Source organism: Flavobacterium micromati (genome assembly GCF_900129585.1).
Lineage (GTDB): Bacteria > Bacteroidota > Bacteroidia > Flavobacteriales > Flavobacteriaceae > Flavobacterium > Flavobacterium micromati.
Genome location: NZ_FQWF01000005.1, coordinates 173,014 through 230,684 on the forward strand (window position 1 = coordinate 173,014; position 57,671 = coordinate 230,684).

57 protein-coding genes, 1 tRNA gene and 1 pseudogene (1 of these 59 running past the window's edge) are annotated in these 57,671 nt (G+C 32.2%); 27 read left to right on the forward strand and 32 right to left on the reverse strand.

The window, feature by feature from the left end:
* On the forward strand, positions 1 to 153 hold the 3' portion of the coding sequence (locus tag BUB42_RS07020; protein WP_073018588.1) for a hypothetical protein. The gene continues 1,392 nt to the left of window position 1, outside the view; only the last 153 of its 1,545 coding nucleotides appear in the window; its start codon lies off the left edge, out of view; it ends in the stop codon at positions 151 to 153.
* Between the two features lie 34 nt (positions 154 to 187).
* On the opposite strand, the gene BUB42_RS07025 is transcribed toward BUB42_RS07020, so the two are convergent.
* Entirely contained in the window at positions 188 to 412 is a 225-nt protein-coding gene (locus BUB42_RS07025; protein ID WP_073018590.1) for a hypothetical protein, read from the reverse strand.
* 275 nt (positions 413 to 687) lie between these two features.
* Positions 688 to 858, reverse strand: a pseudogene (locus BUB42_RS16910) (transketolase C-terminal domain-containing protein); the annotation flags it as partial.
* A gap of 95 nt (positions 859 to 953) precedes the next feature.
* On the opposite strand from BUB42_RS16910, the gene BUB42_RS07035 reads away from it, so the two are divergent.
* Positions 954 to 1,259, forward strand: coding sequence for a DUF4160 domain-containing protein (locus tag BUB42_RS07035; protein WP_073018592.1), 306 nt, complete (start codon positions 954 to 956; stop codon positions 1,257 to 1,259).
* A complete protein-coding gene (locus BUB42_RS07040; protein ID WP_073018594.1) occupies positions 1,256 to 1,540 on the forward strand; it encodes a DUF2442 domain-containing protein in 285 nt (94 codons plus the stop codon). The genes BUB42_RS07035 and BUB42_RS07040 overlap by 4 nt, the downstream gene beginning before the upstream one ends.
* 109 nt (positions 1,541 to 1,649) lie before the next feature.
* Here BUB42_RS07040 and BUB42_RS07045 read toward each other — a convergent pair whose 3' ends face one another.
* The gene (locus BUB42_RS07045; protein ID WP_073018596.1) at positions 1,650 to 3,626 is read right to left on the reverse strand and encodes an alpha-ketoacid dehydrogenase subunit alpha/beta; all 1,977 of its coding nucleotides are present in this window, start codon (positions 3,624 to 3,626) and stop codon (positions 1,650 to 1,652) included.
* 171 nt (positions 3,627 to 3,797) lie between these two features.
* On the opposite strand from BUB42_RS07045, the gene BUB42_RS07050 reads away from it, so the two are divergent.
* The 9 genes from BUB42_RS07050 to BUB42_RS07090 all read left to right on the forward strand — a co-directional run bounded on the left by BUB42_RS07050 (position 3,798) and on the right by BUB42_RS07090 (position 14,124).
* Positions 3,798 to 4,748, forward strand: a complete 951-nt coding sequence (locus tag BUB42_RS07050) for an isopenicillin N synthase family dioxygenase (protein ID WP_073018598.1) — start codon at positions 3,798 to 3,800, stop codon at positions 4,746 to 4,748.
* Between the two features lie 153 nt (positions 4,749 to 4,901).
* Complete coding sequence (locus BUB42_RS07055) at positions 4,902 to 5,231, forward strand: translation initiation factor (protein WP_073018791.1); 330 nt, start codon at positions 4,902 to 4,904, stop codon at positions 5,229 to 5,231.
* Between the two features lie 126 nt (positions 5,232 to 5,357).
* Positions 5,358 to 6,227 (forward strand): nucleoside phosphorylase, encoded by an 870-nt coding sequence (locus BUB42_RS07060; RefSeq protein ID WP_073018600.1) that lies wholly within the window; start codon positions 5,358 to 5,360, stop codon positions 6,225 to 6,227.
* Positions 6,228 to 6,322: 95 nt separating this feature from the next.
* The gene (locus tag BUB42_RS07065; protein WP_073018601.1) at positions 6,323 to 7,447 is read left to right on the forward strand and encodes an SDR family oxidoreductase; all 1,125 of its coding nucleotides are present in this window, start codon (positions 6,323 to 6,325) and stop codon (positions 7,445 to 7,447) included.
* A gap of 36 nt (positions 7,448 to 7,483) precedes the next feature.
* Positions 7,484 to 8,011, forward strand: coding sequence for a GNAT family N-acetyltransferase (locus tag BUB42_RS07070; RefSeq protein WP_073018603.1), 528 nt, complete (start codon positions 7,484 to 7,486; stop codon positions 8,009 to 8,011).
* Complete coding sequence (locus BUB42_RS07075) at positions 8,011 to 8,862, forward strand: substrate-binding domain-containing protein (protein ID WP_073018614.1); 852 nt, start codon at positions 8,011 to 8,013, stop codon at positions 8,860 to 8,862. Before BUB42_RS07070 ends, BUB42_RS07075 begins: the two co-directional genes overlap by 1 nt.
* 22 nt (positions 8,863 to 8,884) lie before the next feature.
* Complete coding sequence (locus tag BUB42_RS07080) at positions 8,885 to 9,817, forward strand: transglutaminase-like domain-containing protein (RefSeq protein ID WP_073018616.1); 933 nt, start codon at positions 8,885 to 8,887, stop codon at positions 9,815 to 9,817.
* A gap of 274 nt (positions 9,818 to 10,091) precedes the next feature.
* Complete coding sequence (locus BUB42_RS07085; protein ID WP_073018618.1) at positions 10,092 to 12,350, forward strand: acyl-CoA dehydrogenase family protein; 2,259 nt, start codon at positions 10,092 to 10,094, stop codon at positions 12,348 to 12,350.
* A gap of 364 nt (positions 12,351 to 12,714) precedes the next feature.
* A complete protein-coding gene (locus BUB42_RS07090; RefSeq protein WP_073018620.1) occupies positions 12,715 to 14,124 on the forward strand; it encodes a glycosyltransferase family 2 protein in 1,410 nt (469 codons plus the stop codon).
* A gap of 237 nt (positions 14,125 to 14,361) precedes the next feature.
* On the opposite strand, the gene BUB42_RS07095 is transcribed toward BUB42_RS07090, so the two are convergent.
* Positions 14,362 to 14,436, reverse strand: a tRNA-Val gene (locus BUB42_RS07095).
* 213 nt (positions 14,437 to 14,649) lie between these two features.
* Here BUB42_RS07095 and BUB42_RS07100 point away from each other — a divergent pair.
* Positions 14,650 to 16,434, forward strand: coding sequence for an ABC transporter ATP-binding protein (locus BUB42_RS07100; protein ID WP_073018622.1), 1,785 nt, complete (start codon positions 14,650 to 14,652; stop codon positions 16,432 to 16,434).
* 228 nt (positions 16,435 to 16,662) lie between these two features.
* Here the strand turns inward: BUB42_RS07100 and BUB42_RS07105 are convergent, their stop codons facing one another.
* From BUB42_RS07105 to BUB42_RS07175, 15 genes are all read right to left on the reverse strand, one after another.
* Positions 16,663 to 17,115: an OsmC family protein gene (locus tag BUB42_RS07105; RefSeq protein ID WP_073018623.1), complete on the reverse strand. Its 453-nt coding sequence runs from the start codon at positions 17,113 to 17,115 to the stop codon at positions 16,663 to 16,665.
* A 20-nt stretch (positions 17,116 to 17,135) separates the two neighbouring features.
* Entirely contained in the window at positions 17,136 to 18,092 is a 957-nt protein-coding gene (locus tag BUB42_RS07110; protein ID WP_073018625.1) for a PSP1 domain-containing protein, read from the reverse strand.
* Positions 18,093 to 18,164: 72 nt separating this feature from the next.
* Positions 18,165 to 18,500 (reverse strand): hypothetical protein, encoded by a 336-nt coding sequence (locus BUB42_RS07115; protein WP_073018627.1) that lies wholly within the window; start codon positions 18,498 to 18,500, stop codon positions 18,165 to 18,167.
* A gap of 288 nt (positions 18,501 to 18,788) precedes the next feature.
* Positions 18,789 to 19,199, reverse strand: coding sequence for a BrxA/BrxB family bacilliredoxin (locus tag BUB42_RS07120; protein ID WP_073018629.1), 411 nt, complete (start codon positions 19,197 to 19,199; stop codon positions 18,789 to 18,791).
* A gap of 190 nt (positions 19,200 to 19,389) precedes the next feature.
* Positions 19,390 to 20,487 (reverse strand): Mrp/NBP35 family ATP-binding protein, encoded by a 1,098-nt coding sequence (locus BUB42_RS07125; RefSeq protein ID WP_073018631.1) that lies wholly within the window; start codon positions 20,485 to 20,487, stop codon positions 19,390 to 19,392.
* A gap of 33 nt (positions 20,488 to 20,520) precedes the next feature.
* The gene (locus BUB42_RS07130; protein WP_073018633.1) at positions 20,521 to 21,453 is read right to left on the reverse strand and encodes a WD40 repeat domain-containing protein; all 933 of its coding nucleotides are present in this window, start codon (positions 21,451 to 21,453) and stop codon (positions 20,521 to 20,523) included.
* Positions 21,454 to 21,512: 59 nt separating this feature from the next.
* Complete coding sequence (locus BUB42_RS07135; protein WP_073018634.1) at positions 21,513 to 21,698, reverse strand: hypothetical protein; 186 nt, start codon at positions 21,696 to 21,698, stop codon at positions 21,513 to 21,515.
* Positions 21,699 to 21,818: 120 nt separating this feature from the next.
* Positions 21,819 to 22,382, reverse strand: a complete 564-nt coding sequence (locus tag BUB42_RS07140; protein WP_073018793.1) for a DUF2480 family protein — start codon at positions 22,380 to 22,382, stop codon at positions 21,819 to 21,821.
* 105 nt (positions 22,383 to 22,487) lie between these two features.
* Positions 22,488 to 23,792, reverse strand: a complete 1,305-nt coding sequence (gene sufD / locus BUB42_RS07145) for a Fe-S cluster assembly protein SufD (RefSeq protein WP_073018636.1) — start codon at positions 23,790 to 23,792, stop codon at positions 22,488 to 22,490.
* 11 nt (positions 23,793 to 23,803) lie between these two features.
* Complete coding sequence (gene sufC / locus BUB42_RS07150; RefSeq protein ID WP_073018638.1) at positions 23,804 to 24,562, reverse strand: Fe-S cluster assembly ATPase SufC; 759 nt, start codon at positions 24,560 to 24,562, stop codon at positions 23,804 to 23,806.
* Between the two features lie 56 nt (positions 24,563 to 24,618).
* Positions 24,619 to 26,067, reverse strand: a complete 1,449-nt coding sequence (gene sufB, locus BUB42_RS07155) for a Fe-S cluster assembly protein SufB (protein ID WP_073018640.1) — start codon at positions 26,065 to 26,067, stop codon at positions 24,619 to 24,621.
* A 65-nt stretch (positions 26,068 to 26,132) separates the two neighbouring features.
* On the reverse strand, positions 26,133 to 26,486 hold the full coding sequence (locus tag BUB42_RS07160) for a 4Fe-4S binding protein (RefSeq protein WP_073018642.1): 354 nt from the start codon (positions 26,484 to 26,486) through the stop codon (positions 26,133 to 26,135).
* Between the two features lie 60 nt (positions 26,487 to 26,546).
* Entirely contained in the window at positions 26,547 to 26,873 is a 327-nt protein-coding gene (locus BUB42_RS07165) for a HesB/IscA family protein (RefSeq protein ID WP_073018644.1), read from the reverse strand.
* A gap of 18 nt (positions 26,874 to 26,891) precedes the next feature.
* Entirely contained in the window at positions 26,892 to 27,374 is a 483-nt protein-coding gene (locus BUB42_RS07170) for an RrF2 family transcriptional regulator (protein ID WP_073018645.1), read from the reverse strand.
* 728 nt (positions 27,375 to 28,102) lie between these two features.
* Entirely contained in the window at positions 28,103 to 29,272 is a 1,170-nt protein-coding gene (locus BUB42_RS07175; protein ID WP_073018647.1) for a proline dehydrogenase family protein, read from the reverse strand.
* 92 nt (positions 29,273 to 29,364) lie between these two features.
* On the opposite strand from BUB42_RS07175, the gene aroB reads away from it, so the two are divergent.
* The 6 genes from aroB to BUB42_RS07205 all read left to right on the forward strand — a co-directional run bounded on the left by aroB (position 29,365) and on the right by BUB42_RS07205 (position 36,296).
* A complete protein-coding gene (aroB, locus tag BUB42_RS07180) occupies positions 29,365 to 30,435 on the forward strand; it encodes a 3-dehydroquinate synthase (RefSeq protein ID WP_073018795.1) in 1,071 nt (356 codons plus the stop codon).
* A gap of 285 nt (positions 30,436 to 30,720) precedes the next feature.
* Entirely contained in the window at positions 30,721 to 32,121 is a 1,401-nt protein-coding gene (locus BUB42_RS07185) for a type III PLP-dependent enzyme domain-containing protein (protein ID WP_073018649.1), read from the forward strand.
* A 98-nt stretch (positions 32,122 to 32,219) separates the two neighbouring features.
* Positions 32,220 to 33,191, forward strand: coding sequence for a deoxyhypusine synthase family protein (locus BUB42_RS07190; protein ID WP_073018651.1), 972 nt, complete (start codon positions 32,220 to 32,222; stop codon positions 33,189 to 33,191).
* Between the two features lie 8 nt (positions 33,192 to 33,199).
* Positions 33,200 to 33,610, forward strand: a complete 411-nt coding sequence (locus BUB42_RS07195) for a DNA primase (RefSeq protein WP_073018653.1) — start codon at positions 33,200 to 33,202, stop codon at positions 33,608 to 33,610.
* A gap of 88 nt (positions 33,611 to 33,698) precedes the next feature.
* Positions 33,699 to 35,810: a DNA helicase RecQ gene (gene recQ / locus BUB42_RS07200; RefSeq protein WP_073018655.1), complete on the forward strand. Its 2,112-nt coding sequence runs from the start codon at positions 33,699 to 33,701 to the stop codon at positions 35,808 to 35,810.
* Between the two features lie 9 nt (positions 35,811 to 35,819).
* A complete protein-coding gene (locus BUB42_RS07205) occupies positions 35,820 to 36,296 on the forward strand; it encodes a DNA-deoxyinosine glycosylase (RefSeq protein ID WP_073018656.1) in 477 nt (158 codons plus the stop codon).
* A gap of 1 nt (position 36,297) precedes the next feature.
* Here BUB42_RS07205 and BUB42_RS07210 read toward each other — a convergent pair whose 3' ends face one another.
* From BUB42_RS07210 to BUB42_RS07225, 4 genes are all read right to left on the reverse strand, one after another.
* Entirely contained in the window at positions 36,298 to 36,813 is a 516-nt protein-coding gene (locus tag BUB42_RS07210; RefSeq protein ID WP_073018658.1) for a DinB family protein, read from the reverse strand.
* Positions 36,814 to 36,823: 10 nt separating this feature from the next.
* Positions 36,824 to 39,409 (reverse strand): phosphoenolpyruvate carboxylase, encoded by a 2,586-nt coding sequence (locus tag BUB42_RS07215; RefSeq protein ID WP_073018660.1) that lies wholly within the window; start codon positions 39,407 to 39,409, stop codon positions 36,824 to 36,826.
* A 99-nt stretch (positions 39,410 to 39,508) separates the two neighbouring features.
* On the reverse strand, positions 39,509 to 39,988 hold the full coding sequence (locus tag BUB42_RS07220) for an Lrp/AsnC family transcriptional regulator (protein WP_035672404.1): 480 nt from the start codon (positions 39,986 to 39,988) through the stop codon (positions 39,509 to 39,511).
* A 77-nt stretch (positions 39,989 to 40,065) separates the two neighbouring features.
* A complete protein-coding gene (locus BUB42_RS07225; RefSeq protein ID WP_073018662.1) occupies positions 40,066 to 41,220 on the reverse strand; it encodes a M14 family metallopeptidase in 1,155 nt (384 codons plus the stop codon).
* Positions 41,221 to 41,531: 311 nt separating this feature from the next.
* On the opposite strand from BUB42_RS07225, the gene BUB42_RS07230 reads away from it, so the two are divergent.
* Entirely contained in the window at positions 41,532 to 42,005 is a 474-nt protein-coding gene (locus BUB42_RS07230; protein ID WP_073018664.1) for a helix-turn-helix domain-containing protein, read from the forward strand.
* Positions 42,006 to 42,159: 154 nt separating this feature from the next.
* Here BUB42_RS07230 and BUB42_RS07235 read toward each other — a convergent pair whose 3' ends face one another.
* On the reverse strand, positions 42,160 to 42,714 hold the full coding sequence (locus BUB42_RS07235; protein ID WP_073018666.1) for a 1-acyl-sn-glycerol-3-phosphate acyltransferase: 555 nt from the start codon (positions 42,712 to 42,714) through the stop codon (positions 42,160 to 42,162).
* Between the two features lie 61 nt (positions 42,715 to 42,775).
* On the opposite strand from BUB42_RS07235, the gene BUB42_RS07240 reads away from it, so the two are divergent.
* Both BUB42_RS07240 and BUB42_RS07245 read left to right on the forward strand, forming a co-directional pair.
* A complete protein-coding gene (locus BUB42_RS07240; protein WP_073018668.1) occupies positions 42,776 to 43,447 on the forward strand; it encodes a spermidine synthase in 672 nt (223 codons plus the stop codon).
* Positions 43,448 to 43,529: 82 nt separating this feature from the next.
* Positions 43,530 to 44,240, forward strand: a complete 711-nt coding sequence (locus tag BUB42_RS07245; RefSeq protein ID WP_073018670.1) for a potassium channel family protein — start codon at positions 43,530 to 43,532, stop codon at positions 44,238 to 44,240.
* Position 44,241: 1 nt separating this feature from the next.
* Here BUB42_RS07245 and kdsB read toward each other — a convergent pair whose 3' ends face one another.
* The 4 genes from kdsB to BUB42_RS07265 all read right to left on the reverse strand — a co-directional run bounded on the left by kdsB (position 44,242) and on the right by BUB42_RS07265 (position 47,686).
* Positions 44,242 to 44,967, reverse strand: a complete 726-nt coding sequence (gene kdsB, locus BUB42_RS07250; protein WP_073018797.1) for a 3-deoxy-manno-octulosonate cytidylyltransferase — start codon at positions 44,965 to 44,967, stop codon at positions 44,242 to 44,244.
* A gap of 166 nt (positions 44,968 to 45,133) precedes the next feature.
* Entirely contained in the window at positions 45,134 to 45,298 is a 165-nt protein-coding gene (locus BUB42_RS16555; RefSeq protein ID WP_211517677.1) for a restriction endonuclease, read from the reverse strand.
* Positions 45,299 to 45,451: 153 nt separating this feature from the next.
* Positions 45,452 to 46,120 carry a TlpA family protein disulfide reductase gene (locus BUB42_RS07260; RefSeq protein ID WP_073018672.1) on the reverse strand — a complete coding sequence of 223 codons (669 nt, stop codon included), beginning with the start codon at positions 46,118 to 46,120 and terminating at the stop codon, positions 45,452 to 45,454.
* A gap of 147 nt (positions 46,121 to 46,267) precedes the next feature.
* Positions 46,268 to 47,686 carry an ATP-dependent DNA helicase gene (locus tag BUB42_RS07265; RefSeq protein ID WP_073018674.1) on the reverse strand — a complete coding sequence of 473 codons (1,419 nt, stop codon included), beginning with the start codon at positions 47,684 to 47,686 and terminating at the stop codon, positions 46,268 to 46,270.
* Between the two features lie 176 nt (positions 47,687 to 47,862).
* Between BUB42_RS07265 and BUB42_RS07270 the strand changes: the two genes are divergently transcribed.
* From BUB42_RS07270 to BUB42_RS07280, 3 genes are all read left to right on the forward strand, one after another.
* Positions 47,863 to 48,684: a DUF3822 family protein gene (locus tag BUB42_RS07270; RefSeq protein ID WP_073018676.1), complete on the forward strand. Its 822-nt coding sequence runs from the start codon at positions 47,863 to 47,865 to the stop codon at positions 48,682 to 48,684.
* Positions 48,681 to 49,268, forward strand: a complete 588-nt coding sequence (locus BUB42_RS07275; protein WP_073018678.1) for an RsmD family RNA methyltransferase — start codon at positions 48,681 to 48,683, stop codon at positions 49,266 to 49,268. Before BUB42_RS07270 ends, BUB42_RS07275 begins: the two co-directional genes overlap by 4 nt.
* Positions 49,269 to 49,653: 385 nt before the next feature.
* A complete protein-coding gene (locus BUB42_RS07280) occupies positions 49,654 to 50,391 on the forward strand; it encodes a DUF4339 domain-containing protein (RefSeq protein ID WP_073018680.1) in 738 nt (245 codons plus the stop codon).
* A gap of 57 nt (positions 50,392 to 50,448) precedes the next feature.
* Here BUB42_RS07280 and BUB42_RS07285 read toward each other — a convergent pair whose 3' ends face one another.
* On the reverse strand, positions 50,449 to 51,303 hold the full coding sequence (locus tag BUB42_RS07285) for a DMT family transporter (RefSeq protein WP_073018798.1): 855 nt from the start codon (positions 51,301 to 51,303) through the stop codon (positions 50,449 to 50,451).
* A 128-nt stretch (positions 51,304 to 51,431) separates the two neighbouring features.
* Between BUB42_RS07285 and BUB42_RS07290 the strand changes: the two genes are divergently transcribed.
* Positions 51,432 to 52,427, forward strand: a complete 996-nt coding sequence (locus BUB42_RS07290; RefSeq protein WP_073018681.1) for a metal-dependent hydrolase — start codon at positions 51,432 to 51,434, stop codon at positions 52,425 to 52,427.
* An 8-nt stretch (positions 52,428 to 52,435) separates the two neighbouring features.
* Here BUB42_RS07290 and BUB42_RS07295 read toward each other — a convergent pair whose 3' ends face one another.
* From BUB42_RS07295 to BUB42_RS07305, 3 genes are all read right to left on the reverse strand, one after another.
* Positions 52,436 to 53,029 (reverse strand): 2OG-Fe(II) oxygenase, encoded by a 594-nt coding sequence (locus BUB42_RS07295; protein WP_073018683.1) that lies wholly within the window; start codon positions 53,027 to 53,029, stop codon positions 52,436 to 52,438.
* Between the two features lie 410 nt (positions 53,030 to 53,439).
* Positions 53,440 to 54,894, reverse strand: a complete 1,455-nt coding sequence (locus BUB42_RS07300) for a sigma 54-interacting transcriptional regulator (protein WP_170857198.1) — start codon at positions 54,892 to 54,894, stop codon at positions 53,440 to 53,442.
* 125 nt (positions 54,895 to 55,019) lie between these two features.
* A complete protein-coding gene (locus BUB42_RS07305) occupies positions 55,020 to 56,138 on the reverse strand; it encodes a vWA domain-containing protein (RefSeq protein WP_073018687.1) in 1,119 nt (372 codons plus the stop codon).
* Positions 56,139 to 56,528: 390 nt separating this feature from the next.
* On the opposite strand from BUB42_RS07305, the gene BUB42_RS07310 reads away from it, so the two are divergent.
* Positions 56,529 to 57,104 (forward strand): hypothetical protein, encoded by a 576-nt coding sequence (locus tag BUB42_RS07310; RefSeq protein WP_073018689.1) that lies wholly within the window; start codon positions 56,529 to 56,531, stop codon positions 57,102 to 57,104.
* The last annotated feature ends 567 nt before the right edge of the window (positions 57,105 to 57,671 follow it).

Genomic DNA, 57,671 nt, shown 5'->3' on the forward strand with positions numbered 1-57,671 from the left:
AAAATGCGGGAGCGATTTATCGAATTAGAAAAAAATACTTATGAGAAAAGAGCCTTTCTTTATCTTGATATAATTTCTTGGCTGGAAAGCAAAATTAAAAACCAAAAAATCAGTGATATTATAAAGGAGAAAGCAAAATTAAGTAATAGATAATATGATTGACTTTTAATAAATTTAAATCTTGAATTTACTGAATTTCTTTTCGACCTCTAGTAATATCATCAAATGCTGCGCACTTTACATATTCTTGTTCGTCATCTATAAACATTGGTAAATAAACAAATTCAACTTCTGACAAATCTTCTTTTAGATAAAAAGCCATATCGTCCAGTTTAAAAAACCATTCTTTATCGAATTGAACTTTATTAATTGATGCTTCTTTTATCAATAATTTTTCTTTTAACGGCGTCATAAATAATGGTATATTTTATTAGTGCAAAATTAAAATTTCAAAATGTTGTTTCCAAATTTAACCTCAAATTTCTGTGTGAAAAATTTACTATCTTTATGTTTCACTAAAAATTAAAGATTATGAATGGATTTTTTAAAACAATACTAGCAGGTTATGGTGCTAAGAAGTTAGGCGGCGGCTGCTTTGGAACAATCATAATATTTATTATTATCTATTGGATCTTGGGTTATTTTTAGAATTTAATTGCCAAAATATTCTCATAATAATTTCTTTAATCAATATGCCAAAAGCTCTTTAAGATCTTTCTCAAATCTGCCTTTCGGCAAATACTGATCTTCTAACGCTTTTGTAAATGGAATGGGACTCTCTAAACTCGCAACACGCTTGACAGGTGCATCTAAATATTTGAAACAATTTTCCATTATCAATGCTGAAATATTAGCTGAAAAGGTAAATAAGATTAAAGCGAAATATTGGTATAAAAATTTACTTTCGTTATGAAAAGCAATTAAATTTTGTAAATTTGAATTAAATTGTATTTATGCCAAAATTATATGAATATTTAGGAATTCTCTTTTATTTTTATTCGAATGAGCATGAGCCAATACATATTCATGCAAAAAAAGCAGAATTTGAAAGCAAAGCAGAATTTTATATCGTCAACGGAATTATTTCAGAAATTAAAATTATTAGCGTAAAAGGAAAAAAACCACTTTTTGGCACTGAACTTAAAAACTTTCAGGCTTTCTTAGAACATTACGCTACTGAAATTGTAATTAAATGGATTGATTATTTTGTATACCACAAAGAAATCACCTTCGAAAAAATTACAAAAAAAATAAAATGATAATAGCAATTAATTATAGCGATGAAAGTGAAAGAGCGACAATCAATGTTATTGAAGCGATTTATATTAAGAGCTACATAATAAAGGTAATTTTTGACGATGAATCAGAAAGAATAATCAATTTTGAGCATTTTTTAAAAAAATCACAACATCCGTCCATTTCAAAATATTTAAACTTACATAATTTTAAAAACTTTAATATTGTCGATGGAAACTTAAACTGGAACGATTATGATATGATTTTCCCTGTTTGGGATTTGTATTTAGGAGACATCACTTAAATAATCAGTCCAAAATAAAGGTGAAAAAAAATTAATATCGAAAACTGAAATAATTAATTCTTTCTCTTTTTAGAAGTTTTTATTTAATTTACCAAAACAGTTTCTTAGATCAATATTGAAGTATATCAAATAATTCGTTTTCAAATCTGCCTTTCGGCAAATACTGATCTTCTAATGCTTTTGTAAATGGAATGGGACTGTCTAAACTCGCAACACGCTTGACAGGAGCATCCAAATATTTAAAACAATTTTCCATTATCAATGCTGAAATATCACTAGCTAATCCACCAAACATACTATCTTCCTGATAAATAATTGCTCGTCCCGTTTTTCTTACCGATGCGTAAATAGCTTCAGTGTCTAGCGGTTGTAAGGTTCTTAAATCAATTAAATCTGCTGAAATTTCAGGGTTTTTTTCTAAAGTTTCCCAAGCCCAATGCACTGCTGCACCAAAAGCAATAATCGTTACGGATGTTCCTACTTTTAATAAAGCCGCTTTTCCTAATGGAAGCGTGTAGTAATCCTTTGGCACCTCTTGGTAAACGCTTCTATATAATTGTTTGTGTTCAAAAAATAGCACCGGATTTGGATCATTTATCGATGTATTCAGTAGCCCTTTGGCATCATAAGGAAATGCTGGATAAACTACTTTTAAACCTGGTGTTTTTGTAAACCAAGCTTCATTAGTTTGTGAATGAAAAGGTCCCGCTTGTGTACCACCGCCACAAGGCATTCGAACTACAACATCTGCTTTTTCTAACCAGCGGTAATGTGATTTGGCCAACAAATTCACAATCGGATTAAATCCAGTCGAAACAAAATCAGCAAATTGCATTTCTACAATTGCTTTGTATCCGTTAATGGACAATCCCATTGCTGCCGAAACAACTGCACTCTCACAAATAGGAGTATTGATAACTCGTTCTTTTCCAAATTGCGCCATAAAACCATCTGTAATTTTAAACGCGCCACCATAATCAGCAATGTCTTGCCCCATGATTACTAAGTTTGGATGCCGTACCATTGATTCACGCAAGCTATTAGAAATAGCATCAATAAATCTTATTTTTTCATTTTCGGATGATGGGCTAATCTCTTCATATTGATAGCGTTTATACACATCATTTAATTCTTCGCTAAAAGTCGCCTCTATTTCTGGCTCTGCATTGGCAAAAGCCAAAGCTTCGTCAATTTCTTTTTTTATTTCAGTTTTTAAAGTCGAATCAAACTCTTCAGTCAGAATTCCATTCTTGCTCAAAAATTTTCTATACGTATTTACTGGATCTTTTATAGCCCACATATCCATAAGTTCTTGCGGAACATATTTAGTACCACTCGCCTCTTCATGGCCACGCATTCTAAAGGTTTTGAATTCTAATAAGACAGGACGCGGTTTTTCAATCATCGATACTTTCAATTCTGATAGAAGATTGAAAACGTCAAGAATATTATTTCCATCAACAATATGGCTTTCAATACCGTATCCTATTCCTTTATCAGCAAGGTTTTCACAGCGATATTGTTCATTAGTAGGAGTTGATAATCCATAACCATTATTTTCTACTACAAACATCACAGGGAGTTCCCAAACTGCTGCAATATTCAAAGCTTCATGAAAATCTCCTTCGCTAGTTGCTCCTTCGCCAGTAAAAACTGCGGTAATTTTGCCGTTTTTCTTCAATTTGTTTGCAAGCGCAATTCCGTCTGCTACTCCTAATTGAGGACCTAAATGCGAAATCATTCCAATAATTTTGTAGTGTTGCGTTCCAAAGTGGAAACTGCGATCACGACCTTTTGTAAATCCGTTCGCTTTTCCTTGCCATTGTGAAAAAAGACGGTATAATGGAATATCTCTACCAGTAAATACTCCTAAGTTTCTGTGCATTGGCAAAATGTACTCTTCTTTATCTAAAACGGCGGTAACTCCCACAGAAATTGCTTCTTGCCCAATTCCAGAAAACCATTTGGATACTTTGCCTTGACGAATTAAAATCAACATTTTCTCTTCTATGAGTCTTGGTTTAAGTAACTTTTTATATAAATCTAATAATTGAATATCAGTAAGATTTTTTCTATCGAAGATCATGTTTTTGCTTTTATAATAGATTTCAAAGATAAAAAAATATAACAGTTTGGTCTTGTTTTGTTATAAATTTTTAAGTTGTTTTTAAGTTTTAAAATTTAGATATAAAATTATTCTTTACATTTGTAATTGCAAGATTTTTGACCTTGCATTTTAAAAAAAATATGTAACAGTATGCAAAACATTCCTAGTGTTGACTTGCGTGATTTCCTGTCGGATGATCCGACACGTAAACAAAAATTTGTAAATGAAATCGGAAGTGCTTTTGAAGACATTGGCTTTGTAGCACTTAAAGGGCATTTTTTAGACGACCAATTAGTCGATGAATTGTATGGCGAAATTCGAAATTTCTTCACTTTACCATTAGAAACAAAACGCAGTTATGAAATCCCGGGAATTGGAGGACAAAGAGGCTATGTTTCTTTTGGAACAGAACATGCCAAAGGTCGGAAAGAAGGAGATTTAAAAGAATTTTGGCACTTTGGACAATACGTTTCTGAAGGTTCAAAATATGCCGATGAATATCCTGAAAATGTTGAAGTGGCAGAATTTCCTCGTTTTAATTTGGTTGGAAAAGAAGCATACCAAATGCTTGAAAAAACCGGAGTTTACGTTTTGAGAGCTTTGGCTATTCACTTAGGTCTCGATGAGTTTTATTTTGACAATTATGCCAAAGATGGAAATTCAATTTTAAGACCTATTCATTATCCTCCTATCACGTCAGAGCCCGAAAATGCCATTCGTGCCGCAGCACATGGTGATATTAACCTGATCACTTTATTGATGGGAGCACAAGGAAAAGGATTGCAAGTGCAAACACATGAGGGAGAATGGATTGATGCCATAGCTGAACCTGATGAATTAGTAATTAATGTGGGCGATATGTTATCTCGTCACACTAATAACAAATTGAAATCAACTATTCATCAAGTGGTAAACCCACCAAGAGAATTATGGGGAACTTCGCGCTATTCAATTCCGTTTTTTATGCATCCAGTAAGCGATATGCCATTAAACTGTTTAGAAAACTGTATTGACGCCGAAAACCCAAAGAAATTCGAGGACATTACTGCTGGAGCCTATTTATATGAACGTTTAGTTGATTTAGGATTAATTAAAAAATAAAAGCCTAAGTCCGCTGCAGCGGGAATTAAAACCAATTATTAAAAATTCCAAATTCCAAAAAAATGAGATTGTGTTTTAAATCACAAATTATTGGAATTTGGAATTTATTTTTTGGGATTTGATATTTATTCTTTGGAATTTAAATTAAAAATTATGGACTTACAAGACCAATTAAAAAATCTTTTTCCTGATCACGAGCCACTTCCTGAAGATCCAATTCAAAAGGAGGAACATCAATTATATGTTCAAAAAGAACCTATGATTTGTAAGTTTGAAAAGCGAAAAGGCAAAGCAACAACCATAATAGAAGGTTATGAAGGTATGGATGAAGATTTTAAAATTCTAGCCAAAGAAATTAAAACAAAATTAAGCGTTGGCGGAACTTTCAAAGACGACTCAATCATTATTCAAGGCGATTACCGCGATAAGATTATGGAAATTTTAAAGGGTAAAGGTTTTAAAGTGAAACGTGTTGGAGGATAGCCCCCTAACCCCCGAAGGGGGAATTAGAAATAAATAATTTTAAATCTTTTTTTTAAAATAAAATTAAATAGAACCATGTAAGTTCAGCAACATGCTTTACTATGTATAGGTTAAAACAATTATTACATGATACAATCATCAGAATTAATATTAAATCCAGACGGTAGTGTTTACCATTTGAATTTAAAACCAGAAAATATTGCGCATGATATAATTTTTGTAGGAGATCAAAATCGTGTTGAAAAAATCACTCAGTTTTTTGACAGTATTGAATTTTCTACTCAAAAAAGAGAATTTAAAACGCAAACAGGAATTTTTAAAGGCAAGCGAATTACAGTAATGTCTACCGGAATTGGACCGGATAATATTGATATTGTAATCAATGAGTTAGATGCATTGGTCAACATCGATTTAGAAACTAAAACACCTAAAGAAAAATTAACCTCGCTTAACATCATCAGGATTGGTACTTCAGGCTCGTTGCAAGCTGATATTCCTGTTGATAGTTTTGTAATGTCAAAATTTGGTTTGGGATTAGACAATATGCTGCGCTCTTATTTGATTGATGAAGTTTCAAATCCTGAAATGGAAGATGCTTTTGTAAAACATACCAATTGGGATGTGAGAAAAGGAAAACCTTACGTTATTGCTTGTTCTGCAAAATTAGAAAAAATGATCGAAAGTGATAAAATGCATAAAGGAATCACGGCCACCGCTGGTGGTTTTTACGGTCCACAAGGAAGGGTTTTGCGACTGAACATTCAAGATGAAGCTTTAAATTCTAAAATGGATAATTTTAGTTTTGGTGACAACCAAATCACAAATTTAGAGATGGAAACTGCGGCAATATATGGACTCTCGGCGCTTTTAGGACATAACGCACTTTCTTTGAACGCTATAATTGCTAATCGCGCTTCGGGAACTTTTAGCGAAGATCCGTACAAAGCAGTTGATGAATTGATTGCCTATACATTAGAAAAAATTGCTTTAGGATAAGAAAATTTAGTTTTCAAAATCTTACTCATTTGTGGTTTTAAAAAAGTTTTTATTATTTTTTTAAAACTACATTTGCTTTTTAGAATAAAACGATAATGAAAATAATACTTACAGGTGCAACAGGATTACTAGGATCTCAAATAATGTATGAAATATTAGAGTTTTTTATCAATAAAAAAATTGATGGCAAACTAATTATTTTTGCAAGAAATAAAGGTAAAAATTCAGCTTCCGATCGTATAAACGAACTTTTATCTAGTAGTTATACGCCAAAAAATATTCGAGATAAGGGAATAAAAAAACTGCATGAATATTTAGAAATTATTGATACTGATTTGGCATTAGTTCAGGAAACTGTTTTAAATGAAATTACAGATGCATATTTCATTCATTCTGCTGGATTTGTAAATTTATCGACTGATGAAGAACATCGAGAAAAGATTTTTGACGAAAACACTAAAATTACAAAAGCCCTTTTTGGTATATTTCATCCTTTCATAAAAAAATTCATTTATATAGGAACTGCCTTTTCTTCTGGAAATCGCAAAGGCATGATAGATAATGATTTTCATAATTTAGGATTTAAACCAGATCATCGAAACGCGTATGAAAATGCTAAATTTCACTCGGAAAATTTTATTGCAGAAGAATGTAAAAAAATCGGTTTGCCATTTCAAATTCTGCGTCCTAGTGTTATTGGAGGCAAGATGTTAAGTAAAGAGAATCCCTATTTTATTTCGAAATACATGGTATTTTATCTTTTGGCAAAATTCTTTTACGTTCTTTCTCAACGAAAAGGGAATCAAGAAAATATCCGTTTTATGATTAATGACGACACCGTACTGAATATTATTCCTGTTGATTATGTGGCTAAAGTAATTGTAAACTCCTTGGATAGAGACGATATTGAGCAACTCAATATTGTTCATGATAAAAGTTTCAATATGACGCACGGATTGCAAATAATTATGAAGGAAGTGGGATATTCTAATTATACGTTAGTCCCAAATTCAGAAGATTTTAAGTATGCGAATTCGATAGAAAAAATGTATTACGAAAGTATTGGCAAACATTTAAATCCTTACTTTACGACAACTGCCAATGAATACGACACTACTGTATTGAAATCAATTCTCGAAATACCAAAACTGGATCAAGACGCCTTAACAAATATGATTCGTTACGCAAAATTGAATAATTTTAAAGATATAAATGTATAATTAAAAAATAATTACAAATATCAGTAATTTAAAAATATGAATCTTATTCTAGAAACCGAACGATTGATTTTACGAGAAATGAAATTATCAGATGCGGATGCATTATTTGAAATGGACAGAAACCCCAATGTACATCAATATCTTTGGAATAAACCCATAACTGATACTAGTGAAGTTAATGCTTATATTGATAACGTTAGAAAGCAATATCTAGATAATAGAATTGGACGATTTGTGGTTGTTTTAAAAGAAACCAATGAACTAATTGGTTGGGCTGGATTAAAATATATTACCGAAATGGTCAATAATAAAATTAATTTTTATGATATTGGCTATCGATTGAATGAAAAATTCTGGGGAAAAGGATACGCAAGCGAAGCTAGTTTCGCATGGATTGAATACGGATTTTCCAAAATGAATATCAAAGTAATTGAAGCTGTTGCTCATAAAGATAACGTAGCATCAAACATCATCCTACAAAAAATTGGACTAAAAATGACGGATCAATTTATGGAAGACGACATTCCTTGGAATTGGTATGAACTAAATAATCCCAATACATAATGAAAACAATAAAAATTGCTGGAGTTCCAGAACATTTTAATTTACCTTGGCATTTAGCAATTAAAAATGGTGATTTCGAAAAAGAAAATATCGATTTGCAATGGACTGATGTTCCCGAAGGTACAGGTAAAATGTGCCAAATGCTTCGAAATGGTGAAACGGATATTGCTGTTATATTAACTGAGGGAATTGTAAAAGATATTACAGCTGGAAATCCCAGTAAAATTGTTCAAGTTTATGTTGAAAGTCCATTAATTTGGGGGATTCATGTCGCAGCTAGTTCCAGTTTTGAAACAATTGACGACTTAGAAAACAAAAAAATCGCTATTTCTCGTTTGGGTTCTGGATCACAGTTGATGGCGTATGTAAATGCAAATAAGCAAGGTTGGAAAACTGATAATCTGCATTTTGAGATTGTAAATACAATCGACGGTGCTGTGCAAGCTTTAACAAATGGAACTGCCGATTATTTTATGTGGGAGCATTTTATGACTAAACCATTAGTAGATCAAGGAATTTTTAGAAGAGTAGCTGACTGCCCTACTCCATGGCCTTGTTTTGTAATTGCCGTTTCTGATGAAATATTAGAAAAGCAACCTACAATAATTGCAACAATTTTAAAAATCATAAATAAAACAACGCAAGATTTCAAAAGCATTCCAAGTGTAGAGGAAACCTTAGCTTCAAAGTATTCACAGAAAACGGAAGATATTAGAGAGTGGCTTACTTTAACCCAATGGTCGCAAAATTCTTTATCGGAAGAAATGTTAAACAAAGTTCAAAACCAACTTTTTGAACTCAAAATCATAGATAAAAAAGGTACTTTTGAAGATATTGTAAAAGTAGTGTAGAGTGCCTCTTTTATTTTAACTTATGATAGAAATAAAAAAATTTAATTTTCAAGATGTCAAACAAAAGTTTCAGGTCAAAAAACCATGGGATGATGTGATAATTCTTATCTTAAATATTTTAATTGCATTACCGCTTTTTATCATCTTACATCAAAATTTAATCAATCCTAACTGGTTTTTAAACATTGATAGAGTTGTTCTTTTCGTAGCAATGGTTATTGTAATTCAGATAATTTTACGTTTGTTAAGAACCATTATTATTGTTTGTATTCTTTTATATTTAATTCTTTTGATCTATGGTTCAACTATTGGAAACTACGGATTTAACAGCGTTTATGAAGATTATAATTCAATGATGTACTCAATGTCTTACAATCCCTATCCGCAAGATATAATAATTGCAAAACTGCTTCCTTTCCCAAATAAATCGAAAATTATTAATGCAATTGAATATCAAAATCCTAAAATTAGAAATTTTGCTATCAAAGCAACCAGCGAGCATTTTAAAGAGATAAAAGGATATTCTGAATACCGAACCATAATTCAATGTTTTGCCGTATTCAAAGAAATTAATAGTAGATGGAACTATGTAAGCGATCCAAAAGCTGGTGATTACATTGCTACAGCAACGGAATCCTTGCTTTATTTTTCAGGTGATTGTGATGACCATTCTATACTCATGGCTGCGAGTGTGCGATCTATAGGAGGAACTCCAAGATTGATTCACACTAAAGGGCATATTTATCCAGAAATACTTATTGGATCACAAACTGATCTTGAAGCAATAAATTTTTTAATAAAAAATGAATTATTTCCAATTGAAAGTAGTGGTAAAAAACTTTATTATCATGTTGATGAAAGAGGACAAATTTGGATGAATTTAGATTATACCGCTAAATATCCCGGTGGGCCTTTTATGTCTGAGGAAATATTAGGTGCTTTAACTCTAGATTAAAAATAATATAATTTAAGCATCACTTGCTATTACATTTACAAGTTCAAATATTTTTGAAAAAATTATTTTGACTGTTTTTAGCTAAAAACGTATTTGAAATTTGCGCTATTCTTTACATTTAACTTAGATGCGTAATCCGCAATCATCTTTTGCAGCAGTTTTAGTTTAAAAATAAAGAGCTACTATTTTCATCAATATTTCCTTTCTCTATAGTTTTACCAGTCAACTTTGACTAAATTGAAAAAATAAAACTGACTGTACAATAAAATATATTATGGAAAATTCAAAATTAAAAGTATTTATACCATTCTTTAATCTTATTTGGTCCGATGACCTCTTAACTCAAAAAGAACATCTGATAATAAAAGATTTTATACAAGTACAAAACTGGCTAACAATAAACGAAAAGGAATTTCTTGCTTCTCAAATAGCTATCTCTAATCCACCTTCTCGAATTGTATTAACAACTTGGAAATCAGAAATTGATAAGGCTATAGCGCAAAATCCGCGTGTGCAATCGATCTTTGATATAGTGCTCGAACTATCTAACAACGATATTCTAATAAAAGGGCTTGCAACTGATTTTATCCAATTAGAAAATGATTTGGGAATTCTTGGTGAAGAAGTAGTCTCAAATTTTAAAAAAAATGCGACGACTTTTACTTCTACTCACCATTCGGCACCGACGTTTGAAATTGCAAAACTTACACAAATACTAGATGGAAAGCAATCAGCCATTATTCAAAAAGTAAAAGCAATTATAAGCAGACCTGAATTTGCTTACGAAACCTCCACTGATACCGCTATTTACCGTGAAAAAGTGTATGAATGGTGTAAAATTTTAGCAGACGAGAATTTGGGGAACATGGCCTATCCTAAAAAATATGGTGGCGGAGAAAACATAGCTGATTACTTTGCAATAATGGAAACGCTGAGTTATCATGATTTAAGTCTGGTGATTAAATTTGGTGTGCAATTTGGACTTTGGGGAATGAGCATTCATTCGCTTGGAACAGAAAAACACTATCAAAAATATTTAAAAGATATTGGCACACTAAAACTACCTGGTTGTTTTGCAATGTCAGAAACCAATCATGGTTCGAATGTAAAAGGTCTAGAAACTACCGCAACATATAACCACAAGGATAAAACATTCCTTATTCATACCCCACATGAAAAAGCCCAAAAAGAATATATAGGGAATGCGGCGGTTCATGGGCAAATGGCAACTGTTTTTGCAAAATTGATTATTGATGAAGTTGACTATGGTGTAAATGCTTTTGTTGTTCCTTTACGTGACGAAAACAATGTAATTTTGAAAGGAATTACAATCAAGGATTGTGGATTAAAAATGGGACTCAATGGCGTTGATAATGGAATAATTCGTTTTGACAATGTTATCATTCCAAAAGATAATATGTTAGATCGTTTTGCTTCTATAAATGACCAAGGAAAATTTGAAAGTCCTATTCCCAGTGACAACCGCAGATTTTTTACAATGTTAGGCACTTTAGTTGGAGGAAGAATTGGAATTCCAAGATCAGCTTTGGCTGCAGCCAAATCAGGACTAACAATAGCAATTAAATATAGCGACAAACGCAAGCAATTTGGTCCCGAAGGTGGTGAAGAAGTTTCGATATTAAATTATCGCATGCACCAACGAAGACTTTTTCCGCTGCTTGCAAAAACGTATGCGATACATTTTGCTTTGCAGTATGTAACTACTCGTTTTATAGAAAGAACTGAACTCGAAATGCCAGAAATTGAGGCACTAGCGGCTGGTATGAAAGCGTATGCGACTTGGAATACCACAGCGACTTTACAAGAGTGTCGCGAGGCTTGCGGCGGCAAAGGATATTTGTCTGAAAATAGAATTGGTGCTTTAAAAAACGATACAGAAATCTACACTACTTTTGAGGGTGACAATACCGTATTGATGCAATTAGTGGCTAAAAATAGACTAGCAGAATTCCGTAAAACGTATGGTAAAATGGACGCAATGGGAATTATAAGTTATGTATATGAAAACACCAAAACAGTAATCGCTGAGAAAAATCCAATTGTAACAAGAAAGACTGATGAAGCACATTTACTAGATTCTGCTTTTCATTTGAGTGCTTTTGAATATCGAGAGAAAACAATATTAGCCTCAGCAGCAAAGCGATTAAAAAAATTAATTATCGGTGGTTTAGAACCTTATGATGCCTTTAATGTGGTGCAGCACCAAATGATCGATGTTGCGCAAGCGTACTTAGATCGTATCGTTTTAGAACAATTTGTAAAAGCGTTAGAAAGTTTCGAAGATCCACAAAGTAAGGTTATAGTAGCTAAATTGAGCCAACTCTATGCACTTTCACAAATAGAAAAAAATAAAGGATGGTACCTTGAAGATGGATATTTAGAACCTGTTAAAACAAAAGCAATTCGGAAAATGGTAAACCAATTGTGCTGGGAACTTAGACCAGAAGCAGTTTCACTAGTAAATGCCTTTGCCATTCCAGATAGTTGTCTTGCTGCACCAATAGTAATGTAAATGACGTTGATTATAGAATTAAAAATTTGATTTCAACTACTATTTTAAAAACGCCTCAAAAATTTGAGGCGTTTTTGCATATAAAAGCAACTTTAAGATTTTAAAAGCACTTAACACACGGCACAAAAAATTAAATATTGAAAAACTTTTTCTATTTTAAAATTGATAATAAAAGATGATGTATTAGTTATAAAACCATTTGCCAAAATGCCAATAAAATTGGGTAAGTGAGATCGTATTGGGTAATTATTACTCAATCTTAAAAATCTCTGTACTTGCTAACTCCATGGTTCACAGCGTCTATTACTTTTGGAACAACAATTGGATAAGTGTTTTTAAATATTTCCAAACTTTTGTATTTAATATGAAAACACAAACTCTAATACCCACAAACATTTTATTCAATAGTCAAGAACAAAATGACACACTTATTTCTAAAGATTCTCGAAGTAAACTGAAAAACCGAATCGTTTTAACAGCAACAATGCTATTACTGCTATTAGGTGCTTCAACAGTGTACTTTTTTCAACCTGATTTTTCCGCATTTAATGAAAGTAGGATGAATTCGCCTGTTGGATTTACTTTTCTAGCAATCACAATAGTTTTATTATTATTTAAAATTTCGTTTTTATTGTATAATATTTATTTATACTTCCAATACAAAGTTATCGAATCTGTAACGGATGATTTATTGCCAACTTGTACTGTGATTGTACCTGCATACAATGAAGGAAATTTAGTTTTTCAAACGTTAATGAGCATCGCCAATAGCGATTTTCCAAAACATAAATTACAAATTTTAGCAATTGACGATGGTAGTAAAGATGATACTTGGTCTTGGATGAAAAAAGCGAAAGAACAATTAGGAGATCAAATAGTAGTTCTTCAACAACCAGAAAATAAAGGCAAAAGACATGCATTGTATCGTGGATTTAATTTGGGAACAGGTGAAATATTTGTGACCATTGATAGCGATTCAATTATTAAATCCAATACATTGCGAAATTTAGTTAGTCCTTTTGTAACAGACCAAAAGTGTGGAGCTGTAGCTGGAAATGTTCGTGTTTTAAATAACAAAAATGCGATCTTACCAAAAATGCTTAACGTAAGTTTTGTTATGAGTTTTGAATTCGTAAGATCAGTTGAAAGTCAATTGGGTAGTGTCTTATGTACTCCTGGAGCCTTAGCCGCGTATAGAAGCTCAGCTGTTTTTAAATGTCTTCCAGAGTGGATTAATCAAACTTTTATGGGTGCCGCCTCTGATATTGGCGAAGACCGAGCAATGACCAACATGATTTTAAAACAAGGAAAAAAAGTACTTTTTCAACGAAATGCAATTGTGCTTACTGATGTACCAGAAAAGTATCAAGGATTGTACAAAATGTTTATTCGTTGGGGACGAAGCAATGTTCGTGAAAATCTAGCTATGGCAAAATATGTTTTTACAAATTTCAAAAAAGAGTCTAAAGTAGGAACAAGATTATTGTTTGCAAACCAATTCTTAACATTGGCTATGACTTACCCATTTCTATTATTCATGTTGTATTTTATTGTGGTACATCCCCTATTATTTTTAAGCAGTACGCTTTTAGGAATATTGATAATTTCAAGTTTTCCAGTACTTTTCTATGCTAAAAGATATAGTGCGTCAGAATCATTGTGGGCTTACGCTTATAGCATTCTATTCACATTTGGATTATTTTGGATTTCACCGTACGCAATTGCAACGGCTGGTAAGAGTGGATGGTTGACACGTGAATTACCGCAAAAGTAAATAGCATCATTATTACCAAGATCAAAGATTATATGTTTTCAAAAATAAAGAGTATCTGTCGAGTCTGATCAATATACAAATTCTCTTTACCAATCTTTTATAAAACGAACCGTCTCATCATTTTTTGAGATGGTTTTTTTGTACTTAATTTTTTAAGTAAAAAATACTTTTATAGCTCCTATCGAAAAATTTCCAATTTTAGCAAAAAAAAACTCCTCAATTTCTTGAGAAGTTTTGTGGGCGATGAGGGGTTCGAACCCCCGACCCCCTCGGTGTAAACGAGGTGCTCTGAACCAGCTGAGCTAATCGCCCTAAAGTGCTTTAGCAATTTTCGTTACCGTTATTTCTGGTGCAAATATACAGTTACAAATGGTATTCGCAAGCACTTTTTAGAAATAAATTATAAAAAATAGGCATTAATTTTCTTTTCCACTCTTTTACAGCATTTTAAATAAGGGACTAATCGATATGATTTTTTTGTATTGACTTGCTATAGTCTTACCTTTGCCGCATAAATAATAAATGATGGCAAGATTCAAAGAAAATGATTTACCCAAATCAAAAATTACAGCTACTTCTCTCAATAAAGCACTAATTATTTTTAAGTATGCAGGCAATCATAAATGGAAATTTTATGTTGGTTTAGTTTTTCTACTCTTTACCGGTGCGACTGCCCTAGCCTTTCCTAAATTGATGGGAATGCTTATAGATTGTGTAAAAAATAGAGATATGTCTCAGGCTAATTATATTGCGCTTGGTTTAGTTGTCATATTATTTATGCAATCCATCTTTTCTTTTTTCAGACTCTATTTATTTGTAAATTTTACCGAGCATACGTTAGCAAACCTGAGATTGGCTTTATACAGTAATTTGGTAAAACTTCCGATGTCTTTCTTTTCGCAAAAACGAGTTGGAGAATTAAATAGCCGCATTAGTTCTGATATAACTCAAATTCAAGATACATTGACCTCGACAATTGCTGAGTTTTTAAGGCAATTTATTTTAATTATTGGAGGCGTTTTTTTATTGGCAAATGAAAGTATCAAATTAACACTCTTGATGTTATCTGTTGTGCCACTAGTTGCCGTTGCAGCAGTAATTTTCGGTAGGTTTATTAGAAAATATTCCAAAAGTGTTCAAGATAAAGTTGCTGAAAGCCAAGTTATTGTTGAAGAAACAATGCAAGGAATCTCCATTGTTAAGGCTTTCGCCAATGAATGGTATGAAATTGCACGTTACAATGGTAAAATTAAAGAAGTCGTTGCCATTGCTATAAAAGGAGGAAAATATAGAGGGTATTTTGCGTCCTTTATTATATTCTGTCTCTTTGGTGCCATTGTCGCTGTTGTGTGGTTTGGCGTTCGTTTAAGTATTAGTGGCGAAATGAGCGTTGGACAATTGATTTCATTTGTACTGTACTCTACTTTTGTTGGGGCCTCGTTTGGCGGAATTGCTGAGCTTTATGCCCAAATCCAAAAGGCAATTGGAGCCACAGAGCGTGTATTTGAATTACTAGATGAATCGCCAGAAAAAATTAATTCAGTTCAAAATGCAGCGACTCAAAAAATAAAAGGGGATGTAACTTTCAAGAATGTAAAATTTAGTTACCCATCCCGTAAAGAGATCAAAGTTTTAAAAGACGTTAATTTCACAGCTAAATTTGGTCAAAAGATCGCTATTGTTGGACCAAGTGGGACAGGAAAATCAACAATTGCTTCATTACTATTGCGTTTTTATAATGTTGATAGCGGAGAAATATTAGTTGATGGAAAAAACATTTACGATTTTGATTTGGAACAACTTCGCGGAAACATGAGTATCGTTCCTCAAGATGTAATTTTGTTTGGTGGAACGATTAAAGAGAATATTGCGTACGGAAAACCGGATGCATCAGATGAGGAAATTCTTTTAGCAGCAAAACAAGCTAATGCTTTTACTTTCATCGAAAGTTTTCCTGAAAAATTTGAAACGCTCGTGGGCGAAAGAGGAATTAAATTATCTGGTGGACAAAGGCAACGTATTGCAATTGCAAGGGCATTACTCAAGAATCCAAGTATTTTAATTTTAGATGAAGCAACTTCTTCTCTAGATAGTGAAAGTGAAAAATTAGTTCAAGAAGCGTTAGAAATTTTGATGCAAGGAAGAACAAGTATTATTATAGCGCACAGACTCTCAACTATACGAAGTGCTGATCAAATTTTAGTTTTGGATAATGGAAAAATTACAGAGCAAGGAACACATCAGGAATTAATTGCTTTAGAAAATGGAATCTATAAAAATTTAAGCAATTTGCAGTTTAGTAATTCTTAATTCTTTACCCCGCTCACTCTCTCTAACATAGATATAATTTTATCTTTTTTATTTGAGTTTACATTTTGTGATTTCCAAATTTCGATTTGGAAATCACTAATAATTAGGAATAAGCTCCCTCAAATTTTATGATGGAAAACAGATAGTGAAACTATACAATAAAAAACATCTTTGTTAAAATTTGACTGGCAGATGAGTTGCAAAGTCCTATTGACAATTTATACTTTATTAAAATACCGGCTCAATAATTATTTCCGTTAAAACCGAGTTTGCAATAAAACATTCCATGTGCGCACGATGGTGTATTTCATTTATTGTAGTTTCATCCGGAATGTTATCTCCTGTAAAAGTTATTTTTGGCCTAAGATAAAGTTTTGTTATAGCCATTCTTGATAATTCATTTTTTTCCAAAATAGCTACAGCATTATCTTCATAAAATAATATGGTGTATTTTTTCATTGATGCAAGTGCAAGAAAAGTAAGCATGTGGCAGCTTGCTAATGAGGCAGCAAAAGCTTCTTCGGGGTTTACAAATTCTTTTTTGCCAAGATATTCTGGTGCAGCAGAGGCTGTAAGAACATTACCGCCTCCAAATTTCCAGCTGTGAGTTCGATCATAATTTTTATACGAGAAATCAGCTGAATCATTTTTCCAACTTATAGCAACTTTATGTTCTGACATGGTTGTTTAATTTTAACTTATTATAACGGTTTGCGTTTCTTATTTTTAAGATTGTTTTTTTTAAGCTCACTTTCTTTATTATCAAAACGAGTTATACTATCCTGACCTACAACATTTACATAAGACAAAGGCTTAGGAACTGCAGATTTTTTGCGCGTGTGCGATTCATCGCTGCAAGCATCTGATTTAAGTTGTTGGTTATCTTCACTTTCATCAATGATATAGCATTCAAATTTATCTCCTTGTCGCTTATATAAAGAATTTTTTTTGTGAAGAGATACCCAAGGAGAATCGGTTTTAAAATTAGTTGACCAAGTTTGGCAACACATATAGCTTCCACAAGGACCAATATCGCCAATACGATTTGCTTCCTCTCGTGACCCAATTTGTCGCATCTCAATGCGTATGTGAAATGCTTCCGAAAGATGTTTTATTAACTCGCGAAAATCCACACGTCCTTCGGCGGTGTAATAAAATGTAGCTTTAGATTTATCGCCCTGATAATCTACATCGGTCAGTTTCATAGATATTCCGAGCTCTCTAGCTATAGAACGTGCTTTTAACATCGTTGGTAATTCACTCTCTTTGGCAACCTTCCATTTATTTGCATCGTAGGGTGTGGCTTTCCGATGGATTTTTTTAAAGATATCTTCCTTATGCACCTTTTTCTTCCTAAGCTGTAAATGCACTAGTTCACCTGTTAAGGAAACTTGTCCAATATCATATCCACCTATATTACCCTCGACAACAACTAATTCTCCGTTTTTTAAATCTATATTTTGATCATTCAAATAGAATTCCTTACGGGATCCTTTGAATTTAATCTCTATAATATTGTAAACTTTATCATCACCTGGTATAATAATATTAGATAGCCAGTTGAATACATCTGATTGGCTTCGACCATAGGTATAATTTGAGTCGGTACTTGTAGTTTTACTTGGTACAAAAGAACCTTCTGTTGAATAATTTTCCATATTAACCTATATTAATTCTCTTTCGAGGGTGTGTAAAAATTTGAAATGTCTGTTTTATATAAAACATGCAAATCATAAAAATCCATCTTCATCAATTCCTAACAGCGCATTACAAGCTTCTTGTAATTCTAATTGCGTTTTTTTATTGTCCGTTTTTTTGGCAATCTCAATTCCTTTTCTATAAATTTCTATCGCTTTCTCCACTTCATCTAGCGACTCATATAATTTTCCTAATTGATAATAACTCGCTAAATAATTTATATCATCGTTAATCAATTTTAAAAAGCAATCTCGCGCCAAGTCATTTTCTTTAACCAAAACATATTCCAATGCTAAAGCATATTTTAGAAAAGAGTCGTTGCTATCCTCCTCTAAAAATTCTTGTAATTGTGCAATCCTACTATTCATTTCTTTATTTTTTTGGTGGACGTATAATAGCGTTTAAAAGTCTATTTTAAAATAATTTGATGCCAAATTTATGAATATAATCAACTTGTTTCTAACACTAAAAACGAGCATTAAAATCATAAACATTGAAACAAACCAAGTTAATACATCTGTTCATTTTATAAATGATTAGTCAGCTATAACTTTATTTTTGTCTATTGTAAGCATTAATAAACGGTTTTACATTCAAAATCAGGAAGCAATTTGTCTATAATCATCGCTTTATATTAGTAGCTGATTTTTTGTTGATTAACAGAACGCCTCATAAGCGGCCTTTAGGTTTTCGGCAATCAAATCTTTGGATCTTCCTTCAATATGATGACGTTCTACAAAATGAACTAATTCTCCGTCTTTGAACAAGCCTACACAAGGCGATGAAGGAGGATAAGGAAAAAAATGTTTGCGTGCTTGTGCAGTGGCTTCGGTATCAAAACCTGCAAATACAGTTGTAATTCGGTCAGGGCGTTTATTCGCGTCCAATGAAAGTTTTACTCCAGGTCGAGCGGCACCAGCAGCGCATCCGCAAACTGAATTGACAACTACCAAGACTGTGCCTTTTGAGTTAATGGCAGCATCTACTTGTTCAGCGTTACGAAGATCTTCAAAACCAACATTGGTAAGTTCTTCCTTCATTGGCATTACTAATTGTTCTGGATACATAGTGTTTTATTTTTATTTTAAAATGAAATTGAAGATTTTGTGGAGACCTTCTTTAACTCTGTGAAATTTTAATTTATAATCGTAATTATAGAACATTCACTAGACTCTAGATTAAAAACGGAATTAAAGTTATGTTTTGTAAGTCCTTTAATTAGAATATTGATTGATAAAAATCGTCATTTAATTGTTTTTACCATTTAATTTCCGCCACTTTAACCAGTGGAACTTTTGCATTTTGTATCGATACTTGCTGCGCTACCTTACGTGCCATTTCCATGTAAGCAATCGCTTGCGGTGTGTTTTCCTGAAGTACAGCTGGCCGACCTAAATCCCCCGATTCACAAATACTTTGCACCAATGGTATTTCGCCCAATAACGGAACTTCTAATTCTTCCGCAAGTTTTTTTGCGCCGTCTTTACCAAAAATATAATAGCGTTTTTCAGGCTCGTCGGGCGGACTGAAATAAGCCATATTTTCTACAATACCTAAAACGGGAACATTTATTGAAGGTAATTGAAACATGCCAACTCCTTTTTTGGCATCAGCCAAAGCCACAAATTGAGGTGTACTTACAATCACCACTCCGTTCAAAGGAACGGCACCAACCAATGATAAATGAATGTCGCCGGTTCCGGGAGGTAAATCAATAATCATATAATCCAATTCTCCCCAATCTGCTTCCTGAAACATTTGGACAACCGCTTTTGATGCCATTGGTCCACGCCAAACTAGGGCTTGGGAAGTATCTACAAAAAATCCAATTGACAATAATTTGACACCAAAACTTTCTATTGGAATCATTTTATTTACGCCGTTAATTTCCTTACTTATTGGCTTTGCATCCATGACATCAAACATAATGGTTTGCGAAGGACCATAAATATCGGCATCTACCAAACCAACTGATGCGCCTAGTTTCACCAAAGCCAAAGCTAGGTTAGAAGCAACTGTTGATTTCCCTACACCACCTTTACCAGATGCAACTCCAATAATATTTTTGACTTTTGGCAATAAAGGACCATTGCCGTTACTGGAGGTAACATCGGATGTCATTTTGACATTTACAGTCGCTTCTTCATCTATAAAATGCAAAATAGAATTTACACAAGCTTTATGAATCAGTTCTTTCATTGGGCAGGCCGGAGTGGTCAATACGACAGTAAAACTTACATTTTTACCCTCTACTTCTAAATCCTTTATCATCCCCAGAGTTACCAAATCTTTTTTTAAATCAGGGTCTTCTACATTTTTTAAAGCTTCTAAAACTTGTTCTTTTGTAATATCCATTTTTTGCCTCCTTCTATTTTTTTAACTTTTCTTTTAAACACTAGTTACTTCTCTTACCATAACCATTTTATCATCCCCTACAGAAACCAAATAATTATTATAGGTAGTCCAAATTAATTTGTTTACCGAATGGGTATGAGCATCAAAATTTTCTTTTGTGATGCGTTGTAGCAATTGAAACGTTTTTGAATCCCAAATTTTGATGGTTTTATCACGGCTGGCAGTGGCAAATAAGGTAGCGTCTGGACTAAATACAATGTCGTAAATTGCCCAATTGTGTGCCGCAATTGACTGTACTAATTCATAATTTTCTACTTGCCAAATGTTTAAATGAGCATCTCTTCCTCCTGCCAAAAGGAATTTGCCATCTGGGCTATATCGCACGACATTTGATGCAAGTTTGTGCGCAATAAAATCTTTTTTATATTCCAGGGTATGCAGATCAAATACAAGAATATAGCAATCACCCAAGGCAACCGCTATTTCGGAAGTGATATAATTAAAATCAATGCTGCGTACTTTCTCGTGTGATAATTTTTTCATTTTTATTAACGACAAAGTATCGAGTGAGCAAACGGCAAAATTACCATCGCCACCAGCAGTATAAAAACAATTGGTTTCTAATGAATATTTTATATCGAAAACGGGCGCCAGATGGTGTTGCAGTATTTTAATTTCTTCTTTTTTCTCTAAATCAATTATGTGAATACTTCCGGTGGTTGTTCCCGCCAGTACTATATTTTTTTCAGGAATATGGCAAATTGTATAAATAGGAGATGGCAAAGAAGTTGTAAATTTTTCGGCCTGCAAGGTTTCTAAATTCCAAAGCGCAATAAACCTGTCGCTGCCGCCCGTAAAAACAGTATGTTCAGATTTGCCTTTATCCATTGCATATACACAGCCGCTATGGCCGGAAAGTGTTGCTATGTGTTTTAAATCAATACTCAATTTTTTTATTGTCTCCATTTTATTTTAAAAAATTATGCCTAACCATTTTTCATAGAAAAATGTAAACTAGTTCTTTGTTAAATTATTAAATACACCCAATGTGCATTAATTAATAATTTTTGCTTCAGGATACTTGTCTTTCCATATTTCGAAAGCCCCATGCTTCTTACGGTTATTATTGTTTTATAATCCAATTGTATTTTAATTTTGGGACGATTATCAATAATTATTTCGCTTATCTTTTTTATTTCTTTTGTTTTCATAATATTCCAATTTTAATTCCTCTGATTTAAAGATTTATAAAGTCGTTTATGCTCTTTTGGATTGTACAGTTGGCTATTCTGTTCCTCTTGCAGAATAGAATATTTAGTCGTTTTCCAAATTTAAATTTGTTTGGGTTGTTTGTATAAAGGAACCATAGAACAAGCTTCACCATACATGATACTTTTTGCAACTGGGCGTAGAAGCCTAGTGATTTCCACATAAGCTGCTGTAGGAACCGGCAGATGACCGCAACCTTTTATCACAATACGGGCATCTTTATATTCATCGAGATTAAGTTTGTTAAGTATTTCGTTATACAAAATGGTTTCGAGCGTTTCTAAATCTCCAAACACAACCCTTTTTACAAAAGGCTCTAGGTGTATTACTAACAACATGTAGGCCCAACTTGGAACTACAGCATCGGCAGAGCAAATAAGTGCAACATACTTGTCAGTGTATTTACTCCAATCTTCGTTTTTAACAAATTCCCGAAAGTCTTTTTCCTTTAAAATTAAACCTTGAAACAACTGTTCTTTTATATCAAATACTACACGCTCGCCCGGGGAATAATACGTTTCCAAGTCGATGGTTATAATGCCGCTTAATGCTACTTTATTAATTATCCCCACTCCATCGCTCGCTAAAGTGGAAGAGACAGCGCTATTTGAATCTTTTTTGTTCATCATTTATATTTTTTGCTCCTGCCCGCCGCCGCGGGAGGTTGGATTTGGATTTTACATAAATCCTAGTTGCAATTCAGCCTCTTTACTACTATTAAGCCATTTTTATTATTCAAATGTTTTAGCAATTTTTGCTTCAATGTATTCACGCAAAGCCTCAATTTTTACAGTATTTACAACTTCAGAAGCAAATGCGTGCATCAATAATTTTTTAGCATTGGTTATACCTATGCCTCGTGCTTGTAGGTAAAATATTTTTTCTTGATCTAATTTGCCCGTAGATGTCCCATGCGAACATTTTACATCATCGGCATAAATTTCTAATTGGGGTTTTGTATTGATTGTTCCGTCTTCGCTTAATAAAATATTTTTATTGGATTGAAATGCATTTGTTTTTTGCGCATCTTTTCTAACAAATATTTTTCCATTAAAAGTAGCGGTTGACTTTCCGTCAATAATCCCTTTGTACAACTCGTTGCTATTGCAATTTGGCTTTCGGTGATCTACCACGGTATGATTATCAACTATTTGTTTCCCATTAGTTATATACAATCCGTTTAAATGCGATTCAATATGTTCGTCATCTAAAACGATAGTCAAATTATTGCGAACTAATGCGCCACTCAACGTAAAGGTATGCGTAGAAAATACACTTTGTTTTTTTTGAATTACTTGCGTAGTATTCAACAAATATCCGAAATCGTCATTTTCATCTTGAATTTTATAATGATCAACAATTGCATGCTTATCTACTACAATTTCTGTTAATGCATTATTGAATATTTTTGCTTTAGAATCAACTGTTTGATAGGATTCTACTATTTTTACTTGAGCATTTTCATCAATCACGATTAAATTACGTGGATGAATTATCGTATTTTCGAATGCTGTTGCAATATGAATAATGTGAATGGGTTTTTCAATTATTACATTTTTTTCAATATGTATAAATACGCCATCTTTAGTCATAGCCGTATTTAATGCAATAAATGGGTCGGCATTTACATCTGCATATTGTGAGTAATGTTTTTCAAAAACTGGCGAACTGCTTTTTGATGCATCGACTAAACTACATATTGTTAACCCTTTTGGAAGATGTTCTAAATTGGACAATCCTTCCACTAAAATGCCGTTTTCAATAATTACAACATACGCTCCTTTCAAAAATTTCAGTTCTTCAATTTGCTCATCGCTACAGTTTTTAGTTGTTGAGAAATTAAATTCTCCTTTCAACATTGAAGCTATAGGAGTATATTTATATTCTTCATGCTTTCGGTCTGGAATGCCTTGTTTATAAAAGCTTTCCATAGACTGATCACGAAGCTGAGTATCACCGAATAAAAATAATTTTGATGTCTCAAATTCAAAAATCAATTTATCTTTTATCGTACCTGTCTTATTAGCTGTTTCCATTTTGTACTAAATTAAGCTTCTATTTCTTCTACTTCTTTTATAAAATCATATCCTTTTTCTTCTAGCTCTAAAGCCAATTCTTTTGACCCCGATTTTACAATTTTTCCATTGTATAATACGTGGACTACATCAGGGATAATATAATCCAACAACCTTTGATAGTGTGTGATCACAATGGTTGCGTTCGCTTTCGATTTTAATTTATTTACTCCGTTGGCAACAATTCGTAACGCATCGATATCAAGCCCACTGTCGGTTTCATCAAGTATTGCTAATTTTGGTTCCAGCATTGCCATTTGAAATATTTCATTTCGTTTTTTTTCACCACCGCTAAAACCTTCGTTTATAGAGCGACTGATAAGTGCTCTGTCTATCTCAACTAAGGCTTGTTTTTCTTTCAACAATTTTAAAAAATCTTTTGCTTCCATTGGTTCCAAACCTTTGTAAGCACGAATTTCGCCAATGGCTGTTTTTAAAAAATTGATATTACTTACTCCCGGAATTTCAATGGGATATTGGAAAGCAAGAAATATCCCTTCTCTGGCTCTGTCTTCAGCTGCAAGTTCCAACAGATTTTTTCCGTTATAAATTATTTCACCTGCTGTAACTTCATATTCTGGACGTCCAGCGAGTACTGCTGATAAGGTGCTTTTTCCGGAACCATTTGGTCCCATAATAGCATGTACTTCTCCAGCTTTTATTTCTAAATTAATTCCTCTTAGTATTTCTTTCCCGTCAATTGACGCGTGTAGATTTTTAATTGATAACATGTTTTTATTATTTTTAAGTTAAAATGTATAGGTTTTAAAAGATTAATATTTCCTTTTTAACCTACTGAGCCTTCCAAGGAAACTTCCAGTAACTTTTGTGCTTCAACGGCAAACTCCATCGGCAGTTGACTTAATACGTCTTTGCAATAACCGTTTACAATCAAGCCAATTGCTTTTTCATTGTCAATACCACGTTGCTTGCAGTAAAATAATTGGTCTTCACCAATTTTTGAAGTTGTTGCCTCATGCTCAACAATGGCAGTGTTGTTTTTTATTTCGATGTATGGAAAAGTATGTGCACCGCACTGATCACTCATTAATAAACTATCACATTGCGAAAAATTTCGAGCATTTTCGGCGCCTTTTCCAATTCGTACCAATCCTCTGTAACTGTTGTTGCTGTAACCTGCTGAAATTCCTTTGGATATTATGGTGCTTTTAGTGTTTTTACCAATATGGATCATTTTTGTACCCGTATCTGCTTGCTGATAATTATTTGTAAGGGCAACAGAATAAAATTCACCTATTGAATTGTCCCCTTTTAAAATAACTGATGGATATTTCCAAGTAATTGCAGATCCTGTTTCTACCTGAGTCCAAGAGATTTTAGAATTTTCTTCTAAACAAATACCACGTTTAGTAACAAAGTTAAAAATTCCTCCCTTACCGTCTTTATCTCCGGGATACCAGTTTTGTACGGTGCTGTATTTTATCTGCGCATTTTTATGTGCTACAAGTTCTACCACTGCGGCATGCAATTGATTTTCATCACGCATTGGTGCCGTACAGCCTTCGAGGTAACTCACATACGAATCTTCATCAGCAATAATTAAGGTGCGTTCAAACTGACCAGTTCCAGCCGCTTCTATTCTGAAATAAGTAGAAAGTTCCATCGGACAACGAACTCCTTTTGGAATATAACAAAAAGTACCATCCGTAAAAACCGCGGAATTCAGTGCTGCATAAAAATTATCGGTGTACGGAATGACAGAGCTCATGTATTTTTGTACCAATTCTGGATGGTCTTGAATTGCTTCGCCAAACGAACAAAAAATAATTCCTTTTTCTGCCAATGTTGCTTTGTACGTTGTTGATACCGAAACACTGTCAACAATAATATCTAGTGCTATTCTGTTTTCTACTCCTGTTAATCGTTCTTGTTCGAGAATTGAAATACCAAGTTTTTGAAATGTTTTTAACAATTCAGGATCCACTTCGTCTAGACTGTTTAATACTTTTTTTGGCTTTGGAGCCGAGTAATATATGATATCTTGAAAATCTGGTTTTTGGTAAGAAACATGGGCCCAGTCTGGCTCCTCCATTGTTAACCAATGACGGTATGCCTCCAATCTGTAATCTAACATCCATTCGGGTTCGTCCTTCTTTGCAGAAATAAAACGAATAATATCTTCATTCAATCCTTTCGGTGCGTTGTCAGCTTCAAAATCGGTAACAAACCCGTATTTGTATTCCGTGCTGAGTTTTTGTTCTAAAACCTCGTTCATACTATTTAAGTTTTACTATTGTTATTTTGTTCATTGGTAAATCCGAATTCCAAAAATCATTTTAATTAAATTATTAAATGCAAACTGTCTTTTTTGGCAAATAATTCTTGTTCGCTTTCGCGCCAATTATCATCATCCACACAACAGTCAACAGGACAAACTGCGGCACATTGTGGCTCATCATGAAAACCAACACACTCTGTGCATTTATCAGCAACTATGTAATAAACATCATTCGAGACTGGTTCTTGCGGTTCATTAGCATCGGCGGTCAATCCGCTTTTTGAAGTGAATATTCCCTTTATTGAAGTTCCGTCAGAAAAACGCCATTCATCTCCACCTTCGTAGATCGCATTATTAGGACATTCGGGTTCACAAGCGCCACAATTAATGCATTCATCTGTTATTATAATTGCCATTTTTTTTTCTATTTTTTTATCGTTGGAGCGTTTATCGTTCTCAAAAACAAGTAACCTTTTTTATACTCCAAACGATTCTCCACAACCGCATGTTCTACTTGCATTTGGATTGACAAATACAAATCCTTTTCCGTTTAGTCCTCCCTCATAATCAAGCTCTGTTCCTATCAAGTACAAAAAGCTTTTTTTGTCAACGGCAATTTTTACTCCTTTGTCTTCAAAAATCTTATCGGTTTCCGTAATAATATTATCGAAGGCCAGTTTATAAGTAAGACCGGAACAACCACCACCGTCAACACCTACGCGAATAAAAGTTCCTTCAGGACTGTTTTCGTTTGCGATTAATCGTAGCGCGTGTTGTTTTGCATTTTCTGAAACTGTTATCATTTTATCTTTTATTATGGATTATAATATTTCTTTATTCTCTGTTGTTATTTCTTCAAATAAGCTTTGAAAAGTAACCGTGGCTTCTTTTTCACCGTGCGATAAATCAGCAAGTGTTATTGTATCTAATAACTTGTCTATAGCAGATTGAACAATGGTCCAAAGCGAGCGAATAGAGCAATCTGTCGAATTACTGCAGATTTTCATTACGCCAACATGATTTACGCAAAATTGTTCATCAAATAAACGTCCGCCTAACGAGTTCAAAATATCGTTTACCGTTATCGTGTTTGCTGGTCTGGCAAGCACATAGCCTCCAACATGTCCTTTAGTACTATTAATCAATCCTTCCATCCGGAGAATTCGAGTTAATTTAGAAACATTAGGTTGTGACAATCCTTCTGCTTCACTGAGTTGAGGAATGCTCAATCCAGACTGATCTTTACATTTTGCAATACGGACTAATATTCTTAAACCATATTCATCTTGAGTTGTTATTTTCATTGTTTAAAAGATTTAATAATTGATTTTTTGGTCATTAAAATAAACCTGAAGGACAAATGTATGTATTGTTTTTAATATATACTAAAAAGTATAGATTAATTTATACATAAAAGTATATATAAACATTTAGTAAAAGAGTAAAGATAATTTGTAGGATATAAATTAATGTGAAATGACCTTTTCCAAAAGTAGGCCTTTTGTATAGCTAGTGTTTACAATTATTTTAAGTTTTGTAGGCCACGCATTAGGGAATAGAGTTTCAACTTTTGTTCGCTATACAAATATGTTAGAAATAGTTGCTTCCTAAGTGAAGCAGTGTAACATTATCAATTTTATGACATTTACTTTGCCACGTCCCAGTAAATTTTGATCGATAATATTTGACAAATTTGATTTTAATTTCATGCAATGAAGAACAAGAACTATTACTGTTAACCAACTTTAAACTACTAGCAGCGCGAATCAAATTTTAGTGGTGAATAATGAAAAAGTCACAGAGTGTGGATCATATAAGAATTGATCATATTAGAAAACGATATTTATAAAAACTTAAGTAATTTACAGTTTAGTAATAGGCAGTACTCGCCCCAACCCCATGCAACGATGAGGGAGCCTAGAGATAATCATAAAGCAAAAAGCTCCAATTTTTCAATTGGAGCTTTATTTATCTTTATTTAAACTTATGACTGAACACTAAGCACTGACCACTTGCCACTGATCACTGACCACTACTTCCCCTTCCTCCTCTTTCTCTCTGTTTTTATCATCGACAATTCCCGGCTTGTTTGTCCAGCTACCGAAGTATTTTCTTCAGCACGGCGAATTAAATATGGCATCACATCTTTTACAGGACCGAACGGCAAATATTTAGCGACATTATAATCATTTATAGCCAAATTGTAACTGATATTATCGCTCATTCCATATAATTGGCCAAACCATATTCTATCATCATTGGTTTTAATAGCTTTTTTCTGCATTAAGTCCATTAGCTTATAGGTGCTTAATTCATTATGCGTCCCTGAAAAAATTGACATTTGGTCTAAATGCTCCATCATATACATCACGGTTTCATCGTAGTTTTTATCTGTTGCATCTTTGGTCTCACATATTGGTGACGGATATCCTTTTTCAATTGCGCGTGCAATTTCTTTTTCCATGTAAGCGCCACGAACTAGCTTCATGCCAATAAAAAATCCTTCGTTTTTAGCTTTTTGATGCAATTTTTTCAAATAATCTAAGCGATCCCAGCGATACAGCTGCAAAGTGTTAAAAACAATACATTTCTCTTTATTATATTTTTGCATCATTTCAGTAACAAGTTGATCTGCAGCGTCTTGCATCCAGCTTTCTTCGCCGTCAATTAATAACGCCACATTTTTTTTGTGAGCTTCGCTGCAAACGGAATCAAAACGATTTACTACTCGACTCCACTCTGCTTGCTCTGCATCAGTCAAGGTTTGCTTTGCGCCAATTTTCTCATACAATTCAAATCTTCCAAAACCAGTTGGTTTAAAAACTGCAAATGGAATTGCTAAACGCTCTTTGGCAAATTCTATCGTTTTTAGTGTCATTTCTAAAGCCGCATCAAACTGATCTTCTTCTTCTTTGCCTTCAACAGAATAATCCAATACTGACGAAACTCCTTTTGTATACAATTTATCGACTACCGAAAGACAATCAACTTCATTTATTCCTCCACAAAAATGGTCAAAAACAGTCGCTCGAATCAATCCTTCAACGGGAAGATTTGCTTTTAAAGCAAAGTTAGTTACCGCAGTTCCTATTCGAACTAAAGGCTGATTATCGATCATTTTAAAAAGAAAATAAGCTCTATCGAGTTCAGTATCGCTTTTTAATGCGAATGCAACTTGTGTATTATCAAATAATTTTTCCATCAAATGTGATATTTTTGTACAAATATAAACAGACTTTTAAATATTATTCAGCAAAAATTACCTTATTTTGCCATTATAATAAAATAGTAATTATGCAGTCAATTCAAGCCACTAGTTATCCTATTCATTTCAATGAAAACGGATATGAAGCATTAAACTTTCACTTAAAGGAAAATAAATATTCTAATTTATTTATAATTGTAGACAGTAATACAAATGAGTTTTGCTTGCCTACTTTTTTACCGTTGCTGGAAACAGATTTGACGATTGAAATTGTCGAATTTGAAGCAGGTGAACATAATAAAAATATCGAAACTTGTGTTCAAATTTGGAATGTACTAACAGAACTTGGCGCAGACCGAAAAACATTAATCATAAATTTAGGCGGCGGCGTTGTAACTGATTTAGGCGGTTTTGTAGCTTCAACCTTTAAACGTGGAATCGATTTTATCCACATTCCTACCACTTTGCTAGCAATGGTGGATGCATCAGTAGGCGGAAAAAACGGTGTTGATTTAGGTAATTTAAAAAACCAAATTGGAGTAATCAATACACCAAAAATGGTACTTATAGACACACAGTATCTTGAAAAATTACCGCAAAACGAAATGCGCTCAGGTCTAGCTGAAATGCTAAAACATGGTTTAATCTACGATAAAATGTATTGGGAACAATTTTTAGACTTGAAATTAATTGATTTTGCCGACTTCGATTCCTTAATTTATCGATCTGTTGAAATTAAAAATGAGATAGTTACACAAGATCCATCGGAAAAAAACATTCGGAAATCTTTGAATTTTGGACATACCTTAGGACATGCGATTGAGAGTTACTTTTTAGAAAATGAAAATAAAACAACATTGCTGCATGGAGAAGCAATTGCCATAGGAATGATTTTAGAAAGTTATATTTCTATGAGCAAAAAATTAATAGATCAAGATGACTATTTACAGATTAAATCTAGTCTAAAATCAATTTATGATGATGTAATTTTTGAAGAAAATGATATCGAACCTATCTTGGAATTATTGATTCATGACAAGAAAAACGAATACGGCAATATACAATTTGCACTAATAGAAGGAATAGGAAAAATAAAAATTAATCAATCTGTTGAAAATGAATTAATTCTTGCAGCGTTTGAAGATTATAAATCATCATAAATTTTTATAAAAAGCACGCTTAGTGTTTATATTATTTTTTTACATTTGCACCAATGAAAAAATGTCAAAACAAACGCAGCTATAGTTCTAGTAAAACTCGCAAAAAATTTTCTTTTTTAAGAATATTGAAGCGGTTTTACTCTATTAAGGGGAACTTTAGTTTTGATATATTCCAATATTTGAAAGCCGACCACGAGAAACTTCAAATAATTTATGCTAATATCCGAGTATGATTTTTTAGATGTAGTCTTAATTAAATATTCTAATCTATAATATCAAAATCTAATGAATACAAAATATTCTGATTTAATTAATCAAACATACTATTTCCCTCAAGAAGAGTTTACATTAAACAAAGATAATCTCCAATTTCACAATATCGATTTGATGAAATTAGTGGAGCAATATGGTACTCCTTTGAAGTTTACCTATTTGCCGCAAATTTCAAACAATATCAACAAGGCCAAAGCATGGTTTAGAAAATCGATGGAAAAAAATAAGTATGAGGCAAAGTATTACTATTGCTATTGTACTAAAAGTTCTCATTTTGAATATATCATGAATGAAGCTTTCAAAAATAATATTCACATTGAAACGTCATCTGCTTTTGACATTAATATTGTCGAAAATTTATTAGTAAACGGCAAGATTAATAAAAGCACTTATGTCATTTGTAATGGATTTAAAAGAGATCAATACATTGAAAATATTGCTCGATTGATCAACAACGGACATAAAAACACTATTCCAATTATCGATAATTATGAAGAACTTGATTTACTGCAAGCAGAAATTAAAGGTAAATTCAAAATCGGGATTCGCATCGCTTCAGAAGAAGAACCAAAATTTGAATTCTACACTTCAAGACTTGGAATTGGTTATAAAAATATTGTAAGTTTTTACAAGAAGCAAATTCAAGAGAACAAGAATTTAGAACTAAAAATATTGCACTTTTTCATAAATACGGGAATTAATGATACCGCGTATTACTGGAATGAATTAGTAAAATGTATTAAAGTATATGTTGCTTTAAAAAAGGAATGTCCTTCATTAGACGGCTTAAACATTGGTGGTGGTTTTCCAATAAAAAATTCTCTAGCATTTGAATTTGATTATCAATATATGATTGACGAAATTATCAATCAAATAAAAATTGCTTGTGATGAGGCCGAAGTTGATGTTCCCAATATTTTTACTGAATTTGGATCATTCACCGTGGGCGAAAGTGGTGGCGCAATATACCAAGTTTTATATCAGAAACAGCAAAATGATAGAGAGAAATGGAATATGATTGATTCCTCTTTTATTACTACTTTACCTGATACTTGGGCAATAAACAAACGTTTTATAATGCTTGCAGTGAATCGATGGAATGAGACTTACGAGCGAGTTTTACTGGGCGGACTGACTTGTGATAGCGATGATTATTATAATTCAGAGCAAAACATGAATGCCATTTATTTGCCTAAATACAACAAAGAAAAACCATTGTATATAGGTTTTTTCAACACAGGAGCGTATCAGGAAACAATAGGCGGATATGGTGGCTTACACCATTGTTTAATTCCGCAACCTAAACATATTTTGATCGATAGAGACGAAAACGGAATTTTAGCTACCGAAGTTTTCTCGGAACAGCAAACTGCTGACGATGTCCTAAAAATATTAGGTTATCATAAAAAATAAAGTAAACAACATTTATAACTACTTGTTTCAAATTAATTTTATTAAATTTGAATTACTTCGTTATGAAAACATAAATACAAGAAAATAAATTTTAAAAAATGAGCAAAGGACCTATTAGTCAGTTTATTGAAAAGCATTATTTGCATTTTAACTCTGCATCTTTAGTTGACGCAGCTAAAGCATACGAAGAACAATTAGCTAACGGAGCAAAAATGATGGTAACAATGGCTGGTGCAATGAGCACCGCCGAAATTGGGAAAATCTTCGCTGAAATAATTCGTCAGGATAAAGTTCATATCATTTCTTGCACTGGAGCAAATCTTGAAGAAGATATCATGAATTTAGTGGCTCATTCACATTATGAAAGAGTTCCAAATTACCGTGATTTGACTCCGCAGGAAGAATGGGACTTGATGGAAAGAGGTTTGAACCGCGTTACAGATACTTGTATACCAGAACACGAAGCATTCCGTCGTTTGCAAAAGCACATTTACAAAATCTGGAAAGATGCTGAAGAAAAAGGAGAAAGATATTTCCCTCATGAATTTATGTACAAAATGTTACTTTCTGGTGTTCTTGAGGAATATTACGAAATTGACTTAAAAGATAGCTGGATGTATGCTGCAGCAGAGAAAAATTTACCTATAATTGTACCGGGATGGGAAGACAGTACAATGGGAAATATTTTTGCTTCTTATGTAATCAAAGGTGATTTAAAAGCATCAACTATGAAATCTGGTATTGAATACATGACTTTCTTAGCTGATTGGTATCCAAAAAATAGTAGTAAAGGTGTTGGTTTCTTCCAGATAGGTGGCGGTATTGCTGGAGATTTTCCTATTTGTGTTGTGCCTATGTTGTACCAAGATATGGAAATGCATGATGTACCCTTTTGGAGTTATTTCTGTCAGATTTCAGATTCTACAACTAGTTATGGATCGTATTCTGGAGCTGTTCCAAATGAAAAAATTACCTGGGGTAAATTAGATATTAAAACTCCAAAATTTATAATTGAGTCAGATGCTACTATTGTGGCACCTTTAATTTTCGCTTATTTGTTAGACCTATAGGAATATTTATGAAAAGAGTAATAGTTGATTATGCGAAACTTACCCACGAGATTCTAAATTTATTAGTGGAAAAATTTCCTGATGGTTATGATGATTCAAATATCATCAGTTTTAGAAATGCTAAAAATGAATTAATTGAAGCGGTAGAAGTTCATACAGACGACACCATTTATTTAGTGAAAGTTAGCACCAAACTTTCTGAACGAATTGAAAATTATGATGAAGATGATGAACTTTTAATTGATGAAGTTGTTGAACCAATCAAAGGATTAGACTTAGATGATGACATTGATGATGATGACGAGGAAGATGATAATCTTGATAAGCCAGATTCCGACTCAGGAGACGACGACGACGATGATGACACAGATGAAAAAGATTTTATAGATGAAGATGATGATCAAGAAGATGAAGATTAATTCATCTTATTCTTAAAACTTATAAATTTAAAGGAACTCGTAAATGAGTTCCTTTTTTTATTACTTTAGTTCAAAAATATACGCCACAATGACAACTGCTATTTTACACACCACATTAAAGGAAAACTTTGGTTTTGAGAAATTTAGACCTAACCAAGAAGATATAATAAATTGCATTTTGTCCGGTCAAGATACACTAGCAATTATGCCAACTGGTGGCGGAAAATCAATCTGTTTTCAATTGCCAGCATTACTTTTTCCGGGAATTACAATTGTAATTTCGCCGCTGATAGCTTTGATGAAAGACCAAGTGGATAGCTTAAAAGCAAACGGAATTGAAGCTTGCTTTATAAATAGCAGTCAAACCGAAGGCGAGCGACAATTTTATATCGAAAGCCTAAAATCGAATATAATTAAATTAGTATATGTTGCTCCTGAAAGTTTATCTTTCTTAGACACTCTTTTTAATAGTTTGACTGTAAGTCTTATTGCCATTGATGAAGCGCACTGTATTTCGGCATGGGGACATGATTTTCGTCCAGCATATACTAATTTAGGTTATCTTAAAAATCGCTTCCCTTCTACTCCAATCTTAGCTTTAACTGCAACTGCCGATAAGGTTACACGCAAGGACATTAGCGCTCAATTAAACTTAGTAAATCCTCAAATATTTGTTGCTTCATTTGATCGGAAAAACCTAAGTTTAGAAGTTAGACCAGCTTTAGACAGAGTGAAACAAATTATAGATTTTATAAAGGACAAGCCAAACGAATCTGGAATTATTTATTGCTTGAGTCGAAAAACTACAGAAGAGCTTGCTGAAAAATTACAAAAAACTGGCGTAAATGCTAAAGCATATCATGCTGGTCTAGATGGAAAAATTAGATCGCAAACCCAAGATCAATTTATAAATGATGATTGTCAAGTAGTTTGCGCCACCATCGCTTTTGGAATGGGAATCGATAAATCTAATGTTCGCTGGGTTATTCATTATAATTTACCCAAAAACATTGAAGGTTATTATCAAGAAATTGGTCGCGCCGGTCGTGATGGATTGCCATCTGAAACGGTATTATTCGAAAGTTATGGCGATATGATTCAGTTGCAGAAATTTGCATCACAAGGTTTAAATGCTGAAGTACAACTGGCAAAATTAGAAAGAATGAAACAATACGCTGATGCATTAAGTTGTCGTCGTAAAATTTTACTTTCCTATTTTGGTGAACTAGTAACCGAAAATTGTGGAAACTGTGATATTTGTAAAAATCCACCTTTATTTTTTGATGGAACTATTATCGCTCAAAAAGCGTTGTCGGCAATTATTCGTTTGAAGGAATCAGAACCATTACCTGTAATTATTGACTTTTTGCGCGGTTCAAAAAACGCTTACATTTATGAAAAAGAATATCAACTATTAAAAACCTATGCTGTTGGCAGTGATCTTTCTTGGTTTAACTGGAACCAATACTTAATTCAATTGATCAATTTGGGTTATTGCGAAATTGCATTTGACCAGCAAAATAAAATTAGATTAACGGCTTTCGCCAAAAAAGTGCTTTTTGATGGTGAAAAAGTCCAACTAACAAACGTTCAGAAATTCAGTTCAGAAAAACAGGAAGCTAAAGAAACTAAAACCAAATTGACTGCAAATTCCTTATTTGAAATTTTACGAAAATTGCGATACGAAATTTCAAAAGAGGAGCAAGTTCCTGCTTATGTTATTTTTAGTGATGCGGCTTTGCGCCAAATGGAGACCGAGCGACCAATGAGTGATCAAGAATTACTAGCAATTGACGGAGTTGGGAAAGCAAAACTTGAAAAATATGGCGATGCTTTTATTAAAGCAATAATTGAATTTCAAAAGGCAAAAGTTGTTAAAAAAAAGAAAGAAGGTACAACTTACCAAGAAACATTAGAAATGTATAATCGTGGATTATCAGTTGAAGCTATTGCCGAAAAAAGAAATTTAGGATTAAGTACAATCATGTCTCACTTAGCTAAACTATATCTCGATGGCGCACCTATTGATTTATCTCAATTCATCTCTAACGATGAAGTTCAACAAATTGCCGCTGCAAAAATTACGCTTGAATCTCCCGTAGCTTTAAAACCTTATTTCGACTATTTTGAAGAGAAAATTGATTACGGAAAAATAAGATTGGCTTTAGCAATAATTGATAAACAAGGAATTTTGATTTAATAAAATAATATGATTCAGTCTTTCCCACCGTTTGTAAATTTTTCAACTAAAACTCTTATTTTGGGAACAATGCCCGGCATAACTTCGCTGGAAAAACAAGAATATTATGCACATCCAAGAAATCATTTTTGGAAAATTATGTTCACTCTTTTTGATAACTTACCCATTCCTGAAAATTTTGGAGAAAAAATTAAAGTGCTTCAAAGAAATAATATTGGATTGTGGGATGTTTTACAAAACTGCGAAAGAAAAGGCAGTTTAGATGTTCACATTAAAAATCATCAAGAAAACGATTTTCTAATGTTATTTGCCCAATTTTCAGAAATAAATAAAATAATTTTCAATGGAAAAGAAAGTCATAAATTTTTTTACAAAAAATTTGGACAAAAAAAAGGCATCACCTATTACGTAATGCCTTCTACAAGTCTTGCAAATACAATGTCATTTGAAAAGAAATTCGAAATTTGGTCTATATTTTTACAGTAAGTTATAAATACCTTTCTTCAAATACTTTTTGATGGTGTTTTTGATGACCAATTAGTATGAACCCGATGGCACGAACAGAGACTCCAACATTTGAAGCAATTCCCATTCTTTCTAATTGCTCGTTTGAAAAACTTTTGAACAAATAAATATTAGAATGTCTTACTGCGGAAAATTCAGTTAGCAAATCCTGAATTCCACGTTGATTAGCATCGGTATTATTAATATATTCATTTTCATTAAATCCGGGAAGTGGCGTTTTATCATTTCTAGAAATACGCAGCGCTCGATATGCAAAAATACGTTCCGTATCTATCACGTGCTGAATAATTTCTTTAATCGTCCATTTTCCATCGGCATAGCGATAATCAAACTTATCCATTGGAATGTTTTGAACAAACCGAATAAATTCGTGCAATGAAATTTCTAATTCTTCAATTAGTGTTACTTCGCCCAAAACATTTATGTATTGGAAATAATATTCTGCATATTCTGAAATTGGTAATTGTGATACTTTCATTTTCTATTTTTTAAGCTGAATTTCTACTAGCATTTGTGTTTCCGAAAAGGGATCGCATAACAATTTTTTCAAATACTTTTATCAGCTGTTCGTTAGGAATATTTTCTTTATTTAATTCGTTAATTCTCGATAAAGCATATTGCTGTATTGTCAACAACGGCAATACAATACGTTCTCTTATTTCGATAGAGGCTTTACCATCAGGATAATTTTCCATTAAGGTTTTATGTCCTGCTATTTTTAGTAATAAACGTTTTGTTTCTAAAAATTCATTGTAAATAATTTGCCAGAATTCTCCAAATTCAGGATCTTTTTGCATGTATGCCGTTAGTGGGAAAAATGATTTTGCTAAGGACATCATACTGTTTTCCAACAAAGTTTTAAAGAATAAAGAGTTATCATACAAATCTTGAACCTTGTCCCATTGACCATTATCTTCAAACTTTTTTAAAGCTGTACCAACACCAAAAAATCCAGGAACATTTTGCTTTAATTGACTCCAAGAACCCACAAAAGGAATCGCGCGCAAATCGGCAAAATCTAAACTGGCAGATTTACTTCTTTTTAAGGGACGACTTCCAATATTTGTTTTAGCATAATATTTTAAAGTACTCATTTGCTCTAAATACGGTATGAATTTAGGATGATTCTTAAAACTTAAATACTTTTCGTATCCAAAACCCGCCAATTGGTCTAAAATATTTTTCTGAACAACAGAGAGTTCGTTTTGTCCTTTACTGAACACCTGATTAGTAACTCCGGCACTTAAAAGATTTTCTAAATTATAACGACAGGAATCTAATGTTCCAAAATTAGAACTGATTGTTTGTCCTTGCACCGTAACCTGAATTTCATTATTTTCAATTGTTGGGCCCAAAGAGGCATAAAACTTATGAGTTTTTCCACCACCACGAGCTGGCGGTCCGCCACGACCATCAAAGAAAATCGCTTTAATACCATACTTTCTAGAGATCGTTGTTAATTCCTCTTTTGCTTTGTAAATACTCCAATTTGCCATTAGATAACCTCCATCTTTAGTGCCGTCAGAGAAACCTAACATAATTGTTTGTTTGTTGTTTCTGTTACGCAAATGATCTGCATAAGCAGGATTAGTATACAGCTTTTCCATTATTTGGTGCGCATTTTGCAAATCATCAACAGATTCAAAAAGCGGAATAATATCAACTTTTGGGTTTTGCCAATTACTCAAACGAAATAATGCAAACGTTTCCATCACATTTAATGCACTTTCATTGTTACTTATTATGTAGCGATTGGCACCAAATTCTCCATTTTTCTGTTGAATTGTTTTAATAGCTTGAATAGACTCAATAGTTAATCTTGTCAATTCATTTTCAAAAACTGTAGGATCAAGATTACCATCAACTTTAGAAAGAACATCAAATTTTTCTTCCTCATTTAATTCAAAATAATTGCTGGGAAAAACTAATGAATCTTGTTTCCAATAATAATCAACAACATCATTAAAAACAGCATCATGTATTTTACTATTTTGTCTAATATCCAAAGAAGCAAAATGAAAGCCAAATAGATTAACTTTTATCAAAAGAGCATCTAAATCATCCAGATATAGAGACTGATGTTGATCAATTATAATTTGTTTTATTTTGTTTAATTGAGCATTAAACTCATCTACAGTGATAAAAATTTCTCCTACGGAATAAAAAACAGACCGATAAAGCTTTTGTTCAAGTTCGTTGACTAAATTACTTACACCAGAGAATGTTAACTTTCTTTTTAATTTTCTAATTTCGATATAATAGCATTTTAAAATGGAAGTTCTTAAACGTTCTGCTACTTTAAAAGTAATTTCTGTGGTTACAAAAGGGTTTCCATCGCGATCGCCCCCAGGCCAAAAACCAAGCTGTATTATTGGATTTTTTATAGATTCACCATCAAAAATATTTTTTTGAAGATAGTGCACCATTTCGCCCGAAGTTTGATAGAAGACATTTTCAAGATACCAAATTAAACTAACAGCTTCGTCAAAGGGATTTGGTTTCTCATTTTGTATAAACGGAGTTTTACCTAATTGAGCTAATAATATTTTGATATCGAGCAAATCATTTTTACGAATTGCATTAGTCAAATCATTTATAATTCCAAGTACAGCACCGGGATAAAATTGTGTAGGATGGGCAGTTAAAACTGTTCGAACGTGAAAATCTTCTAAAAAATCTATTAGTTCCTCTTGCTTGTTCTTAGCATCTGATTTTTCTTTTATATCTCGAAGTGAACCTCGGCCTTCCATATTATTAACCACTGGAAAAGCTGCATCTTCAATAGCGTCAAACAATACAATTTGGCGTTCAATATATTGAATAAACCGAAACATAATATCGATTTTATCCTCTTCAGTCGGATCGTGCAAATACCGTTTAGCAAAAAAATCAACTATTTCTTTCGGAGTTTCTTGTTTTTTAAAACCAGTATCACAAATGTCTGTAAACAAAGGCAACAAAGCACCTGTATTATCTATCGAATCAAAAGGAAGCGTTATAAATACGCTGTTGTAAATATTATATTTAGAAAGAACATCTTGATTAAATTGTTCAATTTTTGGTAAAGTGTACATAATATTGCGGTTATGGTTGTTGTAGTTCCCTAATTTTTCAAAAAAAAACCTCAAGAATTAACTTGAGGTTATATTATTTTATATCGCTTCCAAGATTAATTACATATTTTTAAAAATGGTATGCATCAAACGCTTTTTGTCGTTGATGCTTTCCTCAAGCGAAATCATCGTTTCTGTTCTATATACACCTTCAATATCATCGATCATGAAAATAACGTCTTTGGCATGTTTAGTATCTTTAGCTCTAATTTTACAGAAAATATTAAATTTTCCAGTAGTTACAGAAGCGACAGTGACATAAGGAATTTCATTTATACGTTCCAAAACAAATTTTGTTTGAGACGTGTTATTTAAAAATACACCAACATAAGCAATAAATGAGTATCCTAATTTATCATAATCAAGTACTAATGAAGAGCCCATAATGATTCCGGCATCCTCCATTTTTTTTACTCTTACGTGCACAGTTCCTGCAGAAATCAACAATTTTTTTGCAATATCTGTAAAAGGAACTCTTGTATTGTCAATCAACATATCCAATATCTGGTGATCTACTTCATCTAAACGAAATTTACTCATAACTTTATAATTAATATTTTTAAATGCTTTAACAAAGTATAAAAATATAAATAAAAAACAACAAAAAGATTAAAAAACTACATTTTTATCATTCCGTTGGTAACTTTTATGTCTTTATCTAAAAAAAAATCGGCTTTTTGATTCAAATTCGGAATATCTGTTCCGCCATCTGTATAAACCGCGTTACCGACATCATATTCCAAATGACCAAAATTATGTTCTAAATCTCCTATTATAATAATATAAGCATTAAAACAAACCTGATTTTCAATTAACTCTTCTTTGTATTGTACCGCAAAATTCGTGATTATTTCAATACCATCATAATTTATTTTGATGTTTTTATATATAATATCATAAAAAACGGCTTTATTTTGAGGAATATTCAAGTATTTATCAATTCCATTATTAACTATAACGTTTTCGCTAAGCGCTGAAAAACTGCAAACTAAAGACATAAATACAAATTTTCGGGTTTCCTCACGTTCGTAATCATTTGGAAAATGACCAGCTTCGATTAAAATAGTAGGAACCCCTAAATGCTGAAACATATCTCCGATACAATTTATATTGAATGAATCATCGAAACGTCCAATTTGATCTGGCAAATAAAATTGTAATTGTTCATTAATAGTCGCAATTAATTCAATTGCTCTTAATCTCGTTTCATTAATTTCTCTTTCGTCGTTATATGCGGGCGCTAGAAAAGACATTGTTGCTGGCTTTCCAGAGTCGCTTACGCCAAAAATAGTGCGTTGATCATGTAAATTAAAACAGTAATCTGGTTTAAATAAATCAAATGTCTCACGCAAAAGTCGGCTTTCAGGTTGGGTGAGATTTTTCGAATCTCTATTTAAATCAATTTTATTAGCATTTTCTCTTGTATATAAAGCTGCTCCGTCAGGATTTAGCATTGGAATACATAAAAATGTAAAAGTGTTTAAAAAGTTTTCAGCTAATTCTGAACCGCTTTGCAACAAATTTAAAAAGTCAAACAATGCCTTAGTAGTTGTACTTTCATTACCATGCATCTGCGACCAAAGAAAAATTCGAATTTTACCAGTTCCTATATTATAGGAATAAATTGGTTTTTCAAGAACGGATTTTCCAATAATATACAGTTGCTTATTTGTATTTAAGGACTGTAGCAAAGGTTCGATAACTTTGAGTGCAATGTAACGTCCGCTAATAGAATGCTCTTTATTTGAAACAAATAATTCTTCTAAATTCATTTGATTTAATTTGATTTACAAAAGTAAACATCTTTATATTTACAATTGTAAACAGATTAAATTAAGTTTATTTCAATACTGTAAACAGCTTTTACCCACCACTTCGACTATAGGATAGAGCCATAAATGACAATTGTTAACATGTTTTATTTAATAATTTAAAATATTTAATATCAAGCAGTTATGTAATTATATTTAATTAATTACTTTATGTTAATTTTAAAAATTTATTTAATTTACATCTGTAATTTAGGTTTTTCAAGATGTTTTAGTTACATTTGTAAACAGCTAATTCTTAAAGAGAATTTACAATGGTAAACACAGAAGATTTCATAAAAAGATTGGAAATTATATTGGATTATTACAATTTAAATGCCTCGTCCTTTGCAGACAAAATTGGCGTACAACGTTCCAGTTTGTCTCACCTGCTTTCAGGAAGAAACAAACCCAGTTTGGATTTTATACTTAAAATATTAGATGTATTTCCTGATGTCGATTTGTATTGGATAATAAATGGAAAAGGAACATTTCCAAAAAGCGCGGAAAATCAACAGATGGATTTTACCGGCAAAGACGAACAGCAAAAGGCTACTCCTATTATTAAAAACAAAGAAATTAGTGTTGCAGATTTATTTTCAGAAAATCAAAAACAAATTCCAGGTAATCAACCTACAACACAAAAACCGCATAATCTAAATGCATTCCAAGATCATGAAGATGACGCAATAGACAAGATTGTAATTTTTTATAAAGATGGAACTTTTAAGAGCTATCGTCCAAATTAGTTACTGAAGCTTAAAAAACTATGGTTTTTATACGCTCAGAGCGGATAAATTTATAACAAAGCAAATTAAAATTCGAAAACCATCAATAACATTAATTTGAGTCGAATTTTATTGCGACTTAATATTCTTGATGGTTAAAAATTCGTTACTGAAATTAGCTGAAAAAGAAACCATTCTCTGGGATTTTGCCTTTTACCCCCAAAAAATGTTTTTTCAAAATATTGAGATCGAATTCTAGATTTCCTGTTGGATATACCGGCTTTCCTAAATTGACTTCTTTTTTACCAAAATCGAATGCTAAGGGAATAATAGGTACATTCGCTTTTAAAGCAATGTAATAAAACCCTGTTTTTAGATCCTTAGTAGTTTTACGGGTTCCTTCTGGAGCAACTGCCAAACGAAAAATTTCTTTTTTTTCAAAAATAGCTGCAATAGAATCAACTTTATTCAAACCTCCCGAACGATCCAACGGTTCTCCACCCATATATCGATGATAGAAACCAAAAGGAAAACGAAACAATTCTTTTTTGCCAACCCAATTCATTTCTAAACCAGTTATTCCCCTTGTGAAAACCCCCAAATAAAAATCATGTGCGCTTGTGTGCGGGAGCACCATCAATACACATTTTTTGATGTCGGAATCAATACTTCCAACTATTTTCCAACCCATGAGTCTGAAAAATATCCATTTATAAAATTGTTTTTTCATTCTTTGCTATTTCGGGCAAAATAAATAAATTAAATCTTATTTTTGAGTAAAACTGCCGACAATGATTAAAAAAATATTTAGTTATCTGATTCCTATAAAAATTTATCAGGCTAAATCGTCAGTTAGCAAAGCAATTAAAGTTGCTTGGGTAAATGGGGAATTAGTGCTGGATTCTGAAAACACCAATTATTCCTATGGCGGTTTACAACGTATTTTGCGCTTGGGGTTGCATAATATAGGATTTGATAAAATCGTTTCTATGAATCACATCCTAGTTTTAGGAGTTGCTGGTGGAAGTGTCATTAAAACATTAGCGAATGAAATAAAGTTCGAGGGCAGAATAACAGGTGTCGAAATAGATCCAGAAGTTATTAAAATAGCAAATACTTATTTCAAACTAAACGCGGTTGAGAATCTCGAAATTATAATTGATGACGCTTTTGAATTTGTGTTGAAAACTAAAAACAGTTATGATTTAATTATTGTCGATATTTTTGAAGACATGGCAATGCCAAACTTTCTATTTCAAAATTTTTTTATCAAAAGAATCTGTTTTCTTTTAAATCAAGGTGGTTTTATTCTCTTTAACACAATAATTTTAAACGAAAATCACAGCCAAAGAAATAATAATTTCGTAGCCGAATGTAAAAATATCCAATTGAAAATAAAAACTTTATCACCTACCGCTTCACATAATGAACTTTTTATTATTGAAAATGTAATCAAAACATAACGGGAAAATATTCGCGATATTTATCTTTTTATTGCGTCATAGATTTATAAAATACAGTTTCAAATTCCTTGAAAAAAAATTGATGAAAAAAATTATAAAAAAACTTCTTTTAGGCAAAGTTTCTATAAATGTGCAACCTGAATATAATCACATTCAAAAAAGGTTACACAACATACAATCGATTTGGAATAACGAACATCAGGAGGATAATGGAATTGAGAAAATCGTTCGGTTACTACTTGCGTCTTCTCAATTGCTTTTTCCTGGCATTTACTTGAAATATTGGGCAAGGAAGAAGGGCGTAGAATATCAATATTTGACTTTAGATTGCTATATCCTGTTAAAAGTTATTTTTCCAATTTTAATATTAGTAAATCAATGGCAGAATTATCAGTTCGTGATTTGGATTCTCGTTTATATCTTCTTAGAAACTGTTTTTTATATTCCAACATTAATTTTTGCATCAGATTTATTTTCGAAACCACGATCATATAAAAGATCAATGCTGTTACTTTTTTTTAATTATTTAGAGATTGCATTTGCTTATGCTGTATTTTATTCTAGCGGGAATTTCCTAAATAAATCTTTCAACCATTGGTTTGACGCTGTTTATTTTAGCATTGTAACTTCCTCATCCGTAGGATATGGTGATTTTTTTCCAGTGACTTTAACGGGGAAAGTTTTAGTAACAACACAGGCCTTGTTGTTTTTATTCTTTATTATTCTCTTCTTAAATTTTTTCTCAACCAAAGTTAAAACCAAAGGCTATTTTGATCACGAAAATGATCAATAATTTACAACATCTTGCGCGCTTTCTCTAAGTCTGCAGCTGTGTCAATTCCGATTCCCACATGAGTGGTTTCGACCATTTTGATGCGTTTTCCAAATTCTAAATATCGCAATTGCTCCAATTTTTCGGATGCCTCCAATGATTTCATCGATAAACTATAAAAATCTAATAATGCCTGTTTTCGAAACGCATAAATTCCAATATGCTGCATAAATCGTACGCCTACATTGCGCTCTCTAGGATATGGAATCACCGAACGAGAAAAATACAAAGCAAACTGGTTTTGATCCACCACAACTTTGACATTATTAGGATTACTAATTTCTTCTTCATCTTTTATTTCTCGCATCAATGAAGCCAAATCAACTTCACGATTTGCATCTTTCTTGAAAATTTCAATCAGTTTTTGTAAAGGTGTAATATTTATAAATGGTTCATCTCCTTGAACATTGACTACTATATCTACATCAATACTTTCAATAGCTTCTGCAATGCGATCACTCCCTGATTCGTGTTCTTTAATACTCATAATGGCTTTTCCGCCATTCGAAATAATTTCATCAAATATTAAATTTGAATCGGTTACCACAAAAACATCATCGAATAGATTTGTTTTAGTTGCCGCTTCATAAGTTCTTAAAATCACTGTTTTTCCTCCTAAATCCTGCATTAATTTTGCTGGAAATCGTGTAGATGCGTACCGTGCTGGTATAACTGCTATTATTTTCATGTTTTTTTGGTTTTTTGCCACAATCCCGAAGTTTCGGGAGCTAAGGCGCAAAGTTTTTATTTTAATTTTTTAATCTCAATTTTCTTTAGGAGATTGACTTACTTACCCGATAATTCTTTATCAAACAAAGAAGATGTAACAAAAACACCTTTATTATTGTCGCCACTCATTGCAGCGATAAATTTCTTATCTCTTTCCCTCTTACTTTACTTTCATTAAATCTTTTCGCTTGAATATAAATCTTATCCAAACCTAATTTATCCTCATTTATAATTCCATCAATTCCGCCGTCAGAAGATTTAAATGTTTCTATAAAATCACCATATCCCATTTTCTATAATAAAATTAAAATTACTTTTATCTCCGCTCTGAACGAGGTTGCCAATAATAGCGAAATGAGAATTCGCGGGAAAATAGATATTATTAGTGAAAGCTAACGTTCTCGTTAATAGATATTTGTAAATCTCGACTTCGCGTGTGTTAACTACAGTAAATTTTCTAGTTCTTTATTCTTTCCACCAGCCAAATCTTTAGAAAGAAACCCTTCATAAGATTGTATTATTCCATCTTTATCTAAATAAATATTTAAAGGGTAACTTTTATTATTCAATTTGTCAATTTCAATTTGAGCATCAACAATATGAGTAAAACTAAAAGTTTTCTTTAATAGAAAATCATCAACCTTTTTTTTATTATTGAATGTTACTGCCAAAAAATTTACGCTTTCTCCGTAGTGTTTTTTTAATTTATTCAACTGTGGCATTTCTTCAATACAAGGCGGACAATTTACGAACCAAAGATTAATTAATGTAGGTTTTCCTTTTAATGATTCTATCTTGAATTCATTTCCATTAATATCTATTAAATTTTCAAATGGCAATTTTTTCCCGATAAAATTGTTCATTTCAGCATAAGGATTTACTTCTTTAACAGTTGTCTTAAAAAGTTTAATGACAGAGTCGTTTCTTACAGTAGTTGATAATATTTCTTCTTGGATTTCACCACGTTTAGACATTTTAACTTTTATATCTTCATATTCTGTTGACGTAAAAATTTTTCCATTTGATGCTTGATAAAAAGTTTCTTTCGTTTTTTCTCCTTTACAAGAAAACAAAAAAGCTGTTGATAGGATAATTAAAAATGTTTTTTTCATTTCAGTTTTTGTTTTAATATAGCTAACAAAATAATAGGGATCAATCGTTTTTAATTTAACAAGTAAATCGTTTTTAACTTCAGCTTCAATTTGAGTGAAACCTGCATCAAATAAATCTTGCAGAGAAGAATTTTGAACTTCGCGGTTCTACTCAAAACTCTCATCTTTAAATCCTATCAAATACAATTTATTTTTGGCCCTGGTCATTGCGGTGTACAACCATCTAATATAATCTCGATTAATTCCATCAGGTAAATACGGCTGTTCGATGAAAACCGTATTCCATTGACCTCCTTGTGATTTATGACAGGTTATTGCATACGAAAATTTAACTTGGAGTCCGTTGAAATATTCGTTTGCTTTCACCATCTGAAACTGTTTAAATTTAGTTTCGCCTTCATAATCTTTTAAAACTTCTTGATACAATCTATTCGATTCCTCGTAGGTCAATGACGGCGATTCGCTTTTAATTGTGTCTAACAATAAAACGGTTTCAAAAGGTTTTTGATCAGGATAATCGATCATTCTGATTTTTACTTTGGCAAACTTAAATCCATATAATTCTTTAATGTTGAAAATTTCTAAAACTTCGATAATATCACCATTGGCAATAAAGCCAGCTTGATCCGAATCTTTAAGCCAGAAATAATTGTTCTTCACCACCATCAGAAAATCTCCAGTGGAGAGTTCGCTTTCCTTATCTAAAATTTTAGTTCTGATTTGCTCATTATATTGATTCGCTCTTTTATTGGAACGAACAATAAAAGCAGTGTCTTCAATACTGTAATTACTGTAAGCGGAATTGATAGCATCTTGAATATCATAACCATCAGTCAATCTTACGATGTCTTTGAATTTTTTGACATTAAATTTGAATTCATCAATAAAAGAATCTTTCAGTAACTCTCGTAGTTCGGTCGCGTTATGCAAAATTCCTGAATTTTCTTCCTGACGCATTACTTCATCGAGTTCAATATGCTCGACTTCTTTGTCATAATTTATTCCTAGTGTCTGTATGTCTAAAGCGGGACTAATATCTAAATTTACTGGTGGCAACTGTGCCGTGTCTCCAAGTAAAATCATCTTGCAATTGCTTCCAGAGTAAACGTAAGAAATCAAATCATCTAGAAGTGATCCATTTTCGTATAATTTAGAATCAGAATTTGTATCTGAAATCATCGATGCCTCATCGACGATAAAAATCGTGTTGGTATGCTTATTTTGTTGCAAAGTAAATGAAACGCCGCCTCCAGAAGATTTTTTAGGAAAGTATATTTTTTTATGAATTGTAAAAGCCGGCTTGTTTGAATAATTAGCAATTACTTTTGCAGCGCGACCTGTTGGCGCAAGCAAAACATATTTTTTATTAATGTCCAATAGACTATTAACAATTGTAGAGATAACGGTTGTTTTCCCCGTTCCAGCATAACCTTTTAGCACAAAAATAGTTCTGTTATCAGTTTCTGTCAAAAAAATAGCGATTTTTTGGAAAAATATATCTTGCTTGTAGGTGGGCTGAAATGGAAATTTTTTTTGTAAAAGACTGTAAAACAACGACGAGTTCATAGCTAATATTTTAATGCAAAGTAAGCTTTTTCAATCTCAAAAATCAATTGATTTGGCAAAAATCAAATTAAATTGATACTAGGATTACAATTGTCGTTGTAATTTTTATTTGTAAGTTTGTCAACTTATTTATTGCTTTCTAAAATAAAATTCAGAAAAGAATAATAAATTATAATATGTCAATACAAAACACAAATATCACCGAAAAAGTTTATAAAAAACTGTCCATTCAAGTTTCATTGAATGGTTTGTCTTTTTGCTGTTTTGATACGCTGAATAATACTGTAATTTCTTTTAGCGAAGTAAATTTTGCCACCGTAAATAAAAATTCAAAAATTGAAGATTTGTTTGCCGATGCTTTCCAGAATCATCCAGAATTAAGGGAATCGTATGACACTATTTTAGTAATTCACAATAATAATCTTTCTACGTTTGTACCAGAACCTCTTTTTGATGAGAATTTTCTAGGCAGCTATTTACAGTATAATACCAAAGTTTTCGAAACTGATTTTTTTGCTTTTGATGAAATTGCAAACCACCAAATGAATGCGGTTTATATCCCGTATGTCAATATCAATAATTTTTTTATTGATCAATTTGGTGCTTTCGATTATAAACATGCCAGCAGTATTTTAGTTAGTAAAGTATTGATTGCGTCCAAAAATAAGGATGAAAAAAAGATGTTTGTTCACATCAATTCTGGTCATTTTGAGATCATTATTGTTCAAAATCAAAAGTTGTTACTTTTCAATTCTTTTGATTACAGCACCCCTGAAGATTTTATTTATTACATTTTATTCACAGCCGAACAATTGAATTTAAATCCTGAAAATTTCCCACTGGAAATAATCGGAGCTATTGATACTGAAAGCGATTATTTTAAAATTGCTTACAAATACATTCGCAACGTTTCTCTAATTGATGTAGAAAATTTGCGATGGAACAACTACTTTTCTGAAACCGAAAACAGAAAACATTTTATACTGTTCAACTCATGAGAATAATTTCAGGAAAATACAAAGGAAGACGCATATCTCCGCCAAAAGGTTTGCCTGTTCGTCCCACAACTGACATGTCAAAAGAAGCATTATTTAATGTTTTAAATAATCATTTTAGTTTTGAGGGACTTAAAATATTGGACTTATTTGCCGGCACTGGAAATATCAGTTATGAATTTGCGTCCCGAGGAAGTACACCAATTACCGCTGTAGATGGCGATTTTGGTTGCGTCAAATTCATCAAGCAAGTTGCGGCTGAATATGATTTTAATATTGCTGCAACAAAAAGTGATGTTTTTACTTATATTGAAAGATGTAAAACATCTTACGATATCATTTTTGCTGATCCTCCTTATGCTTTAGATCAAAAAATATTTGAGAAAATTATAGAATTAGTTTTCGAAAAAGAGTTACTAAATGAGGAAGGAATGATGATTATCGAACATTCAAAATATACCAAATTAGACCACATGATTCACTTTTCATTCCAAAAAAGTTATGGTGGTTCTATTTTTAGTTTCTTCGAAATAGTTACTGATACTGAGGATGATGAAGAAATCGATCTAGCTGATGAAGAAGAATAATGATAGTTTTATCGACTAGTAATTTAGAACATCGTGATTAGTTTTTAAATGATTTCAACCAACCAAAAAAAATTTTAGCGTCTAAAACGTAAAAATTAGTACTATTTTAAGAGTTCATTAGCAACTATATTACAAATTTTATATGACTACATCGGCAGAAATATGTAGTAAACACAGTAAATGATCTCTAAGAATTGTTAATTTTCGTTTTCATTTACAAAAGTAATTTTACCAACTAGAAAAATATAATTAGTAATTTGTATTTTAGTTTATATCATCAAGGACATTTAAAATTGGTATAAAAACCAATAACACGCTTTATAAATTTAACCAAAACGTAAATTGTTTTGTACTTTTGAAAATCAAAACAAAAAAGTCCCCTTCAATGAATTCCTATTTTATACACAATGGTACCGAAAGTAGCGGTCCGTTTACCTTGCTTGAACTTAAAGCTAAAGAAATAGTGAAAACAACTCCTGTTTGGTGTGAAGGTATGCAAGACTGGAAATACGCTGCCGATGTAGCCGAATTACAATCGCTATTGGGAGTTGTGCCACCGCCTATTAAAATCTTACAACCAGTTTTTAATGAAGAAATTAAAGTTCTAGAGGAATTGGAACATGAGGAATCAAAAAGTAAAATTATTGGTATCGATAAAACACTATTTTTTATTCTTTGTGCACTTTTATTTTTAGTTATTGGCACATTTGTCTTCACCTTCTTTCAAGACAGCAGAAGTGCTGAATTAGAACAAAAAAATAGTGTCACTGAAAAAGATAATTTGCAGTTCAAACTACAAGAAAAAAGAATTGAAGAACAAAAAAGTTTGTTAATTGAGCAAGAAAAACTTGAAATCGAAAGAGAACTACGCGAGAAAAAACTAATACTGAACAATAATCTTATAGGAATTCAGGAAAATCTTTTTGTTAAAGTAAGTGCTTTAGACCAAACCAAAGATAAATTAGCAAAAGCGCAAGACTTCCAATTCCTGCGAACTGATGCTGAGCGAGAGGCTGAAATTAATAATATTCAAAATGAAATCAAAAATTTAAACAATGAAATAATTCAACTCAAAACCGAAATGGATCATATATATTTGGAGTTGGAAAAAATTAAACTGTAACTACTGGAAATGTGTAAACAGATTATTTGCTGACGAAAAAAATTAAGTCTCTGACGATTACTGCATTTGTGAAAACACAATAAGAATGATCGCTATCAATGCTAAAAACAAGCCGAAATAATTAAGTTTTGTTAACTTTTCTTTAAAAATAATTATACCTACAAGACTTCCTAAGATGATCACACCCATATTCATACCTGCAAAAACGGTAGATGGATTTTGAGAAAATTCTTGGTGTGCTTTTAAATAAAATAAAATATTTCCGAAATTAAAAGCACCCACTAAACTACCAAAAATTAAATTTTTTAATTGTAGCTCGAGTTTATTAAAAATTAATTGATAAGTCACCACTGCTGCCATAATTAGCAATGCAATTCCAAAAATGATAATTAAAGATGTAGTGTAAGGAAGCGATGTGTGTAGCGCGATTTGCTTAAATAAAATATCAATTGTTCCAAAACCAAGTAAAACAACAGTTGGATAAATCCATTTATTTTCAGTGGTTTGGGATGGTTTGGATAGAATAAATAAAATTGCTGGAAAACCAATAAGTAAAGCAATTATTTTTAATGAGTTAAAATCTTCCTTAAAAATAAACCAAGCTGCCAAAATAGGTATAAAAAGAGAAAGTCTTTGAGCTGCATCAGTTTTTACAATACCAATGTGCTTTATTGATGCTACTAAAAATAAAAATACGGATGGAAGTAAAATACCAATCGAAATATATAAAATCCAAGGTGAATCAGCCGTAACTATGCGTAAATCGGGACTAAAAAATCCATAACAAAGAATTAAAGCAAAAATATAATTTGAAGCTACAATTTGATATGCATTGACATCATATTTTCGGGAAATTTTAAAAATCACGCCAACTGTTACACTGCAAATAACACTTAAAATTAAAAATAACATATCTATTTTTTTAAAAAACACAAAACTACTATATATTGCATATTTAAAGGCTTGTTGCATTAAGTAAATTAATTTTTAGTTTAATAATTTACCTTAAATAATCAGTTCAATTCTACTATTTTTGTCAAATGGATTCTTTTACCCAAATCGCTCTTGGAATTGCTGTCGCAGAAGTTTGCGCTGGCAAAAAACTGAAAAATAAAACTTTTCTTTATGGTGCAATTTTGGGCACACTTCCTGATCTTGATGTTGTGGTGGGAATGTTACTAAATCCTGTAGATGCGGTGCTTATTCATCGCGGAATAAGTCATTCTCTTTTTTTGTTTTTATTTCTATCTCCATTTTTAGGATCAATTATTTCTAAAATTGAAAAATATAAAATCAGCTTTCTTCAGGCTACTAACATGGTGTTTTGGTGTTTGTTTACACATGTTTTATTGGATATATTTACCTCCTGGGGAACTCAAGTATTATGGCCTATAGAACATCGATTTGCGTTCAAAACAATCTTTGTAATTGATCCATTATACACCGTTCCATTAGTTGTTTTTTTAATCTTGGTGTGGAAATCAAAAGATTTAATCAAAAGAAAAAATTACGCAATCAGAAGCTTGTTGTTTAGTAGCTGTTATCTACTTCTTTCTTGTTTTCTCAAACTCTTCGCGCTTTCACAATTTGAAAAAGCATTAGTAGAACAAAATATTACTTACCAGGAAATAATTGTAAAACCCACCGCTTTTAATCTCATTTTATGGAATGCAAATGTATCAACCTCAAAAAATTATTTGTTGGCCGATTATTCCTTTTTTGATACTCAACCCATTTCATTTAAAACTTACAGTAAAAATAAAAATTTAGAATCTAAATTAAGACAGAATTCTGATTTTGAAAAACTTAAAATAGCGAGCGAAGGATGGTATATTATCTCTGAAAAAAATAAAATTTTGTATTTCAATGATTTGCGTTTTGGACTTTTAAATACTGATGCAACTAACCCACAATTTGCTTTTAGTTATCAGTTTACTAAAAAAAACGGAAAATTAATAGCTACCGAAGCTCCAAAAAGTACCAGAGACGGCAAGCGTTTACTCAAAAAAATATTCATTCGATTGAAAGGAAATTAAAGCAGTTTTTAATCACTTTTTAGCCAGCCTGTAACACTCATTCGGGTATTATTTGTTACCAAAACTTCGTGCACTAATTCATCACTTTTAAAAAAGATAGTCTTCCCTTGAGTTGGCGCTATTTTCTGATTATTGTCTAATTGATGAATCAATAATTCTCCGCCGTCACTTTCTTGCCAATTTGCATTTAAGTAACTAATCATCGAGTATTTCCGACTCGGATTAGTTTTAAATTGGTCCAAATGCTTTAAGTAAAAGTCACCTGATTCGTATAGCGAATAATGAAATTCATAACCCGTAATTCCTGCATAGCAGCTTTCATTTAGGTAGTGAATAAATTCTTCAATTAAAGCAAAAAATTCATTTTCGAATGGATTATTATTTTTTTTGTCAAGCCAATAAATGGAGTCGCTCCTAACCGCACTGTCATAAGAAATAACATTTGAATTACCGGTACCAGCTTCAATAAGCAGATTTTGCTGATTTAAAAGTAGTATATTTTGCTTCAAGCCAGAAGCCAACGAATCGCTTAAAAAATGTTCAGCAATCCCTACTTTATTTTCAATATAAGAAGCAATTAATTCTTCAAATTTATTTTCCATATCTTTAAAATTGACCAAAAATACCGCCAATGAGCCAAGGTAAACTAAATTAAGTTGGTACTGTGTTATTAATTTCTAAAACATTGAGACTGTTCTTATAATTCTATTAAGAAAAATTATAAGGCTAAATAAAGTAGTTATAAAAATCATATTGTGAATCATAAAGTCTTATTGTGAACTAGATGATATTTTAAAAAAAAAAGCTAAGAAATTTGAGATCAAATAAATTTTATTTTAATCTTGATTACTTTTAATTTTGAAAAAATGGTAATTATCCGGACTAATGATTTTTAGGAAATAGTTTATCCGCATTGAAAAACTGAGACTAAAGCGCATAAAAAAAGAAAGACTGTAAAAAATTATCAGTTTGATACTGATTAAGTTTTTACAATCTTCCTTTTCACAAATTACTACAATTTATTTATAAAATTGCTGTATAAATCTTTAAATTGATTTCCTTTCTCAATTCTGTTTTTAGATAATTTCTCATATTCAACCATTGCCCAAAGAATAAATTCCTTGATGAAATGAATATCTCGCTTATCGGCTTCTGGTTGGTATTTCTTTATTAAAATTTCCAACGGTTTAACCGAGTCTAAAATAGATCGATATTCTGAATCTGAAGCTTCATCTAATAATTCAAATCCTGTTTCGGCAAAAAACCATTCTAATAAATCAGAATAAGCATTTTTTTCATTCTCCCGTTCTAATTTTTCGATCTTTGGAAAATAACCTGGAAATAAAGTATGAATAGCATCGCCCAATAAAATACCAGCAACCTTTGCAGCACCTTCTTGTTCGCCTTCATAAACCAACTCAACTTTACCAGTTATAGCTGGAATGACACCCATAAAATCAGATAATCTAATCGTAGTTTTATCATCTCCGGAAAGCAGACTTCTGCGCTCAGCAGTTGCCATTAAATTTTCAAACATTGTTATGCTCATACGAGCCGAAACGCCACTTTTAGCATCAATATATTCGCTTTCACGTGCTTCAAAAACAATTTGTTCTAGTAAATCCTTAGCCAAAGCAGGAACGTGAATTGCCTCTTTTATTTCATCAGCAAATTTAGCTTCTTGCTGCGTAATTGTTTTTGCAATTTCTAAAGTTTCTGGGTAATGAGTCAAAATTTGCGAACCAATTCTATCTTTCAACGGCGTTACAATACTTCCACGATTTGTATAATCCTCTGGATTTGCAGTAAATATAAATTGAACATCAACTGGTAAACGCAGTTTGAATCCCCGAATTTGGATATCGCCTTCTTGCAAAATATTAAACAATGCAACTTGAATTCGAGCTTGTAAATCAGGTAATTCGTTGATCACAAAAATGCAACGATTTGCGCGCGGGATCATACCAAAATGAATTACACGTTCATCTGAATAATTTAATTTTAAGTTCGCTGCTTTAATCGGATCAACATCCCCAATTAAATCGGCAACTGTTACATCTGGTGTAGCTAATTTTTCAAAGAAACGTTCGCTTCTGTGTAACCAAGTGATTGGCGTATCATTCCCTTTTTCGGCAATTAATTCTTTTGCGTAGCGAGAAAGCGGATTTAACGGATCGTCATTAATTTCTGAACCTGCAACCACGGGAATATATTCGTCTAAAAGTTCGATCATTTTGCGTGCCAATCGTGTTTTGGCTTGACCACGCAATCCTAATAAATTGATATTATGCTTTGATAATATGGCACGTTCTAGTTCAGGAATAACTGTGTTTTCAAAGCCATGAACTCCTTCAAAAGTCGTTTCATTGTTTTTTAATTTTGTGCGTAAATTATCTCGAAGTTCATCTTTAATATGCTTCGATTTATATCCTGATTGCAATAATTCGCCTAATGTGTTTTCTTTCATTTTATTTTGTATTTCTGTAAATTGTATTTTTATAAATTGTAATGCTATTTGTTGCATCGATAATGATTTTCAACTATGTATATTAAATGTCAATCCCATTCATTTTCGGGATTAAATACTTTCTATTATTTTAGCTTTTTCTTTCTGTTACTTTCATAATCTTGAAAAATCATCTCGCCAAGACCTTTAAGACCCGTATAGAATGCTTTTCCTTGATTGGCTTCAGTAAATCTATTAACGAACTTTTGTAAATACGGATCGTTTGCAATCATAAATGTCGTGATTGGAATATGCAATTTGCGCGCTTGTGCGGCCTGCGTATAACATTTATCAACAATATATTGATCTAAACCATTACTGTTCATATAATATTCACCGTTTTTCTCGCGAACACAGCTAGGTTTACCATCAGTAATCATAAAAATTTGTTTGTTTGTATTACGTTTCCTTCTCAAAATATCCATCGCAAGTTGCAGTCCTGCCACAGTATTGGTATGATAAGGTCCCACTTGTAGATAGGGCAAATCTTTAATTTGAATAGTCCAAGCATCGTTACCAAAAACTAGAATATCCAATGTATCTTTTGGGTAACGCGTTGTAATTAATTCAGCAAGCGCCATTGCTACTTTTTTCGCAGGTGTAATTCGGTCTTCGCCGTACAAAATCATACTGTGTGAAATGTCAATCATCAAAACGGTACTCATTTGGGATTTATGATGATTTTCTTCAACAATTAGATCATTTTCAGTAAGTTTAAACTCTCCCACTCCATTATTGATTTGGGCATTTTTCAGACTTTCAGTTAGGGAAATTTGCTCGATAGTATCCCCAAACTGGAAATTTCTATAATCACCAGTGTGTTCGTCACCGTTTCCACCACTTTTAGTTTTGTGATTACCACTACCCGATTTATTAAGATTACCAAAGATTTGTTCCAAAGCAGCTTGACGAATCGCCCTTTCGGTTTTGGCAGTTATGCCCATTCCGCCAGATCCATCTCCTTTTATTTCCTCTCGGATGTAGCCTTTTTTCTTTAAATCTTCAATAAAATCGTCAATCGTATATTCTGGCGTAGTCAATTTATATTCAACATCCAGTTGCCGCAACCAGTCGATTGCTTCATCAAAATCACCCGAAGTATGCGTAATCAATTCCTTAAAAACACTAAAAAGCCTATCAAAAGGAGATTGATAGGGCGCTTCGTATGTCTTGAAATGAAAACCTTTATTTATGTCATTTTTCATAGATGTTAAAATTACACTATTTTAAAAGACCTGTTTGCAAACGTTTATTAATTTTTAGTTAAAAGCATTTTTAGTATTAAAATCATTTCCAAAACATCTTGGGCGTGCCCCCGCTTCCACTATCGTTTCAGCGCGGTCGTGCTGTACGCTTCAATCTCCCTGAAAAACGGGAGGATTTCCACTGCCATCACTCACGCGGGAATTGAGGTATAATCAAAAATTTTCTCCTAAAGGAATATGAAAAATTAAAATTCATTAAGAAATTTGTAAGAATAATTTAATACATTTGAAAAGTAAAAAAGTGGTAGAAAGCTTTGCATGACAAATAAGTAAGGTAGTTCAAATCGCTTTGAAACAAATCATTAGCAATTTTAACGAAAAACCAAAAAAATGAGCATACTATTTTTTTCTATATTCCTAATTATTGTTATTTTAATAATTAAATATTTTAGTTCAACCGACAAAAGAATTACGCTTAAATTACTTACATATTTTGGAATCATTATTGGAATGACTTCATTAGGTTGTAATTTTTTATTTAGTTCTTGTTTTGGAGCTTCTACACCAATCGATATAAAAACACAAAATTTAACTGAACAGAATTTAAAGATTTATGCAGTAGCATTTTGGCAAGATTACGGAAACAGCGATGGAAATTATGTACAATATATTACAAAATTAGAACCGAACGAAACTTCTGATTTTTGCATTGACAATGAGGGCGGAAAATTTTGGTTAGTTGCCAAAAATATGAAAAATGAAATTATTTATATTAAAGAATCTTTTGACAGTGCAAGCAATTTTAATTTCAAAATAATAACAAACCAAAATATTAAAATTCAAAAAGCCCTATTAGCTAAAGAATTAACTTTTAAAACTGACAAAAGTAGAGAATCTGAACAATATTTATTATGGACAAACATAATATTGATTGGGATACTTGCAATAAGTTTATTTAAAAAATAAAATATCTGCCAAGTGCGAAGAGTATGTTGCTCCTGAAAGACAAACAATATCATTCGATTGAGTCCAACGCGGCGGACAAATTAGAACTATTGACAGACGAAGAATAATTAAAGTTTTAGGGAATTTAAAGGAAAATGAAATTACGAAAGTCAAGAATGTCCGCAGAGAAACGTTCGTAGATTAATAACTACAATCGCCCTCTGTTGAATCTCCAATGCAACCTATATTAAATTAGTTGATAATTTATTAACTCTAAAAGCCATTGTAAAAATCTTTAGTAAATTCAAAGAGGCAATCACGTCTCTTTTTTTGTGGCAAAATAATGCTGGCTTTAATTTGTATTTCAGTTCTTTTGCTCAAAAAAACTATCAACTACAACAAGTTGATTTATGAAACTTTGCTTAATTTTAAATCCGAACAACTAAAAAATTTAACCTTTAAAAAATTATACATCAAGCAAATTTTAGTCGTTTTTACTTTTTTATTTTCTTGTAATTGTTTCCAACAATTTTCTGCAGGTGTAAAAGCTGGAGGTATCTTGAGTAATTTTAGATTTGAAAATATCAA

Excerpts from the sequence above, each read along its gene's own strand:
- BUB42_RS07115 (WP_073018627.1), bottom strand. The coding sequence starts at position 18,500 with ATGAATAGTAGGATTGCACAATTACAAGAATTTTTAGAGGAGGATAGC.
- BUB42_RS07050 (WP_073018598.1), top strand. The coding sequence starts at position 3,798 with ATGCAAAACATTCCTAGTGTTGACTTGCGTGATTTCCTGTCGGATGAT.
- BUB42_RS07040 (WP_073018594.1), top strand. The coding sequence starts at position 1,256 with ATGATAATAGCAATTAATTATAGCGATGAAAGTGAAAGAGCGACAATC.
- BUB42_RS07275 (WP_073018678.1), top strand. The coding sequence starts at position 48,681 with ATGAGAATAATTTCAGGAAAATACAAAGGAAGACGCATATCTCCGCCA.
- BUB42_RS07085 (WP_073018618.1), top strand. The coding sequence starts at position 10,092 with ATGGAAAATTCAAAATTAAAAGTATTTATACCATTCTTTAATCTTATT.
- BUB42_RS07225 (WP_073018662.1), bottom strand. The coding sequence starts at position 41,220 with ATGAATTTAGAAGAATTATTTGTTTCAAATAAAGAGCATTCTATTAGC.
- BUB42_RS07035 (WP_073018592.1), top strand. The coding sequence starts at position 954 with ATGCCAAAATTATATGAATATTTAGGAATTCTCTTTTATTTTTATTCG.
- BUB42_RS07065 (WP_073018601.1), top strand. The coding sequence starts at position 6,323 with ATGAAAATAATACTTACAGGTGCAACAGGATTACTAGGATCTCAAATA.
- BUB42_RS07300 (WP_170857198.1), bottom strand. The coding sequence starts at position 54,894 with ATGAAAGAAAACACATTAGGCGAATTATTGCAATCAGGATATAAATCG.
- aroB (WP_073018795.1), top strand. The coding sequence starts at position 29,365 with ATGCAGTCAATTCAAGCCACTAGTTATCCTATTCATTTCAATGAAAAC.
- BUB42_RS07265 (WP_073018674.1), bottom strand. The coding sequence starts at position 47,686 with ATGAACTCGTCGTTGTTTTACAGTCTTTTACAAAAAAAATTTCCATTT.
- BUB42_RS07260 (WP_073018672.1), bottom strand. The coding sequence starts at position 46,120 with ATGAAAAAAACATTTTTAATTATCCTATCAACAGCTTTTTTGTTTTCT.
- BUB42_RS07110 (WP_073018625.1), bottom strand. The coding sequence starts at position 18,092 with ATGGAAAATTATTCAACAGAAGGTTCTTTTGTACCAAGTAAAACTACA.
- BUB42_RS07210 (WP_073018658.1), bottom strand. The coding sequence starts at position 36,813 with ATGAAAGTATCACAATTACCAATTTCAGAATATGCAGAATATTATTTC.
- BUB42_RS07220 (WP_035672404.1), bottom strand. The coding sequence starts at position 39,988 with ATGAGTAAATTTCGTTTAGATGAAGTAGATCACCAGATATTGGATATG.
- BUB42_RS07195 (WP_073018653.1), top strand. The coding sequence starts at position 33,200 with ATGAAAAGAGTAATAGTTGATTATGCGAAACTTACCCACGAGATTCTA.
- BUB42_RS07175 (WP_073018647.1), bottom strand. The coding sequence starts at position 29,272 with ATGGAAAAATTATTTGATAATACACAAGTTGCATTCGCATTAAAAAGC.
- BUB42_RS07205 (WP_073018656.1), top strand. The coding sequence starts at position 35,820 with ATGATTCAGTCTTTCCCACCGTTTGTAAATTTTTCAACTAAAACTCTT.
- recQ (WP_073018655.1), top strand. The coding sequence starts at position 33,699 with ATGACAACTGCTATTTTACACACCACATTAAAGGAAAACTTTGGTTTT.
- BUB42_RS07190 (WP_073018651.1), top strand. The coding sequence starts at position 32,220 with ATGAGCAAAGGACCTATTAGTCAGTTTATTGAAAAGCATTATTTGCAT.
- BUB42_RS07160 (WP_073018642.1), bottom strand. The coding sequence starts at position 26,486 with ATGGCAATTATAATAACAGATGAATGCATTAATTGTGGCGCTTGTGAA.
- BUB42_RS07135 (WP_073018634.1), bottom strand. The coding sequence starts at position 21,698 with ATGAAAACAAAAGAAATAAAAAAGATAAGCGAAATAATTATTGATAAT.
- BUB42_RS07230 (WP_073018664.1), top strand. The coding sequence starts at position 41,532 with ATGGTAAACACAGAAGATTTCATAAAAAGATTGGAAATTATATTGGAT.
- BUB42_RS07245 (WP_073018670.1), top strand. The coding sequence starts at position 43,530 with ATGAAAAAAATTATAAAAAAACTTCTTTTAGGCAAAGTTTCTATAAAT.
- kdsB (WP_073018797.1), bottom strand. The coding sequence starts at position 44,967 with ATGAAAATAATAGCAGTTATACCAGCACGGTACGCATCTACACGATTT.
- BUB42_RS07295 (WP_073018683.1), bottom strand. The coding sequence starts at position 53,029 with ATGGAAAATAAATTTGAAGAATTAATTGCTTCTTATATTGAAAATAAA.
- BUB42_RS07185 (WP_073018649.1), top strand. The coding sequence starts at position 30,721 with ATGAATACAAAATATTCTGATTTAATTAATCAAACATACTATTTCCCT.
- BUB42_RS07105 (WP_073018623.1), bottom strand. The coding sequence starts at position 17,115 with ATGTCAGAACATAAAGTTGCTATAAGTTGGAAAAATGATTCAGCTGAT.
- BUB42_RS07080 (WP_073018616.1), top strand. The coding sequence starts at position 8,885 with ATGATAGAAATAAAAAAATTTAATTTTCAAGATGTCAAACAAAAGTTT.
- BUB42_RS07060 (WP_073018600.1), top strand. The coding sequence starts at position 5,358 with ATGATACAATCATCAGAATTAATATTAAATCCAGACGGTAGTGTTTAC.
- BUB42_RS07075 (WP_073018614.1), top strand. The coding sequence starts at position 8,011 with ATGAAAACAATAAAAATTGCTGGAGTTCCAGAACATTTTAATTTACCT.
- BUB42_RS07165 (WP_073018644.1), bottom strand. The coding sequence starts at position 26,873 with ATGATAACAGTTTCAGAAAATGCAAAACAACACGCGCTACGATTAATC.
- BUB42_RS07215 (WP_073018660.1), bottom strand. The coding sequence starts at position 39,409 with ATGTACACTTTACCAAAAATTGAACAATTTAATCAAGATGTTCTTTCT.
- BUB42_RS07100 (WP_073018622.1), top strand. The coding sequence starts at position 14,650 with ATGGCAAGATTCAAAGAAAATGATTTACCCAAATCAAAAATTACAGCT.
- BUB42_RS07240 (WP_073018668.1), top strand. The coding sequence starts at position 42,776 with ATGATTAAAAAAATATTTAGTTATCTGATTCCTATAAAAATTTATCAG.
- BUB42_RS07090 (WP_073018620.1), top strand. The coding sequence starts at position 12,715 with ATGAAAACACAAACTCTAATACCCACAAACATTTTATTCAATAGTCAA.
- sufD (WP_073018636.1), bottom strand. The coding sequence starts at position 23,792 with ATGGAAACAGCTAATAAGACAGGTACGATAAAAGATAAATTGATTTTT.
- BUB42_RS16555 (WP_211517677.1), bottom strand. The coding sequence starts at position 45,298 with ATGGGATATGGTGATTTTATAGAAACATTTAAATCTTCTGACGGCGGA.
- BUB42_RS07310 (WP_073018689.1), top strand. The coding sequence starts at position 56,529 with ATGAGCATACTATTTTTTTCTATATTCCTAATTATTGTTATTTTAATA.
- BUB42_RS07045 (WP_073018596.1), bottom strand. The coding sequence starts at position 3,626 with ATGATCTTCGATAGAAAAAATCTTACTGATATTCAATTATTAGATTTA.
- BUB42_RS07130 (WP_073018633.1), bottom strand. The coding sequence starts at position 21,453 with ATGGAGACAATAAAAAAATTGAGTATTGATTTAAAACACATAGCAACA.
- BUB42_RS07125 (WP_073018631.1), bottom strand. The coding sequence starts at position 20,487 with ATGGATATTACAAAAGAACAAGTTTTAGAAGCTTTAAAAAATGTAGAA.
- BUB42_RS07235 (WP_073018666.1), bottom strand. The coding sequence starts at position 42,714 with ATGAAAAAACAATTTTATAAATGGATATTTTTCAGACTCATGGGTTGG.
- sufC (WP_073018638.1), bottom strand. The coding sequence starts at position 24,562 with ATGTTATCAATTAAAAATCTACACGCGTCAATTGACGGGAAAGAAATA.
- BUB42_RS07280 (WP_073018680.1), top strand. The coding sequence starts at position 49,654 with ATGAATTCCTATTTTATACACAATGGTACCGAAAGTAGCGGTCCGTTT.
- BUB42_RS07025 (WP_073018590.1), bottom strand. The coding sequence starts at position 412 with ATGACGCCGTTAAAAGAAAAATTATTGATAAAAGAAGCATCAATTAAT.
- BUB42_RS07055 (WP_073018791.1), top strand. The coding sequence starts at position 4,902 with ATGGACTTACAAGACCAATTAAAAAATCTTTTTCCTGATCACGAGCCA.
- BUB42_RS07290 (WP_073018681.1), top strand. The coding sequence starts at position 51,432 with ATGGATTCTTTTACCCAAATCGCTCTTGGAATTGCTGTCGCAGAAGTT.
- BUB42_RS07170 (WP_073018645.1), bottom strand. The coding sequence starts at position 27,374 with ATGAAAATAACAACTCAAGATGAATATGGTTTAAGAATATTAGTCCGT.
- BUB42_RS07305 (WP_073018687.1), bottom strand. The coding sequence starts at position 56,138 with ATGAAAAATGACATAAATAAAGGTTTTCATTTCAAGACATACGAAGCG.
- BUB42_RS07120 (WP_073018629.1), bottom strand. The coding sequence starts at position 19,199 with ATGTATCCAGAACAATTAGTAATGCCAATGAAGGAAGAACTTACCAAT.
- BUB42_RS07285 (WP_073018798.1), bottom strand. The coding sequence starts at position 51,303 with ATGTTATTTTTAATTTTAAGTGTTATTTGCAGTGTAACAGTTGGCGTG.
- BUB42_RS07070 (WP_073018603.1), top strand. The coding sequence starts at position 7,484 with ATGAATCTTATTCTAGAAACCGAACGATTGATTTTACGAGAAATGAAA.
- BUB42_RS07270 (WP_073018676.1), top strand. The coding sequence starts at position 47,863 with ATGTCAATACAAAACACAAATATCACCGAAAAAGTTTATAAAAAACTG.
- BUB42_RS07140 (WP_073018793.1), bottom strand. The coding sequence starts at position 22,382 with ATGAACAAAAAAGATTCAAATAGCGCTGTCTCTTCCACTTTAGCGAGC.
- sufB (WP_073018640.1), bottom strand. The coding sequence starts at position 26,067 with ATGAACGAGGTTTTAGAACAAAAACTCAGCACGGAATACAAATACGGG.